Origin of the sequence: Pelobacter seleniigenes DSM 18267 (assembly GCF_000711225.1) — a bacterium.
Taxonomy (GTDB): Bacteria; Desulfobacterota; Desulfuromonadia; order Desulfuromonadales; family Geopsychrobacteraceae; genus Seleniibacterium; species Seleniibacterium seleniigenes.
Genome location: NZ_JOMG01000002.1, coordinates 2,835,069 through 2,892,739, shown reverse-complemented (window position 1 = coordinate 2,892,739; position 57,671 = coordinate 2,835,069). Strand labels below are relative to the sequence as shown.

48 protein-coding genes (2 of these 48 cut by a window edge) are annotated in these 57,671 nt (G+C 56.3%); 14 read left to right on the top strand and 34 right to left on the bottom strand.

The genetic code is table 11. The features are described from left to right. On the top strand, positions 1–317 hold the 3' portion of the coding sequence (locus N909_RS0116050) for a (2Fe-2S)-binding protein (protein ID WP_029916944.1). The gene continues 7 nt to the left of window position 1, outside the view; only the last 317 of its 324 coding nucleotides appear in the window; its start codon lies beyond the left edge, outside the window; the stop codon is at positions 315–317. A gap of 175 nt (positions 318–492) precedes the next feature. Here the strand turns inward: N909_RS0116050 and N909_RS0116045 are convergent, their stop codons facing one another. The 6 genes from N909_RS0116045 to yqeC all read right to left on the bottom strand — a co-directional run bounded on the left by N909_RS0116045 (position 493) and on the right by yqeC (position 7,287). Then, the gene (locus N909_RS0116045) at positions 493–1,116 is read right to left on the bottom strand and encodes a glutathione S-transferase family protein (protein WP_029916942.1); all 624 of its coding nucleotides are present in this window, start codon (positions 1,114–1,116) and stop codon (positions 493–495) included. A gap of 173 nt (positions 1,117–1,289) precedes the next feature. Then, complete coding sequence (locus N909_RS0116040; RefSeq protein ID WP_051689826.1) at positions 1,290–1,826, bottom strand: hypothetical protein; 537 nt, start codon at positions 1,824–1,826, stop codon at positions 1,290–1,292. After that, positions 1,826–3,031 (bottom strand): Nramp family divalent metal transporter, encoded by a 1,206-nt coding sequence (locus N909_RS0116035; RefSeq protein WP_051689825.1) that lies wholly within the window; start codon positions 3,029–3,031, stop codon positions 1,826–1,828. Before N909_RS0116035 ends, N909_RS0116040 begins: the two co-directional genes overlap by 1 nt. A gap of 315 nt (positions 3,032–3,346) precedes the next feature. Continuing rightward, a complete protein-coding gene (locus N909_RS0116030; RefSeq protein WP_029916937.1) occupies positions 3,347–5,596 on the bottom strand; it encodes an inorganic phosphate transporter in 2,250 nt (749 codons plus the stop codon). Between the two features lie 400 nt (positions 5,597–5,996). Continuing rightward, entirely contained in the window at positions 5,997–6,581 is a 585-nt protein-coding gene (locus N909_RS0116025; RefSeq protein ID WP_029916934.1) for a nucleotidyltransferase family protein, read from the bottom strand. Continuing rightward, positions 6,568–7,287, bottom strand: a complete 720-nt coding sequence (yqeC, locus tag N909_RS0116020) for a selenium cofactor biosynthesis protein YqeC (protein WP_051689824.1) — start codon at positions 7,285–7,287, stop codon at positions 6,568–6,570. The genes N909_RS0116025 and yqeC overlap by 14 nt, the downstream gene beginning before the upstream one ends. A gap of 300 nt (positions 7,288–7,587) precedes the next feature. Here yqeC and N909_RS0116015 point away from each other — a divergent pair, with 300 nt between their 5' ends. From N909_RS0116015 to N909_RS0116005, 3 genes are all read left to right on the top strand, one after another. Beyond that, positions 7,588–9,066: a nucleobase:cation symporter-2 family protein gene (locus tag N909_RS0116015; protein WP_211253964.1), complete on the top strand. Its 1,479-nt coding sequence runs from the start codon at positions 7,588–7,590 to the stop codon at positions 9,064–9,066. Positions 9,067–9,246: 180 nt separating this feature from the next. Then, entirely contained in the window at positions 9,247–9,978 is a 732-nt protein-coding gene (locus N909_RS0116010) for an outer membrane protein OmpK (RefSeq protein WP_029916928.1), read from the top strand. A 141-nt stretch (positions 9,979–10,119) separates the two neighbouring features. Further along, a complete protein-coding gene (locus tag N909_RS0116005) occupies positions 10,120–11,148 on the top strand; it encodes an XdhC family aldehyde oxidoreductase maturation factor (protein WP_029916927.1) in 1,029 nt (342 codons plus the stop codon). Positions 11,149–11,208: 60 nt separating this feature from the next. Here N909_RS0116005 and N909_RS0116000 read toward each other — a convergent pair whose 3' ends face one another. The 15 genes from N909_RS0116000 to dpaL all read right to left on the bottom strand — a co-directional run bounded on the left by N909_RS0116000 (position 11,209) and on the right by dpaL (position 31,572). Then, positions 11,209–11,847 carry an HAD-IA family hydrolase gene (locus tag N909_RS0116000; RefSeq protein WP_029916925.1) on the bottom strand — a complete coding sequence of 213 codons (639 nt, stop codon included), beginning with the start codon at positions 11,845–11,847 and terminating at the stop codon, positions 11,209–11,211. 19 nt (positions 11,848–11,866) lie between these two features. Continuing rightward, complete coding sequence (locus N909_RS0115995; protein ID WP_029916923.1) at positions 11,867–13,204, bottom strand: 5'-deoxyadenosine deaminase; 1,338 nt, start codon at positions 13,202–13,204, stop codon at positions 11,867–11,869. 31 nt (positions 13,205–13,235) lie between these two features. Further along, on the bottom strand, positions 13,236–13,709 hold the full coding sequence (gene xdhC / locus N909_RS0115990) for a xanthine dehydrogenase subunit XdhC (RefSeq protein WP_029916920.1): 474 nt from the start codon (positions 13,707–13,709) through the stop codon (positions 13,236–13,238). Continuing rightward, on the bottom strand, positions 13,710–14,579 hold the full coding sequence (gene xdhB, locus N909_RS0115985; RefSeq protein ID WP_029916918.1) for a xanthine dehydrogenase subunit XdhB: 870 nt from the start codon (positions 14,577–14,579) through the stop codon (positions 13,710–13,712). It lies immediately after the preceding gene. Positions 14,580–14,615: 36 nt separating this feature from the next. Then, positions 14,616–16,901: a xanthine dehydrogenase subunit XdhA gene (gene xdhA / locus N909_RS0115980; RefSeq protein WP_029916916.1), complete on the bottom strand. Its 2,286-nt coding sequence runs from the start codon at positions 16,899–16,901 to the stop codon at positions 14,616–14,618. 18 nt (positions 16,902–16,919) lie between these two features. Next, positions 16,920–17,735 (bottom strand): selenium-dependent molybdenum cofactor biosynthesis protein YqeB, encoded by an 816-nt coding sequence (gene yqeB, locus N909_RS0115975; protein WP_029916914.1) that lies wholly within the window; start codon positions 17,733–17,735, stop codon positions 16,920–16,922. A 26-nt stretch (positions 17,736–17,761) separates the two neighbouring features. Next, positions 17,762–21,040 (bottom strand): putative selenate reductase subunit YgfK, encoded by a 3,279-nt coding sequence (ygfK, locus tag N909_RS0115970; protein ID WP_029916912.1) that lies wholly within the window; start codon positions 21,038–21,040, stop codon positions 17,762–17,764. A gap of 19 nt (positions 21,041–21,059) precedes the next feature. Then, positions 21,060–22,448, bottom strand: coding sequence for a dihydropyrimidinase (gene hydA, locus N909_RS0115965; RefSeq protein ID WP_029916910.1), 1,389 nt, complete (start codon positions 22,446–22,448; stop codon positions 21,060–21,062). Between the two features lie 17 nt (positions 22,449–22,465). Beyond that, entirely contained in the window at positions 22,466–23,752 is a 1,287-nt protein-coding gene (locus N909_RS0115960; protein ID WP_029916908.1) for an amidohydrolase family protein, read from the bottom strand. An 84-nt stretch (positions 23,753–23,836) separates the two neighbouring features. Next, positions 23,837–26,389, bottom strand: coding sequence for a selenium-dependent xanthine dehydrogenase (gene xdh / locus N909_RS0115955; protein ID WP_029916906.1), 2,553 nt, complete (start codon positions 26,387–26,389; stop codon positions 23,837–23,839). A 119-nt stretch (positions 26,390–26,508) separates the two neighbouring features. Further along, positions 26,509–26,886 (bottom strand): RidA family protein, encoded by a 378-nt coding sequence (locus N909_RS0115950; protein WP_029916902.1) that lies wholly within the window; start codon positions 26,884–26,886, stop codon positions 26,509–26,511. Between the two features lie 60 nt (positions 26,887–26,946). After that, complete coding sequence (ygeW, locus tag N909_RS0115945; RefSeq protein WP_342672705.1) at positions 26,947–28,131, bottom strand: knotted carbamoyltransferase YgeW; 1,185 nt, start codon at positions 28,129–28,131, stop codon at positions 26,947–26,949. 28 nt (positions 28,132–28,159) lie between these two features. Next, positions 28,160–29,107, bottom strand: coding sequence for a carbamate kinase (gene arcC, locus N909_RS0115940; RefSeq protein WP_029916898.1), 948 nt, complete (start codon positions 29,105–29,107; stop codon positions 28,160–28,162). Between the two features lie 10 nt (positions 29,108–29,117). Further along, entirely contained in the window at positions 29,118–30,320 is a 1,203-nt protein-coding gene (locus tag N909_RS0115935; RefSeq protein WP_029916896.1) for a YgeY family selenium metabolism-linked hydrolase, read from the bottom strand. A 46-nt stretch (positions 30,321–30,366) separates the two neighbouring features. Then, positions 30,367–31,572, bottom strand: coding sequence for a diaminopropionate ammonia-lyase (gene dpaL / locus N909_RS0115930; RefSeq protein WP_029916894.1), 1,206 nt, complete (start codon positions 31,570–31,572; stop codon positions 30,367–30,369). 434 nt (positions 31,573–32,006) lie between these two features. Between dpaL and N909_RS0115925 the strand changes: the two genes are divergently transcribed. From N909_RS0115925 to N909_RS0115915, 3 genes are read left to right on the top strand one after another with little or no spacing between them, the layout of a single operon-like run. Beyond that, positions 32,007–32,690 (top strand): helix-turn-helix transcriptional regulator, encoded by a 684-nt coding sequence (locus tag N909_RS0115925; RefSeq protein ID WP_029916892.1) that lies wholly within the window; start codon positions 32,007–32,009, stop codon positions 32,688–32,690. Positions 32,691–32,726: 36 nt separating this feature from the next. Further along, positions 32,727–33,902: a threonine synthase gene (locus N909_RS0115920; RefSeq protein WP_029916891.1), complete on the top strand. Its 1,176-nt coding sequence runs from the start codon at positions 32,727–32,729 to the stop codon at positions 33,900–33,902. 13 nt (positions 33,903–33,915) lie between these two features. Next, a complete protein-coding gene (locus tag N909_RS0115915) occupies positions 33,916–35,373 on the top strand; it encodes a pyridoxal-phosphate dependent enzyme (protein WP_029916889.1) in 1,458 nt (485 codons plus the stop codon). Positions 35,374–35,495: 122 nt separating this feature from the next. On the opposite strand, the gene N909_RS0115910 is transcribed toward N909_RS0115915, so the two are convergent. From N909_RS0115910 to N909_RS0115880, 7 genes are all read right to left on the bottom strand, one after another. Beyond that, on the bottom strand, positions 35,496–36,521 hold the full coding sequence (locus tag N909_RS0115910; protein ID WP_029916887.1) for a type I glyceraldehyde-3-phosphate dehydrogenase: 1,026 nt from the start codon (positions 36,519–36,521) through the stop codon (positions 35,496–35,498). A 311-nt stretch (positions 36,522–36,832) separates the two neighbouring features. Continuing rightward, positions 36,833–38,353 carry a tripartite tricarboxylate transporter permease gene (locus N909_RS0115905; RefSeq protein WP_029916885.1) on the bottom strand — a complete coding sequence of 507 codons (1,521 nt, stop codon included), beginning with the start codon at positions 38,351–38,353 and terminating at the stop codon, positions 36,833–36,835. Beyond that, positions 38,354–38,791 (bottom strand): tripartite tricarboxylate transporter TctB family protein, encoded by a 438-nt coding sequence (locus N909_RS0115900; protein ID WP_029916883.1) that lies wholly within the window; start codon positions 38,789–38,791, stop codon positions 38,354–38,356. Further along, entirely contained in the window at positions 38,788–39,768 is a 981-nt protein-coding gene (locus N909_RS0115895; protein ID WP_029916881.1) for a Bug family tripartite tricarboxylate transporter substrate binding protein, read from the bottom strand. The genes N909_RS0115900 and N909_RS0115895 overlap by 4 nt, the downstream gene beginning before the upstream one ends. 278 nt (positions 39,769–40,046) lie before the next feature. After that, positions 40,047–40,541, bottom strand: coding sequence for an AbrB family transcriptional regulator (locus N909_RS0115890; protein ID WP_029916879.1), 495 nt, complete (start codon positions 40,539–40,541; stop codon positions 40,047–40,049). 12 nt (positions 40,542–40,553) lie between these two features. Continuing rightward, a complete protein-coding gene (locus N909_RS0115885; protein WP_029916877.1) occupies positions 40,554–41,375 on the bottom strand; it encodes a citryl-CoA lyase in 822 nt (273 codons plus the stop codon). Between the two features lie 3 nt (positions 41,376–41,378). After that, positions 41,379–42,581, bottom strand: a complete 1,203-nt coding sequence (locus tag N909_RS0115880) for a CoA transferase (protein ID WP_029916875.1) — start codon at positions 42,579–42,581, stop codon at positions 41,379–41,381. A gap of 157 nt (positions 42,582–42,738) precedes the next feature. Between N909_RS0115880 and N909_RS0115875 the strand changes: the two genes are divergently transcribed. Genes N909_RS0115875 through N909_RS0115865 form a run of 3 tightly spaced genes read left to right on the top strand, consistent with a single transcriptional unit; the run spans position 42,739 to position 45,819 of the window. Continuing rightward, positions 42,739–43,452, top strand: coding sequence for an IclR family transcriptional regulator (locus N909_RS0115875; protein WP_051689823.1), 714 nt, complete (start codon positions 42,739–42,741; stop codon positions 43,450–43,452). Between the two features lie 59 nt (positions 43,453–43,511). Next, positions 43,512–45,137: an ATP-binding protein gene (locus N909_RS0115870; RefSeq protein ID WP_051689822.1), complete on the top strand. Its 1,626-nt coding sequence runs from the start codon at positions 43,512–43,514 to the stop codon at positions 45,135–45,137. Position 45,138: 1 nt separating this feature from the next. After that, positions 45,139–45,819, top strand: coding sequence for a response regulator (locus N909_RS0115865; RefSeq protein ID WP_029916870.1), 681 nt, complete (start codon positions 45,139–45,141; stop codon positions 45,817–45,819). 37 nt (positions 45,820–45,856) lie between these two features. Here the strand turns inward: N909_RS0115865 and N909_RS0115860 are convergent, their stop codons facing one another. Further along, the gene (locus tag N909_RS0115860; RefSeq protein WP_029916868.1) at positions 45,857–46,306 is read right to left on the bottom strand and encodes a NanQ anomerase/TabA/YiaL family protein; all 450 of its coding nucleotides are present in this window, start codon (positions 46,304–46,306) and stop codon (positions 45,857–45,859) included. 191 nt (positions 46,307–46,497) lie between these two features. Then, the gene (locus N909_RS0115855; protein WP_029916866.1) at positions 46,498–47,367 is read right to left on the bottom strand and encodes an NAD(P)-dependent oxidoreductase; all 870 of its coding nucleotides are present in this window, start codon (positions 47,365–47,367) and stop codon (positions 46,498–46,500) included. A gap of 549 nt (positions 47,368–47,916) precedes the next feature. Between N909_RS0115855 and N909_RS0115850 the strand changes: the two genes are divergently transcribed. Then, positions 47,917–48,924 (top strand): LacI family DNA-binding transcriptional regulator, encoded by a 1,008-nt coding sequence (locus N909_RS0115850; protein WP_051689899.1) that lies wholly within the window; start codon positions 47,917–47,919, stop codon positions 48,922–48,924. Between the two features lie 56 nt (positions 48,925–48,980). On the opposite strand, the gene N909_RS0115845 is transcribed toward N909_RS0115850, so the two are convergent. Next, entirely contained in the window at positions 48,981–49,928 is a 948-nt protein-coding gene (locus N909_RS0115845) for a 2-hydroxyacid dehydrogenase (protein WP_029916862.1), read from the bottom strand. 254 nt (positions 49,929–50,182) lie between these two features. On the opposite strand from N909_RS0115845, the gene N909_RS0115840 reads away from it, so the two are divergent. From N909_RS0115840 to N909_RS24785, 3 genes are all read left to right on the top strand, one after another. Beyond that, on the top strand, positions 50,183–51,085 hold the full coding sequence (locus N909_RS0115840; RefSeq protein ID WP_029916860.1) for an NAD(P)-dependent oxidoreductase: 903 nt from the start codon (positions 50,183–50,185) through the stop codon (positions 51,083–51,085). A 22-nt stretch (positions 51,086–51,107) separates the two neighbouring features. Continuing rightward, the gene (locus N909_RS0115835) at positions 51,108–51,431 is read left to right on the top strand and encodes a hypothetical protein (RefSeq protein WP_029916858.1); all 324 of its coding nucleotides are present in this window, start codon (positions 51,108–51,110) and stop codon (positions 51,429–51,431) included. Between the two features lie 282 nt (positions 51,432–51,713). Further along, positions 51,714–53,870: a hybrid sensor histidine kinase/response regulator gene (locus tag N909_RS24785; protein ID WP_051689821.1), complete on the top strand. Its 2,157-nt coding sequence runs from the start codon at positions 51,714–51,716 to the stop codon at positions 53,868–53,870. A 58-nt stretch (positions 53,871–53,928) separates the two neighbouring features. On the opposite strand, the gene N909_RS0115825 is transcribed toward N909_RS24785, so the two are convergent. The 3 genes from N909_RS0115825 to N909_RS0115810 all read right to left on the bottom strand — a co-directional run. Continuing rightward, positions 53,929–55,575 carry an NAD-dependent malic enzyme gene (locus N909_RS0115825; RefSeq protein WP_029916854.1) on the bottom strand — a complete coding sequence of 549 codons (1,647 nt, stop codon included), beginning with the start codon at positions 55,573–55,575 and terminating at the stop codon, positions 53,929–53,931. 1,013 nt (positions 55,576–56,588) lie between these two features. After that, positions 56,589–57,584 carry a type I glyceraldehyde-3-phosphate dehydrogenase gene (gap, locus tag N909_RS0115815; protein WP_029916850.1) on the bottom strand — a complete coding sequence of 332 codons (996 nt, stop codon included), beginning with the start codon at positions 57,582–57,584 and terminating at the stop codon, positions 56,589–56,591. A gap of 66 nt (positions 57,585–57,650) precedes the next feature. Beyond that, positions 57,651–57,671 carry the end of a hypothetical protein gene (locus N909_RS0115810; RefSeq protein ID WP_029916848.1) on the bottom strand. It continues 162 nt past the right edge of the window, so the window shows 21 of its 183 coding nt (coding positions 163–183); its start codon lies beyond the right edge, outside the window — the gene reads right to left on this strand; the stop codon is at positions 57,651–57,653.

Genomic DNA, 57,671 nt, shown 5'->3' with positions numbered 1-57,671 from the left:
AAAACAAAACAATCTGTCATTGCCATGACGTCGACTACCTGACCATCCGCATGGCCATGGTTAACCAGAATGCCCGTACCGTCGAAGAAATCCAGGAGATTACCGGCGCAGGAACCGGTTGCGGTGGCTGTATCCCTGATATTGAAGCGATCCTCGCCTTGGTCTGTGGCTGCAAAGGCACCTCTCTGCAAGAGGTGCTGGATGCGGTCAATGGCGATGCCGATACCGTGGCAGCGGTCGGTGAGCAGACCGCTGCCGGGACCGATTGCGGACGCTGCAAAATCCTTATCGAGAATGTGATCGAAAATAAACGCTGAGCTGTGCTGGCCGTCCAGCAACAGGATGCGTTGCATGCCCAAGCATGGCTTGACGCAAAAAAACACCGACCCCGTCCAACCAGACAGGTTGCGAGCGGGGTCAGTGTTTCAGAAGTTGAGCAGGCTATTTAAAAAATCCAGCCATGGCTCGCCAGGCTACTTTTCCAACAGTCTGCTATGCGGGCATTTTGAATGCTATCTGCTCTTTTTCAAAAGCCGCTTTAAATTCCGGCAGAGCCGCGACATCGGCAATAAACCGCTTAACGTTTTTCCCCAGTTCAATTTTGGTCGTGGCGAAACCGGCATTCCAGCTGGAATAAACCGCGGCCATGTAGTCGACATGAGCCGGTTGGTCACCCAGGATGAATTTCCTGTTTTCAAGACGCTTATCCAGAATCGCCCACAGGCTGGAGACAGTATCGGCGAGCAGTTGCAGGGTTTCCGCTTTGTCCTTATCGCTGAGTTTGGCCCGATAAGCGATTGCGAACATCCTGCCGTAGGCCGGGTGCAGGGTTGAGTAATCAAAATTCAGCCACTGATAAAACTCGGACCTGGCCTCGAGCTCTTTCGGCAACATGGTATTGTCATGTTTTTCCAGCAGGTAGAGGGCGATAGCCGCCCCTTCGGCGATAACCCGGCCATTCTCCGTCTTCAAGGCCGGGACCTGATTGGTCGGGACCATCTGCTGGTAATCAGCGACATCGTTACGCTTGATCAGTTGATAGGGAACGCCAAGTTTTTCAAGCAAGACAACGATTCCGGTGGAACAGCTCCCCGGCAGGGTGTAAAGCGTGTACATGAAGATATATCCTTTCAGAAAAGATTAACGAGAGCATCTGCAAATCTTATCTTACTCCTAATTGCCAGCAAAAAGGCAACTGCCGACCTCAGGTATTGTTAAGTTTATTGGCAAACAGGGCAGGGCAATTGTGATTCATCGCAGAACATTGATCACAGCACAAAAGGGCCGGATTACAGCAGGGTGACGGTGTCGCTGTGCGCCATGAGATCTTCGGTCAATCGTCTTTCCCGCCGGGACAGGTCAGAATCGGCAAAGGAATCGCCGTAATAAGCATTGATGATCCTGGTCGAACTGTTTTGCAGGACGCTGAGCAAACGCTGCAGACTGCCGGCCTGCAGATAGAGAGTGACATCGTTGAGAAACAGGATGTTGCGCGGCTGCCGCTCCAGTTCGACAAACAGGTTTTCGATGTTGCGGGCGTTGGCGCTGGCCAGTTCCTGGATCTCTGCCGCATCCCTGCCCATCAGCCGGGGAGCGGCAATCTGCGCCGTTAAATAGAGCAGGCCCGGCGGCTTTACAAAGGACAGTTTCCCGCCAATACCCCGCACCGGGTCAGGCGCCAGGTCCAGCACCGCGATCTCCCAGGCGTACCCAGCCGCCAGAAATTGTTCGAGAATTGCGGTGGTGCCGGTGGTTTTACCCGAATTGACAGCGCCGGCCAAAAGGGTTTGGCGCCCCAGATATTGGGTAAGTTCCGCGTTTGCCATTAGAGGATGCCGAATTTGGTCAGCAAAAAGCGCACCGCCAGGAAGGTGGTGACCAGAAAGGTGAGTCCGCCCATGCAGTTCAGGAAAAAGGAGTTTCGCTCCCGGCATTCCGACCGGTTCAACAGATAAAGAATGATGGCGATGATCAACGGGGTGCCGGTCAGCCCCAGGGCCAGCATCAGCGGCAAGAGCAGGAAAAAACTGCCCTTGATAAACGGCCCCAGCATGCTGACCAGACAGCCAGCAAAAACCGCTGCAGCAAACCCCTTATTGCGGACATTGAGTTCCCAGCCCATCTTGTCGGAAATAAAATAAGCGCCGGCCATGAAGGTCGGTGACAGAGTGGACAGGGTTGCACCCCAGAGGCCTGCCATGAAAATCCGCATGGCATTGTCGCCCAGCAGGGGTTGCAGTGCGAAAGCGGCATCGGTCGCTTTTTTGATGGCGATCCCGTTGGGATGCAGGACCGCCGCCGCCACCAGGAAAATCGCGACACTGTAGATGCCAAAAGCAAACCCCATGGACGAGATGGTGTCGAAACGGGCCAGGGGCAGATCACGGAGCTGCCAGTTCCTGGCATTGGTGTTATAGGTATGCATGCCGATAATAGTGATATGCACAGCACCGCCCATGATCGCAGCCATCATCAACGCAGCATCGATCCCTCCCGGCAGATTGGGGAGCACCCCGTTGGCGATCCCCACCACGGAAAGGTCCGCCATAAACAGGGTCACGATAAAACAGAGAACCACAAGGATCACCAGGACCTTGCACAGCGTCTCGAATTTTCGGTACCCTTTGCGCACCAGAAACAGCCCGATGGTGATGCCATAGAGGATGCCCCAATACGGACTGTCGATACCGATAATCAGCGAGGTAATGCCTGACAGGGCACTCATCAGCACGATGGCCGCCAGCCAAGTCGCCAGAAGAGCGTCAATTGTGAGCAGCCAGGCCCAGAATTTCCCCAGCCGTTGCTCGGTTGCGGCGATAATCCCCTGCCCTTCCAAAATACCGACTCTGGCGGCCAGATACTGGACTGTCGTCCCAAAAACAGCGCTGAGAATGACCACCCAGAGCAGACGGTAGCCATAGGTCGCACCGGCAATGGACACACTGGCCAGGGTTGCCGGACCACAGGCCACAGCACTGATAATCCAGGCCGGTCCCATTTCTTTAAGGTAGGTAGAGAATTTGTTGTTCATCTTGTCTTATTTCTGGTTATCAGGGAAAAACGATTCCGGAAGCGCGCGAACTGGTATCGGCACAAACTCTCGAATAATGAACGAGAGTTTGTGCCGGTACGATCGGTTTCTTCATTGCACCGACAGGGGACAATAACCCTGTCGGCGTCCCTGAATAGTCCGCCACCTGGGCATCTAAGTTATTTAGTTACCATCCGGAAACTCCGCAGGGCAACGGCTAAGTTTTCAGATTGGAAACGAGCAATTTTTCGTTGTGGCAAGAAAACCCGCAGATTGACACCGCCACAACGAAAAAGGGCCGTTTCCGGATGAAAACTATTTAAACTCTTCAAGCCCGGAAAAGGACTCATTGAAAATTTCGAGCAGTTCCAGGTTTTGCTTGGAGATCATCATGGCGTTGCCAATGATGCCATAATAAAGAATGCTCAACCGTGTTTTCGAGATATTGGCAGTGATGCGTTCGGCCTGCTTCAGATTGAGCTCGGCAGCCAGCTGGCGTAACTGTTTATCCTGCTCTTCAATCTCACGGATGTTGGCGATCTCGCCACGACTGAGGATTTCGGCAGCATCAAACAGCATGACCCTCAGTTTCTGACGCACGATTTGCAGCTCAGCTATCTGCTCCGGGAGCAGCCCCTTGTGGTGATTGCCAACGTGGGTATAGACCCTCAGGACGATATCCCGATGGCCATCCGAGAGCTTCTGCAGACGGCGTACGGTCTGGGCATACTTGTGACCGACCCGTCCCCCCTTTTGGGATAGCAGGCGCATCGCCTTAAAAATATTGGCGCTGATAATGTTCGACCATTGCTGGAACTGCCGCAGCCTCTTGCGCTCGACCCCGATCCGGTCGAAGCTCCCTTCGAAAGTCGCTTCCAGCGTCCTGTCGACCGAGTCTGCCAACTCCCGCAACAGCAGGCTCATGTGTTCGAAGGTGGTGCCAATGGCGGTCTTGGCATCCGCGACCGACTTGAGGTTGAAAATCAGCTGCTTCTGCGACTGGGCTTCAAACTGCCGGTGTTTGTGATGGCCGTTGTAGATCAGCAGCCCGGCAGCGGCCAGTAGGAACAGCACCCCGAAGCCTTTGCCGAAAAAGATGACCGCGGCAAAAATTCCCGCGAAGGTGAAAGCGATAACGGCGGTCATGAACCAGCCGCCAACCACGGTCAACACCCCGGTCACCCGGTAGACCGCGCTCTCCCGGCCCCAGGCCCGGTCGGCGAAGGTCGTGCCCATGGCAACCATGAAGGTCACGTAAGTGGTCGACAGGGGAAGCTTGTTGGATGTGGCATAGGAGATCACCGCGCTGGCCACCATCAGGTTGACCGCGGCCCGCAGCAGGTCGAAAGAAGGCCGTTCCCCTTTGCTCTGTTCCAGCGCAACCTTCTCGACATCAAAACGTTCGGCAATCCAGCGCCGCAACGGAGCTGGAACCATCACTCTCAAGGCATCGAAGAAGGCGAGCACCAGCCGCACAATGGCGCGGGACAGGCCAATCGATTCAAAGCGCTCGACCCCTTCTTCCTGTTGACTGAGTTGAATCGTGGTCTCGGTCACGCTACGGGCTTTGCGCGAGAGGCAGAGTGTTGCCACCATGATGATACCGGCCAGTAGCAGATAGAAGGTCTCAGACGGCACCTGATGCCCCAATGCACCCATCGTGGAATGCAGAGGGTCGGCAGTCGCCATGGCCGCCTTGTAGGCATGCAGTCCGGCCATCGGCACCCCGATGAAGTTGACCAGGTCGTTGGCGGCAAACGCCAGGGCCAGGGCAAAGGTGCCGACAAGAATGATCGGTTTGAGGATATTCACCTTCATCAGCTGCAGGATCTGCAGGACAATCGCCGCGACCACCAGGGTCCCCCCCATGATCAGGGGACCGTGGTCCATAATCCAGGCAATGTTCTCTTTGGTCATGAAGGAGGCGCTTTTAGCCCCCTTGATGAGGATGAAGTAGGCAATGGAAGCCAGGCACATGCCGCCCCAGATGGCACCGTAACGCTTCATCCGCTTCTGATATTCAAAGGTGAACAACAGCCGGGTCAGGAACTGGACAACCGCGCCGCAGATAAACGCCACCGCAACCGAGAAGAGAATGCCCATGATGATGGCGATGGCCTTGGCCGTATTGATGTAGTCGCCGAGGGTCGCCAGACTGTCACCGGCGGCGACGATTTTGAGGAGCGAGACAATCACCGCGGCGCCGAGCAGTTCGAAGACGATGGATACGGTGGTCGAGGTCGGTAAACCGTAGGTGTTGAACAGATCAAGCAGGATGATGTCACTGATCATCACGGCAAGGAAGATGGTCAACAACTCCGGCATGGTGAACACTTCGGGGTGGAAAATCCCTTTGCGGGCAACCTCCATCATGCCGCTGGAGAAAAGCACCCCGCAGAGCAGCCCGAGGGCAGCAACCCCCAGGATCACTTTGCGCGACGCCACCTTGGCACCAATTGGTGAATTGAGAAAGTTGACGGCATCATTACTGACCCCGACAATCAAGCCCATTGAGGCCAAAAAGATCAGAATGCCGACGGCAATGACTAAAAAATCAAGACCCATTTTTTCTACTCCATAACCGCTGAGGTAAAAATGAAAGTGTATTTTGTGAGCAAGCGGAACTCTACGCACGACTTTATAGCAGAGGTCGGTTCTCATGTCCTCTTTAAATGCAAATACTGAAAAAAGGTGAAGAATCAGGCGAGATTTTCCCCTCTTCCAGAAGTCGGAATTATTACCTGGGAAGCAAGCGAATCTGCGCCCCTGAATACAGCCGGTCCCGGAATTCCAGGCAACCTGATTTTCATAAATGGATAGAGGATGGCGGCGGAAGACAGTTCTACCGGGGAAGGCAACAATGCTTTGAGTTCGCCAGGTTAGGTACTAAAAACACGAGTTTTTTCAGACCGGAACTTGCTTCCAGGAGCAGCATCGGCAAAAGAACATTCTGTGTAACAGGCCCTCAAACCCAATTACGGGTCAGGCGGTCATACACCTCCGGGGTGTCAATATCGATAAATTCTTCCGGATCGGCAAAGGGGACCGGCAACAGCCGCTCGGGATGTTCTTTCACCACGACGCGACCGCCGATGTCCCCCTGCAGGCTTTTCAGCTGGGGCAAACAGAATCGGGGGAAAAAAACCGGATTCCGCGCCGCGCCGTTGACCTGCGGCATGACAATGGCATCCGGCGCGGCGCGGCAGGTTTCAACCAGCTTGACGATGGTGGCGGTCTTGAGCAGCGGCTGATCGGCAACTAAAAACATGGTGCAGTCCGCGTCCTCACAAGCCGCGAGCCCAAGTCGGATTGACCCGCCCTGCCCGTCTTCAGGGCAACTGTTGTAAGCCAGAATGACGGGATAGCGGGCGGCGATCTCCTTGACTTCCTGATGGGCATAAACGACGACAACCTGGTGAAACAGGGGAAAGGGAAAATGTTCCAGAATATGGGTCATGACCGGCTTTCCTCCCAGCGGAAGGAGCAATTTATTTTCACCAAAGCGGCGTGAAAGCCCCGCAGCCATGATCACCGCATTAAGGTGCAGCATAAATTTCCCCCTGGAAAAGACTGCCGATGACCGTCGCTATCGGCACTGAACCGGCCAGGGCTCTGGCCGCGCTCAACAGAGCTTCGTTCTCGGCTTTATTGATAAACAGAAAACGCCGTCCCTGCGCATATTGAAAGAGTCCCTGTTGATGACACACCAGTCTGCCCAGGTGGTCTTGACTGACCCGCTCACCGCGGTGCGCTCCGGTAATGCGGCAGAACAACTCCGGTCGATGCACCAAGTCTTCGCCAATGGTCTTGCCGATGGTCTGAATATCCAATACGCCGATGGTGACCGTCGTGAACTCCGGGATAACCGGCTCTGTCGTTTTCCAGCCTTTTAACGGTTTTCGCGCCGCGCCATCGGCTTCGATAAGGATCAGGTCGAAACGCTCGGCCCGATCAGCCAGGATATACTCAGCCACCCCGCTCACCTTGGCTGCCTGCGGTTCTCCGGTCACACCGACATAAATCCCGGGAGCGAGCTTTTCCCGGTCAGAAAAAAGCCGGCCGGTCAGGTCCAGAGCATCGTATTGATCGCAGGTCGGCATCTGCAGATGCGTGGTCGTCGTGACCAGCACCCGATACTCCAACGCTTTTGCTTCCTGCGCCAAGCGGTACAGCAGTGAGGTTTTCCCGCCTGCCCCGCTCAAACAGACAATATCTTTTTTAGCGATTCTGAACGCGTTCACAAATGGTGTCGTCATCAAAGCATAACCTCAGGAAGAAAAACCGCTCGAGCCACTCATCACAGTCAATCCTCAATGTATCCCGCTGAGCAAATTTGTCAAACCATCATTAAATATACAAATAGGCGGAATAATATGTAGTAATTTATTCGCTCCAGTGCTATACAATTTTATTGACAACATAAAATAAAATTACAACAATAAACTATTGTGTATGATTGCTGCATAAATTGATATTAAATATCAATTTGCCCATCAAGCCGGCGCCCCGAGCGAGCAGGCTCCGGCCAACTTCAAACCACAATGAGGAGACGATCGATGAGGACGAATTCGGTTCACCCTGTGGATGAGCGCCTGCCGGCACCGCGCCTGCTGGCGCTTGGACTACAGCATGTGCTGGTCATGTATGCCGGTGCCATTGCCGTGCCGCTGATCGTAGGCCGCGCGCTCAAGCTCGACCCCGAACACGTTGCCATGCTGATTTCCGCCGACCTGTTTTGCTGCGGGCTGGTCTCGATCATCCAATCCCTCGGTTTCGGGCGCTGGTTCGGCATCCGCATGCCGGTCATGATGGGGGTCACCTTCGCGGCGGTGGGACCGATGGTGGCTTTCGCCAACGTCATGCCCGGGATTGAAGGCGCCCGTGCCATCTTCGGGGCGATCATCGGCGCGGGCATCATCTCGGTGTTGATTGCGCCGGCCGTCAGTAAACTGCTGCGCTTCTTCCCTCCGGTGGTGACCGGCAGCATCATTGCCATCATCGGCATCAGTCTGATGCGGGTCGGTGTCGGCTGGATGCTGGGCGGCCCCGCCTTCCTCGCCCAGCGCACCGATGTTCCCAAACTGCTGGAGATGGTCGACAAAGCGAAAGCGGCAGCGGCAGCGGCAGCGGCCTCAGCGCCCGTCTCCCTGGGCAAAATTCCAATGATTGACAACCCGGCTTACGGTTCCCTCAGCCGGATGGCCATCTCGGCTGCAGTCCTGGTGTTCATTTTGCTGTTGGTGAAATATACCCGCGGGTTCCTCGCCAATATCGCAGTGCTGCTGGGGATCCTGGCCGGTTGTGTGGTCGCCGCGGGCTTCGGCCTGATGCATTTCGATAAAGTCGGCAAAGCGCCCTGGTTCGACATCGTCACCCCCTTTGCCTTTGGTATGCCACATTTTGATCCCGTCATGATCCTGACCATGACCATTGTCATGATCGTCGTGATGATCGAGTCGACCGGCATGTTCCTGGCCCTGTCCGACATCACCGGCAAAAAGATCGGCCAGGCCGATCTGGCAGCCGGCCTGCGCACGGACGGCCTGGGAACCATCATCGGCGGCGTGTTCAATACCTTCCCCTACACCAGCTTCTCGCAAAATGTCGGCCTGGTGGGTGTAACCGGCGTGCGCAGTCGCTGGGTCTGTGTCGCCGGCGGCGGCATCATGCTGGTCCTTGGCCTGCTGCCGAAGATGGGTGCGTTGGTCGAAGCCATTCCGCAATTCGTCCTCGGTGGCGCCGGCATGGTCATGTTCGGCATGGTCGCCGCAACCGGGATTCGCATCCTCTCCAATGTCGATTTCAACGGCAACCGCAACAACCTCTACATCGTCGCGCTGTCCATCGGCTTTGGCCTGCTACCGCTGGTAGCCCCACGCTGGACCCAGCACATTGCCCACAGCCTGCATCCGCTGCTCGATTCCGGCATCCTGCTCACCTCGGTGGTCGCAGTTCTGCTGAACCTGTTCTTCAACGGTACCAATGGTGACACCGCCGGCGCCGTAGAAGCCGCCAAGAAAACCGAGGCGCATTGAACAACCCGCTTCAGGAATAAGAATCGGCAACAATCGCTTGTTGCCGATTCTCCCGGACAACCTTATTTGGTTGGCATAGCAAGAAATGGTCTCAGGCCATATCCCTGAAAACAGCGCTCTTGCTGTGCCTAAATGAGAGGCTTTTCAACCTGCCACACCTTTGAAAAGGAGAAGCAAAAGATGGGTCGTTATCAATTTGTTAAGGCTATGGCAATCGCTCTTGTCCTTATCCTCGCCGGAGGCTTTTCGGTCAGTGCCGCTCAGTGGAGCAGCACCAAAGCCGAATTCCTGTATGGCTGGAACTATGACAAACGCAAGGATAAAGAGGGCATGATTCTCACCCTGGCCAATGCCACCGGCTGGAAGTACGGCGATAGCTATGCGTTCATGGACCTTGGCGATGCCGCTGACCGCGATGAGACCGACGGCATTCACCTCGAATGGGGTCCCCGCCTGAGCCTGCTGCGCGCCTTTGACAAGCAACCGCTGCAGGGACCGCTCAAGGATGTTTACATTATCGTGCAGGCGGATATCGACGCGAACAGTTTCACCAACAAGGTCACCCTCATGAGCGGGGTCAGTGCCGACTGGAATGTTCCCGGCTTTGCCTTCTTCAAAACCCATCTGCAATATCGCGATGACCCGACCCTGGATGGAGATTCGGCGCAGTTCACCATTGTCTGGAACATGCCTTTCACCATCAAAAACCAGAAATTCTCTTTTGAAGGTTTTATGGATTACACCACCCGCGAAGGCAGCGCGAAGAGCAACGTCTTGACCCAGCCGCAACTCGTCTGGCACATTACCGATAATATCGGCGTCGGAATGGAGTATCAGTACTGGAAAAATCGCCTGGGTCGTGACGGGGTGGATGAAAGCGTTCCGCAGGCCATGCTCCGCTGGACCTTCTGATTTCCTTTGGTATAAAAGCGGTTGCACGGGGAATTGCTGCCCCTTTGATCGAAATTCCCCGTGCCAACTTATGCAGTTGACAATGGCCCCGCTTTTGGGGCCATTGTTGTTTAACCCAAACCTCTTCTGGTGAAGTGCGCTATGAACCTGGAAACGCAACTCTTATCCCTTCTCGACAAGGGTCAACGTGCGGTGCTGATCACGGTGATCGACAAACAGGGGTCAGGACCGAGACAACCCGGGGCTAAAATTGTCGTTGCCGAAGATGGAACTTTTTGGGGAACGATCGGCGGCGGCCGGGTCGAAAATTTAGCGATCTCTGTTGCCAAGGATTTCTTGCCGGGTTCCACCCGGGCCGCCATTTCTCACTTTGACCTGCAACCGGGGCATGAAGGTGAAAAGATCGATATGCTCTGCGGCGGCAGGGTTTCGCTGTTATTTGAACTGTTCACCCCGGATCCGCCAACCCAAAGGCTGCTTAAAGAGTTTCAGGAGCTCCTGGCAACGGCGACCAAAGGAGTCTGGGCCATTGACCTGAGTCTGGTTGAGAGCGAGGGGAAAGCGCAGCGACACCTGGTCGCCCGAGCTGATCCGCAGTCTCAACCGGCGGCATTGCAAGAGCAGATTTTCAGCCATCTGCGGGGCGCCAGAAGCAGTTGCCTGCTGGAGATTGACGGCGCAAGCTGGTTCATTGACAATTTCACCGCCGGTGGCCAGGTTGTATTGGCCGGAGCCGGGCACATCGCCCTTGCCTTAGCCGGGTTAGCCCATGCGGCAGGGTTTGATGTGGTGGTCTGCGATGACCGTGCGGAGTTCGCCAACAGCGCCCGCTTCCCCGAAGCCAGCGAGATCAGGGTCGTGGCAGATTTTGCCAGGATCTTCAGCCAAATTCCCGTGACCAACGATTCCTATATTGTCATCCTGACCCACGGTCATGTTTACGACCAGCACGTCCTTCAGCAGGCGTTGCAAACCGAAGCGCGCTATATCGGCATGATCGGCAGCCGCCGCAAAAAAGAGACCATTTACGCCAATCTCAGGGAAACCGGGATCTCCCCCCAGCAGTTGCAAGCGGTGCATTGCCCGATCGGGCTCGCTATCGGCGCGGAATCACCCTTTGAAATTGCCGTCAGTATTGTCGCTGAATTAATCAAGAAAAGGGCTGAATAGCCCAGAAAAGGCACCGGGCCGAAAAGAACAGCGGCCCGGTCAGAGAAAACGGAACAGAACTTATGCCAACAGCCGGGCGATACTGTCCGGCAAATCAACCGGCGTCGCGGCCACCACATCAGCCGTGGCAAGTTCATACGTAGCGCCGAATCCCCATGCGACCCCGATTGCGAAGATCTGATTCTCCCTGGCAGCGGCGATATCGTAATGGGTGTCGCCGACCATGACCGTTTGTTGCGGGCAGGCCCCGTGTTCGGCAAACAGCTGGCGGATCAACTCCGGTTTCGGGATCTCCGACCCCCCACCGTAAATGGCCTGAAAATAACCTTCCAGCTGAAAATGGCGAAGGACATCACAGGCGATATCCGCTTTTTTCGTAGTCGCGATAAACAACCGGTAGCCATCCTGATCGAGCCGGGCGAGCACCTCGGCGATGCCGTCATACAGGGCGTTGATTTTATAGCCTTCCGCCGCGTAGTCGTCACGAAAATGCGCGACCGCCTGCTCCAGAACCGCTTGTTCACTGGTCTGCAGCAACTCGCTGAAAGATGCGCTTAACGGCGGACCGATGTAGCGCCCGACTGCAGAACGCTCGATTCCCGGTGCGTGCATCTTGCCGAGGGCGTAATTCAACGACCGGAAGATCCCTTCACTGGAATCGCTGAGGGTCCCGTCAAGGTCGAATATGACTGTCTTCATTCTGCCTGCCTTACCTTGCTTATGCTAAAGATTTGAGCTGCTCAAGAACGGCGCCGTTAACCCGTCTGGCCTCGGCGAGCAGCTCCTGTTGATTGATGGTGGTCAGTTGCCGGTCCTGCATCAAGACCTTGCCGTTCACCACCGTGGCCTGAACATCGGCCGCGCGCACGGAATAGACCAGTTGCGAAACCACATCCCGCCCCTGCCCCGGACTGTTATGCAGTGTCTCCAGGTTGACCACGGCCAGATCCGCCAGTTTACCGGGTTCAAGACTGCCCAGCTCGGCTTCTTTCCCCAGCGCCCGGGCTCCACCCAGGGTCGCCATTTCAAAAACGGTCGCCGCGGGCATGGCCGTCGAATCGGCCAGTCGGGGTTTCTGAATCAGCGCAGCATGACGCATCTCCGTGAACATATCCAGATTGTTGCTGCAGGGGGACCCATCGGCCGCGATGGAGACATGACAACCCAGCGCCAGCAGCTCGGGGATCTGGGCGATCCCTGAGGCCAGCTTCAGGTTGCTGCTCGGGCAGTGGGCAATCATGGTCCCGGAATCCGCGAGGATCTGTTTTTCCTCCCCGTCCAGCCAGATACAATGGGCGAGGATCAGGTTTTCACCGGTCAGGCCCAGTTTTTTCAGGTAGGTGACATTGCGCATTCCGCGCTCAGCCTCGACCAGGGCGATCTCCTGCAGGTTTTCAGAGGCATGGGTATGAACCTTGAGATTCATGCTCCTGGCCATCTCGCCCACCCGGTTCAGCAGCCGTTCGGTACAGGAGACGACAAAGCGCGGCGCAAAGGCGTATTCGAGCCGGCCACCGGCCGCACCGTGCCACTTCTCGGCCAGGCGCTCCGCTTCGGCCAGCGATGCCCCGGTCTCTTCCAGCAGACCGCCCGGCACCCCCCTGCCGTGATCCATCATGCATTTCCCGGCCAGGGCCCGGAAACCGGTCTCGTCAATGGCCTGGAAAATCGCCTCGGTGTGGTTGACCGTCCCCATATCGATAATCGCGGTGGTCCCGCCGGCAATCAGTTCGGCGATCCCCAGCCGGGCGGAGAGATAATTGCTCTCCCAGGTATGCCCCGCTTCCAGCGGCCAAATCCGGGTTTTCAGCCAGTCGAGCAGGGTCATGTCATCGGCCAACCCCTGAAACAATCGCTGGGTCAGATGGATGTGACTCTGAATCAACCCGGGGATGACGGCGCAACCACTGGCATCGATAACCTGATCGGCAGGCTCGTCGATCTGCGCGGCCAACCGCTCGATCCGTTCTCCCTTGATCAGCAGATCACCTTGAAAAATATCCCGTTGACCATTCATGGTCACCAGGGTGCCGTTTTTAATAAGCAGACATTGCATGGTTTTTATCAATTCTATCAAAGATGTGAGGTTAAGAGCTTTGCTCCTGCAGGCAGCTTTCCACCGCACAGATGATCGTTTCATAACCGGTGCAGCGGCAGAGGTTGCCGGCATGTTCGCGGCGGATCAGTTCACGGTCCACCGCCTGCCCCTGGTATTTTTCGACAAACGCGGTGGAGGTCATGATAAAGCCGGGCGTACAGTAGCCACACTGAACCGCCCCGGCATCGATATAGGCGCGCTGAACCGGAGAAATGTCGCCCGCGCGGCTCTCCCCTTCCACGGTCCGGATCGTTTTGCCATCCGCCCACAGCGCCAGATACATGCAGGAATCCACCGGGATATTGTCGATGAGCACGGTACAGGCACCGCATTCGCCAACGCCGCAGCCCTGTTTGACACTGGTCAGCCCCTGCTCACGAAGAACCTCCAGCAAGGACAGACGGATATCCACATCCAGGGTATAGGGTTCGTTATTCAGAACAAAGGAAATGGTTCTGGTCATCTAGGCCTCCGCAACGCCGGCCGCGGCCATAATCACCCGGCGGGCCAGGGTTTTGATGATATGCAGGCGAAACTCTTTTGAAGCTCGCCAGGAATCCCGCGGATTCAAGTCCTGCAACACCAGGCCAGCGATCTCATTGATCAGCGCCGGGGTCACCGCCTGGCCAACCGAAAATTGTTCTGCGCTCCGGGCTCGCATCGGTTTCGGAGCCGCGACGGTAAAGGCGATTTTCAACGTATCAAAACAACCGGCCTTGACCTTACAGGCCGCCGCGCAACCGATGGTTGCGATATCCATGGCATTGCGCATGGCGTATTTGTAATAGTGGGTCCCGTAGTCCCGGTAGCTGGCCGCGGGAATCCGAATCGCCCGCAGCACATCGCTGTGCTCCAAGGCCACCTGCCCCGGCCCCAGGTAAAACTCGCCGATCGGCAGGTCGCGGACACCGCTGACGCCCTCAATTTCAAGGACTGCGTCCAGCACATATAAGGCCGCCGCGCTGTCGGCACTGATCGCACCGTTACAGAGATTGCCGCCGATGGTTGCCACGTTGCGGACCTGAGGACCGCCAACGGTTCCGGCGGCCTGGGCAACCAGCGGGAGGCGCTCCTGAATCAGCCGGTTGTCCATTAATTGCGAAAACGTCACCCCGGCGCCGATGCAGATTTCGCCACTGGCGAGCTGTTGGACCTGCTGCAATTCAGCCAGGTCGTGAATATCGATCAGCTGGGAATAGCGGTCATCCCCTTCCCGGAGCCGGATCAGGACATCGGTCCCCCCGGCCAGAACCCGAGCCCGGGGATTTTCCGCCAATAACGTGACGGCTTCGCTAACCGACTGAACTTTATTGTATGTCTCGATATTAAACATCGTCTTCCCCTGAACGGCAAAGCGGTGAGTGCATCATCAAAGCAGGCCGTTGGCGCGAAATAATCTGAACAGCGACTTTGGCGACATGGGCAGCTGCGTGGGCGCAACTCCCGTTGCATCCAGAATCGCGTTACGGATGGCCGGAGCCGGCGAAATAGCCGGCGGTTCGCCAAGGGCTTTCTGGCCGTAGCTGGCGGTGGGCTCCGCGATCTCGACAAAAGCACAGTCAAGATCCGGCATATCGGTCATGGTCGGCAGCTTATAATCAAGCAGGTTGTTATTATAAATATGCCCGCTGACCTCATCCACCAGCAGTTCTTCGTAGAGTGCAGCGCCGATACTCATGCTCATGCCGCCGTGAACCTGGCCGGCGGCCATCAGCGGATTGATGATTTTGCCGGAATCGTGAACATTGAGAATCTCCCGGATGGTGACCTTGCACAGTTCGATATCGACATCAAGGGCAACAAAGGTGCAACCGAAGACCGGGACGTTGGTCCGGGTTTTATAGGACACCTCACTGGTGATCTGCCCGCCCCGGTCTTTGTGGTAGTAGGAATCGATCGCCAGATCGCGCAAGCTGATCACCGTTGTTTGCGGATGAGAAGCATAGACGATACGATCGCCGGCGATGGTCAGCGCTTCTTTGACCCGCCCGGTGATCTCCTCGGCATAACTCAGGATCCTGTCACGGAATTCCAGACTGGCCTTGTACACGGCCTGCCCGTTGACATAGGTCTGCCGGGACGCGTAAGCGCCGGTATCGAAGGGCGTGTAATCGGTGTCCTGAGTGGAGATAACCTTGACTTGGTCATAATGGACACCGGTGGTCTCTGCGGCCATTTGGGCAAACGCGGTGTCCGAACCCTGGCCAATTTCGGTGGCACCGACATGGACATGCACCGAACCGTCCTGGTTGAGGATCAGTCGGCAACCGGCAATTTCGACATTACCGGGATAGGTTCCGGAGGCGTAACTGAAACAGGCCACGCCGATCCCGGAACGAACCGACCCGCTCTTCTTGTCGGCATAGTCAATTTTCTTCCGGTCCCACTGGAAGATTTCCCGCCCCTTGTCCAGGCAGTCCTTAAGGCCGTGATTGATGATCACCTGCTTATTGAGGGGGTTGATATCGCCGGATCGGCCAACGTTCCGCAGTCGAAATTCCAGCGGGTCGATCCCGGCCTTGCGGGCCAGTTCTTCCACCAGGCATTCAACCATGAACGCAACCTGCGGCGTGCCATAGGCGCGCATGGCCCCGGCGGAAGGCATATTGGCATAGACCGTTCGGGCGTTGTAGCGAATCACCGAACGCGGGTACATGGCGCAGGTCTTGGCCCCGCCGGCCAACGCAATGGCGTGGCCATGAGAAGCGTAGGCGCCGGTCACCGAAACGACGTCCAGATCGATGAACTGCAGCACGCCGTGGTCGTCGATACCGCCCCTGATGTGGCCATGAAAAGGATGGCGGGTCCGGGTGCAGGACATGGTTTCTTCCCGGGTCAGGTTGATCTGCACCGGCGCGCCGTTCAGCTTGCGGGTTAAAAACGCCACCATCGGCTCGACGACCACATCCTGCTTGGCCCCGAAACCACCCCCGAGGTAGGGTTTGATTACCTTGATATTGCCGAGGGGAAAGTCCAGCGCCTCACTGATGATCCGCCGGGCGATATGCGGAATCTGGGTCGACGAAACGACAACGATGTTGCCGTCGTCTTCCATATAGGCATAGGCGATATGATTTTCCAGGTGGCAGTGCTGAACCATGGCCGTCGAATAACGCCCTTCGACAACAATCGTGGCTTCTTTTTCGGCCTGCTGCACCTCACCGCCGACCTCATACGCGTGCGCACCGACAATGTTCCCATCCGGGTGAATGTTGCGGGCACCTGCAGCCAGAACCGCTTCCGGGGTCACCAGTGGCGGATAGCTTTCATATTCGACCTCGACCAGGCGGGCGGCGCGGCGGGCGATCAGCTCGGAATCGGCCACCACGATGGCGACCTCATCCCCTTCCAGGCGCACGTCCCGGGTCAGCAGCAGCCGGTCTTCGACATCCCGGGCCGCACGATCAAGGGCGTAGGGATGGCCGGCGGTGGCAAATTTAATCTGCGGCACATCCGCATAGGTGAAAACGGCCCGCACTCCGGGCAGGGCCTGCGCTTTTTCGGCGTTGATCCGCACCACCCGGCCATGGGCGATGGTGCTGCGGACATAGACCGCATGCTTCATCCCCTTGACCGCGAAGTCTTCGGTATATTTCGCCCGGCCCGAAACTTTGGCCAGGGCATCCTTGCGCTCCGTCGAAATTCCAACTGCCATCGTCAACCTCTTGATGTCTCAGTTTTCCGCTGCCATGAACCGATGCAGGATGGCTTCCAGTACGCCGCCGCCGATCGCTCGCGATTTTTCCGAAACCAGGCGGCAATAGGCCACCTCGCCGCGTGGATCGATATCCCCCAGTTTCGTCCTTTTCCGCACCGGTGTCTGCGTCCGCAGCAGCCCGCGGATCACCCCATCCAGCTGACTGAACACCGGCGTATCATCCACCATACCAAAGACTTCGCCCTGCTGCACCCTGTCGCCGATGTCATGGTCGGTGGTAAAAAGCCCATCCTGCGGGGACCACAGGACCCGTTCGATACTGTAGCCGGCAATCACCCCGGGAATGCCGGTATTTTCCTGCGCTGCCCCTGAATATATCGTGGAACCGAGGAAATGACCACGGTTTGTTTCCACCACGCAATGAACGTCCTGCCCGGCGACAAAGCCCGGTCCCAGGCCGATGACCAGATCGGCCTCATCGATCCGGGTGCCCAGGTTTTTCTTGGCGAGAATGGCATCGATCACCACTGCGGGCTTGAGTTGCGGCAACAGCAGCCATTGCGGGTCCACCAAAACCGGGATCTCTCCAGCGTCCTGGATGGCGGCCAGCTCGCGCAGGTCGTCACAGCGCCGCGCCGTCACGTTTTCGACCACCTGGGTTCCGTTGTAAACCGCTTCCGACAGGCAGACCGTGCGGCGGACCGCCAGCGGAAACGCCGTCTCCACCAGCACCAGGCGCCGGAAACCGGCCTTAAACAGCCGAACGGCGACCCCCGTAGCAAGGTCGCCGCCGCTTTTAATACAGATCGTCAAATCTTTTAATTTGCTCATCGTTCAACTTTTCAGCCCTCGTGTTTTTATTCGACAACCGGAAGATTGGGCCTGACAGATTTATAAAGTAGCACATATTCGGCGATAAAACCGAGCCCCATTCGGCGACATTCCGGATCCTTGAAAGTCACCTGTTCAGCGGCCAGCGAGCTGCCGTTCAGAACCACCTCCAGCTGGCTGTCCTGGTAATGGTAATTGCCGTTCTGCTCCGCAAGTACGGACACGCCCTTGTTCCCTTTGATCTGCATGGTCGCAGCAGAGAAATGGAAACCGAACTCGGCATTGGCAAAGCTCTCTTTGCGCAGGTGAAACTTGGGCTTGTCCTTGTAGGGGTCGCCGGCGCTGGGACAGAACAGGGTACAGTTGCCGCATTCGTTGCAATAATCACCGATATTGAGGACCTGATACGGCTGGTTGATGTTGATGTTCCCCTCGCGCAGAATCTCGACTTGACCGTTATTGTTGACTGCGGTTTCCACCGGCAGCGTGACCGGCTCCATGGGGTAGTAGATATTGCTGCGGTTCGGGCAGACCGTGGTACAGATATTACAGACCAGGTCGCATTGCAAACAGCGAGCAGCCTCCTCCACGGCGGCGGCATCGCTCAGGGTGTCCATGAACAGATTGAAATTGATGCGGTTATCGGCGTCGACCTCTGGCAAAGCCGGGCCAAAACCGCGCCGAGCCTGCTTGATCTGCAGCGCCTTGAGGTCGGGCTGGCGCTGATCGAGGGGAGAGAAAAACCCCTGCCGTTCTTTCTGCGCCCGCTTGATGATCTGGAAAGCGACCTTCTGGCCGTCGCCGATGGCATTGATCAGGCTCGACGCCCCGCGCAGCGCATCCCCGCCGGCAAAAACATTGTCCAGCGTGGTCTCGTAAGTGGCTTCATTCACTTCGAGCTTGTCCTGCGGATAGAAATCGAGGACCACCTGCTGGCCAATGGCGGGGATGATCAGATCGGCATCAATAACATAGTCCGCAGCCGCGACCTTCTCCGGCCGGGCCCGGCCGCTTTCATCCGGTGCGCCCAACTTCATCCTGCTGACCCTGAGGCCGCTGACCTTGCCATCGACAGCCACCACGGCTTCCGGGGCGGCCAGTTCGACCAGCTTGATCCCCTCTTCCAGCGCGCCCCTCACCTCTTCCGGGTCACAGGGCATTTCCCGCCGGGTGCGGCGATAGACAATGGTCACTTCGCCGCCGGTGCCGACCAGGCGCTTGGCGGTCCTGGCGGCATCCATGGCCGAGTTGCCGGCGCCGATCACGATAATCCGCTGGCCTTGCGGAAGGTCTTGCTGACGGCGCACCCGGCTCAGGAAGCTCAGCTGGTCAAGGACTCCTGCGCTCTCGATGCCGGGGATATCCAGCGGCAGGCTTTCCTGGGCACCGACGGCCACGTAGACATAGTCATTGGCCGCGCGGATTGCCTGAAATTTATCCGCCGTGATCCTGACATTCAGATGAACCCTGACGCCGAAGGCGATAATCCCGTCGATATCTTTCTGCAGGCTGCCGTCATCAAGGCGAAAGACCGGGATACCGTCGGCAGCCATGCCGCCGAGCAGGCCCTTGGCCTCGTAGATTTCGACGCTGAACCCTTCCATGGCCAGAAAATGGGCACAGGACAGACCGGTCGGCCCGGCGCCGATAATCGCCACCTTGACGCCGTTGTTGCACTCCGGTTTCGGCATGTTACGATCAAACTTATCGGCCACAAAGCGCTTGATCTCACGGATCATCAGCGGCCGTTCGTAATTGATCCGGGTACATTTGGACTGGCAGGCATGATCACACACCTTCCCCTGCACATTGGGGAACGGATTGGTGGCGAGAATGGTCTGATAGGCCTTTTCCAGCTCCCCCTTGGCGACATAATCAAGGTAGCGCGGAATCTCCTGTCCGGCCGGACACTCGCCCATACAGGGGGCTTCGGCGCAGTCGAAAAATTCCAGTTTCCGGGCGGTCTTGATCGATTCGTAAGGATAATGAATCTTCTTGTAATAAGTCGCTTCCGTCACTTCGGCGGCGTAGGCCTCCAGGTTGGCGACCACCGCTTCCGCCAGGTTCTTTTTGCCGGCGGTCTTGAGGACGTAATCATCAAGGGAGTCGGCTCCGGCCGCGCTCATGGCCGCGGCGATCACCGGCAGGTACTGACTGATCCGGCCGTAGCCGCCCGGCTTGAGCACATCGGAACAGAGGGTCACCGGTTTCAGGCCGCATTTGAGAATGTCGGCGATATTGAAGCAGTCGGCCCCGGCGGAAAAAGAGATATCCAGGGTGCCGCCGAACTCTTTCTGCAGCTTGGCCGCCAGATTGATACTGATCGGATGCAGGGCGCGGCCGCTCATGTAGACCATCGCCTCGTTCTTCGGCAGTTTCTGGCGGATATTGCTGGTTTCCAGGGTATTGGTCAGTTTCAGATTGAAGCTGACCCCTGCCTTGGCCGCGCTGGCGGTCAGTTCACGGATAAGTTTGACCCCGGCTGCGTACGTGAGGTCATGCTCGAAAGCCAGGTCCGGAACCTCGGTCGCAAAGCCCAGTTTTTCATTCAGGATTTCCCGCAGCTTATCCGCCCCGAGCAAGGTCGGATTGAGTTTGATGGTGGTATCCAGCCGGCGCTCTTCGATGAAATAACGGCCGATCTTCTCCACCTCGTCCGGCGGACAGCCGTGCATGGTGGAAATGGTGATGTTGCGGGTGATCTGCGGGGCGATCCGCAGCGTGCGGATGCGTGGATAAAAGGCGCCGATTTCATCGATTTTCGCCTGGAGCTCCGCGCTGCAATCCTCCATGCGGTCAAGGAAACGCTGCACCGTCGGGCTGAGAATCCCTTCCAGGTTGTAGCCGACGCTCATATTGAAGATAAAGCCGCGCTCGGCCATGTCCCAGCCGAATTTGTCTTTGAGCACATGGAGCATGATCCAGGCGTTGAGATATTCGTCAAACGACTGATCCAGCTTCAGCTCCTGCGACCATTCGCAGTTGTAGCCTTCATCCGACATGTCGATGCAGGGCTTGGTGACTTCCAGCTCGTCCAGCACCTGGATCGTCTTCAGCTCCATGTAACGGGCGCCGGTCAGCCAGGCGGCAATGATATTCTGCGCCAGTTGGGTATGCGGTCCGGCGGCGACCCCGAGCGGGGTTTCCAGCAACTGGCCGTAACGGGTCATGCGGAACGGATCAGCCGCATCCGGAATGAAAAAAAGGTCGCTGGAAATCCCGAAGATCTCCTGTTTTTCATCATACTGCCCGATCCAGTCGAACAGGGTCTTTAAAGAACTGCAAACAAACTCGTCACTGCGCATAACTAGCAAGCCTCCAACCTTAGCAGGAACCGGCAAAAGGGGTCCGCTCCAGAAATTCGCCAAACCCCTTTTCCCCAAAAAAATCTCCGTCTTTGACAATGATCCGGCCTCTGAGCATGGTCAGCTCAGGCCAGCCTTTGACCTGCATCCCGGCAAACGGCGTATAGTCGCACTGCTGATGCAGGGTCGTCACCGCCAGCGTTTTTTCCAGCTCGGGATTCCACACCACAATATCGGCATCGGCCCCCGGCTGCAGGGCTCCTTTGCGCGGATACAGCCCCATGAGTTTGGCCGGGGTGGTCGCGACCAGATCGACAAACCGATTGATACTGAAGCGCCCCTGCCCCACCCCGGCGGAATAGCTCAACGGCAAGCGGGTTTCCACCCCTGGGCAACCACCAGGACACTGCCGGAAATCCGCTTGGCCGTATTTCACTTTATCCGCAAAAGAGAAGGAGCAATGGTCGGTGGCCAGGACATCGATACTGCCATTGCTCAGCCCGCGCCACAGGGCCTGCTGATCCGCACTGCTGCGCAAAGGGGGCGCCATGACATATTTCAGCCCTTCAGGTTCCGCCTGCTGGTAACAGGACTGGTCCAGCAGCAGATACTGCGGACAGGTTTCCGCGAAGACCCGCTGCCCCCGGGCTTTGGCTTGTTCAATGACCGCCAGCCCCTTGGCCGTCGACAAATGGACGATATAGACCGGGATGTTGCCGCCCGCCCAGGCCAGTTCCAGAATCCGGGCGATGGCGTCCGCTTCCGTGGTATCCGGGCGACTCAGGGCGTGGTAGACGGCGCTGCGTTTCCCTTCCCGGCCGAACTGTTCGCGCAACGCGCGGATAACCGCATCGTCCTCGGCATGGAAGGCGGTCAGACCCTGGGCAGCGCCCATGGCCTGCAGAACCTGGGCGATCTCCACGTCATTCAGCATCCCGTCATAGGTCAGGTAGACTTTGGCACTGCTCACCCCGCTGTGGATCAGCGCGGGAATATCCCGCAGAACCTCGCTGTCCACGCGTTGAAACACACCGTGAATGCCGTAGTCGATGACTGCCTCATGGGCCAGCAGCTCCCGGTAGTAATCCGGCTGGTGAAACAGGGAGCAGTCCGCAGGCCCCGCCTCCGGGTGGTCGACGATGGTGGTGGTGCCGCCAAAGGCCGCGGCCCGCATCCCCTGATAAAAGCCGTCACTGACCCGCCGCTCCCCCAGGGCCAGGTTGAGGTGGGTGTGCACATCGACGCCGCCCGGCAGCACATAGCGCCCGGAGGCATCGATCTCCGTAACCGTGGCCCCGCCGGTCAACCCGCTGCCGATTTTAGCAATGATGCCGTCAACGATCAGCAGGTCAGCACGGAAGGTCTTCTCCGCAGTCACAATAGTCCCATTTTTGATCAGCTGCTTCATGCCTGTCCCAACCCGATTCAGAGCCGCTGCATTTTGCCCCAGAGTTTATTCCCCAGTTCGCGGGCCCGCCCCAGGATTTCAGTTTCATCCACTTGGGTCAAGCGACGGTTCTCAACAATGACCCGGCCGTTGGCGATCACCGTGTCAACATGGCTGGAATCGAGTCCGTAGATAAAGTGACCGAGGAAATTATCAGTGGTGACTTCCGTCGGCGTATCATAATCAAGAATCACCAGATTGTTGTCGCCGTCCCCCTGGAAACCCTGCTCCGCAAGATAGCGATGGATGTTCCTGAAGCGCCGGTAAATGGTGTCCATGCCGACCCCTTCGATGGGTTGGCCACTTAAGAATGCGGCCTTGGCGCTGCGCAGCATGTCGCTGTGCATGCCGTCGGTGCCGAGCATGACCCGATCGGTGATCTGACCGTAATTGGCCTGTCCGACATTATTGTTCTGGTTACTTTCGATATTTTCGATCACCCAGTTGCCGCTGTTCCTGAGCAGCTGTTTTTCTGCCTCATCCAGATGGACGCAGTGGACCAGCAGGCTTTGCGGCAGGTTCAGCACCCCTGCGTCGGCATAGCGTTGAATCACCCGCTTGCCGTAAGTCCTGAGGCAGTCGTCCTGATCGGCCCGGTCCTCGGCAACATGGACATGCAGACCGGTGTTGAACTTTTCGGCCAGGGCGACGGCACGTTTCAATAAGTTGTCACCCACGGTGAAGGAGGCATGCAGGCCGATATGCCCTTGACCACCAGCAGCGAGATAGCGCTCATGTTCCGCCAGCCCGGCCTCCGCAATCTCTGCGCCATCCCGGTCGGACAGCTCATAGCAGAGCAGGTGCGCCAGCCCCACCTGATCAAAGGCCCTGGCGATGGTGTCCAGCGAGCCCTCGACCGCAAATGGCGAGGCATGGTGGTCAATGACAAAGGTCACCCCGTTTTTAGCGCAATACATGGCGCTGGCCAGGGCACTGGCCTCGATCATCTCCAGATCCAGACACTTGTCCACCGTCCACCAGACATAGGTGAGGATCTCCTTGAAATTGACGGGAATCTTCTTCGGCGCGGGCATTCCCCGGGCCAGGGTGGAATAGATATGATGGTGGCCACAGCCGAAGGATTTGGTCACCAGCCGGCCGCGGCAGTCGAGCACCCGGTCCCCGGTCGCCAACTCTGCGGGTTCGGGAATCTTGTCGATAAGGACCAGGCCGCCGCTGTTCCCTTCGGTCACCTTAAGAGCGGTGGACCGCAAGGCCAAGGTCTGCCAGTCCAGATATAATGCATTATTCAGATAAAGTGCCATGCGGCCCTCCTGTTGTCACGCGCGTCAAGGCAGCCGGAGCTTGAACCGGCATCCGGCTGCAGAATCAGTCATTTCGCAAGCAGCCTACTTCTTCAACCAGCCCATCGGCAGCTTGGTGCGTTTTTTCCCGTCAAAGCTCCGGTAGGCTCCGGCCACCGCAGCGGCGGTCGGAATACAGCAGATTTCGCCCACCCCTTTGGCACCGAAGGGAGCATCCTCATCGTAGATTTCCAGCGGCACCACTTCAATCTCCGGCACCTCGTTGGCCCGCAACAGGCCGAGCTTACGGAAACTGTAATCGGTAATCCGGCCGTCTTCCATGGGCAAGTCTTCGGTCAGGGCGTAGCCCATCCCCATGACCACCCCGCCTTCGATCTGCCCTTCGAAGAGCTTGCGGTTGACGACCGTGCCGCTGTCATGGACGGCCCTGACCTTGACGATCGCACCTTCGTCGTCCAGCTTCACCAGCTGGGTGGCAAAACTGTAGGCGAAATGGCTGATCACTTCGCCGTCGAAATCAGCAGGGGTCGTCCAATCGCAGAGGTAACTGCCGTCGTAGGTGCGCCCGGCCAGCTCGCTCAGAGGATGTCTTTCCAGGTCTTTTTTGAGCCCCTTGGCAGCTTCCAGCACCGCTTTGCCGGCCAGGAAAGTACCGCGGCTGGCGGTGGTGCTCCCCCCCTTGGTTTCACTGTCGGTCATGACAATGACCTTGATGCAGTCCGTCGTTGCCAGCCCGAGATATTCACAGAGCATCTGCTGCACGACCGTATCCACCCCCTGCCCCATTTCGCTCCAACCGTGGAACAGCTTGATCATGCCGTCGGCCGTCACTTCGAGACGCACCTGGCTCAATTCGGGGATGCCGTTGCCGAGGCCGCAGTTTTTAATCCCGCAGGCAAGCCCGACACCGTGACCGTCCCCATAAGCATCCTTGACCAGCTCAAGGGTTTTCTTCAAACCAACGGCTTTCCTCAACCGATGCCCGCTGGTCGTCTTCAACCCTTGATCAAGGGCGTTGAGATAACGGATCTGCCAGCGATCGAAACCGGCCCGGGCACACAGCTCATCGATCACCCCTTCGATGGCAAAAGTGACCTGGTTCACCCCAAAACCGCGCATGGCCCCGGCGGGAACGTTGTTGGTGTAGACTGCCGTCGATTCCACATCGATATTGGGAATATGGTAAGCCCCGCCGGCATGGGTCGCGGCCCGCTCCATGACCGGCCCGCCCACCGAAGCGTAGGCCCCGGTATCACCGACGATCCGCGCCAGCAGACCGGTGAAACGCCCCTCTTCATCGCAGCCGAGGGTGTATTCCATGGTCATGGGGTGGCGCTTGACTGACATCCGGATCGACCCGTTGCGGTCGAGCTTGACCTTGACCGGGCGTTGCAGATGATATGCCGCCAGGGCGGCGTGCCCCTGGCAGGTCAGATCCTCCTTGCCGCCGAATGCGCCCCCCGCCGGCACCAGCTTGACATTCACATCTTTGACATCCAGTCCCAGCAGATCAGCGATCTGCTGCCGATCTCCGTAAATTCCCTGCCCCTGGGAATAGACCGTCAGTTTGCCATCTTCATAACCGGCGATACTGTTTTCCAATTCCAGATAGGCATGTTCGATAAACTGGGTCTGAAAGCGTTCGGTCACCACGTGGGCGGACTTTGCAAAGACGCTGGAAATATCTTCCCCATAACGAATCACGGTCTCCTTGAGGATATTGCCCCCCTCGTGAACCCGGATATCACTGGTCATGGCCGCAAAGGGATCGGTGAGCGGTTCGAGGACCTCGTACTCGACCTCGACCAACTCCGCGGCCCGATCGGCGGTTTCCTTGTCTTCCGCAACCACACAGGCCAGCACGTCGCCAATACAGCGGGTTATTTCCCCCTCGCCAATATAGACATCCCAGTCCTTGACGAGTTGCCCGACCTGTCTGCGGCCGGGGATATCACGGGCGGTAAAAACGCGAATGACGCCGGGCACGGCTTCGGCTTTGGACAGATCGATTTTCAGGACTCTGGCGCGCGGATGGGCGCTGAAGTGCAGACCGCCGTGGAGCATCCCCGGCAGTTCCATGCCGCCGATAAAAAGGGGTTTGCCGATGGCCCGCTCATAGGCTTCGAATTTCGGCGCGGAAGAGCCGACACCATAACCGGAGAACTCTATCGGCTGCTGATTGCGTAATTTTTCCGCCGCCAGCATAATGGCATCGACGATTTTGACGTAACCGGTGCAGCGACACAGATGGTGGCGGATGGCCTGAGTCACTTCGGCGCGGGTCGGATTGGGATTTTCGGTCAGCAGCATTTTGGCCCGGAACAGCATACCGGGACTGCAGAACCCGCACTGAACGGCCCCTGCGGCCACGAAAGCCCGCCCCAGGGTCGCGCGGATCTCCTCCGGGAGCCCTTCCAGCGTCACCAGGGTGCGCCCCTCCATGGCAGACATTTTCACTGAACAGGACAGCATCGGTTTGCCATCCAGTTCGACCAGGCAGGCGCCACAGGTCCCCTGTCCGGAACAACCGTCCTTCACGCTTTTCATATCGACGGAAAAACGCAGCCAAGAAAGCAGGGTTCGCGCCCCGTCCCCGTCATAGACCACGTCCTTCCCGTTGAGAGTAAATCTGACCATAGCCACCTCGTTTGCTCCGCATCCGCACCAGCTTCCGGAGCGGGTTGAGTGATGTGCCGTAGTGGTTCCAACTGTGCAGTTAGCCTTGCGGTGCTGTCCCTGCAGGTGCGATGCATGACTTACTTGACCGCGATTGCCTCCACTTCGACCAGAACGTTTTTCGGCAGAGTCTTGACGGCCACACAGGAACGGGCCGGAGGATTTTCTGAAAAATATTCCTCGTAGACCGCGTTGAATGCGGCAAAATCAGCCATATCCTGCAAAAAGCAGGTCGTCTTCACAACATTCTGCGCCATACAACCAGCCGCCGCCAGGACCGCGCCGAGATTTTTCATAACCTGCTCGGTTTGAGTCTTGATATCGCCGGCCACGACCGCGCCGGTCGCCGGATCGATGGGAATCTGGCCGGAAGTAAAAACCATGCCATTGCTGCTGGTCGCCTGACTGTAAGGCCCGATGGCCGCCGGCGCATTTTCGGTATGGACAATCTCTTTCATAACGTCCTCTTCTTATTGACCACACCCCGGCCCTTGGACCGGGGTGCACCAAGACAGTAGTTAACGGATCCTCGGGGTGCCCTGTTCCAGCAGACTCAGCAGTTTGTCCGCCGGATTGTTGAACTTGCTGAGGAAGATCATGGCCGCAATGATATAGGGTTTGTAGCTGGCTTCCTTGTAGAGCGGAACCCGGTAGCGATCGAAGACCGAAGCCGCAACCTCACCGGCCTGGCAGGAGACACCGGAGATGTCCGCCGGCAGGCAATGCAGGTACAGGGCTTTGCCCTCTTTGGTTTGGGCCATCAACTCTTCGGTACACTCCCAATCCTTGTGGTTGGCGTTCTGTGCCAGCAGCTCTTTTTCCAGCGCCTTGATTCCGGCATCGTCGCCTTCGGCATACAGATTGGTGCGCTTTTCCATGGCGGCAAACGGCGCCCAGCTCTTCGGATAAACGATATCCGCACCGGCGAAAGCTTCCGCCATGCTGTTGGTCTTGGTGAACGACCCGCCCGATTTTTCGGCGTTGCGTTTGGCGATCTCCTCCACTTCGGGCATCACTTCATACCCTTCCGGATGAGCCAGAGAGACCTCCATGCCGAAGCGGGTCATCAGCCCGATGATCCCCTGCGGGACGGAGAGCGGCTTGCCGTAGGACGGCGAATAGGCCCAGGTCATGGCGATCTTCTTACCCTTCAGGTTCTCCACCCCGCCAAAACTCTGGATGAGGTGCATGGCATCGGCCATGGACTGGGTCGGATGGTCGACATCGCACTGCAGATTGACGATGGTCGGACGTTGCTCCAGCACCCCTTCACGATAACCGGCCTCAACCGCAGCCGACACCTCTTTCATGTAGGCATGCCCCTTGCCGATGTACATATCGTCACGAATGCCGATGATGTCGGCCATGAAAGAGACCATGTTGGCCGTTTCCCGAACCGTTTCACCGTGGGCAATCTGTGACTTGCCTTCGTCCAGGTCCTGCACTTCCAGCCCGAGCAGGTTGCAGGCGCTGGAAAAGCTGAACCGGGTGCGGGTTGAATTGTCACGGAACAGGGAAATGCCGAGCCCGCTGTCAAACACCTTCGGCGAGATATTGTCCTTGCGCAGCTCCTGCAGGATTTCGGCAACATTGAAAATCGCCTGCAATTCCTGGTCGGTCTTGTCCCAGGTATGCAGAAAATCATTGAGGTACATATTTCTGGTATCCTGCAGGCTCAGCCTGCGAATCAATTCTCGGGTCAATACGTTGCTCACCTTATCACTCCTGTCGTTATTGGGTTATTCTCGTACCGATTTCGTAGTTCAAAGCCATTTTTATATATTCGGGCGAAGTAATGATGACTTCTTCCCCGCCATTTTCCAGAAAGCGGATAGCCGCCTCTATCTTGGGCAACATGCTGCCGGCGGCAAAGTGTCCTTCCTCAACATAAGTCTTGATCTGCTGCAGCGTCACCTGCTCAAGGCGTTGTTCATTCTCTTTGCCGAAGTTGAGATAGACATAATCAACCCCGGTCGAAATCACAAAACGCTTGGCGTCGATCTGGGCGGACAACAGCGCCGAGGCCAGATCCTTGTCGATCACCGCATCCACGGCCAGGTAGCCCTCGGGCTTTTTCACCACCGGAATACCTCCGCCGCCGCAGGCCACCACCACATAGTCTTTGGCAATGACATCCTTGATCAGCTCCAGCTCGACAATCTCGATCGGCTCCGGCGAAGGAACCACCCGCCGAAACCCGCGCCCCGCGTCTTCCATGAACTGCCAGTCCGGGTAGCGCTGTTCCAATTCGGCCCGTTGTTCAGCACTGAAGAACGAGCCGATCGGTTTGCTCGGATTCTGGAACTTGGCATCATTCTCATCCACCGCAACGCGGGTGACCAGGGTCGCCGTCTTTTTGTCCAGACCGCGCTTGTTCATTTCGATGTCCAGAGCCTGCTGGATCTGAAAGCCGATGGCCCCCTGGGTATCGGCAACGCAGCTCGACAAGGGGACCTCATGCAAGCCGGCCGCTTCAAAAGCGATGGCGGAACGGCGCAGGATAAAACCGACCTGCGGACCATTGCCGTGGACAATAACGACCCGGAACCCCGACTCGACAATGTCGGCCAGATGTTTCGCGGTTTCCACCACGGACTCATACTGATCCCCCACGGACATGTGGGCGGCATCGCGAATCAACGAGTTCCCGCCAATGGCAACGACAATAATCTCACCCATGCGTCACCTCTCAGACCTTGGTCAAATAGATTTTAGGCAAAGCGGCATAAACAGCTGCACAGGTCACCAAATCTTCCTTCCAGGTTTTTTCGTTCGGCGCATGGGCCTGGGCTTCCTTGCCGGGGCCGAAACCGACGGTCGGGATGCCGAACATTCCGGTAATGGACACCCCGTTGGTCGAAAAGGTCCATTTGTCGATGCGCGGTTCCTTTTTGAACAGGCTCCGGTAGGCTTCCGCCACGGACTGAACGGCGACATGCTCCTCTTCAACCACCCAGGACGGGAAATAACAGTCGGTCGGGTAGACCAGATCAGTGTAGGCCGGGCGTTCGTAGGTATACATTTCCACCTTGGCCCCGGCTTTTTGGGCAGCCGGCAGGTTGCGAATCTGGTTCAGGGCATAGTCCTTGTCCTCGCCTTTGGTCAGCCGCCGGTCGATGGATACAGAGCAGCTGTCGGCAACGGCGCAACGGGACGGCGAGGTGGAGAAGACTTCGGAAACGGTCAGCGACCCCTTGCCGAGGAAGTCATCCGTAATCAGGTTTTTATGCAATTCTTCCAGCTCCTGAAGAATCGGCGCCATTTTGAAGATCGCGTTGTCGCCGCGCTCCGGAGCGGAACCGTGACAGCTGACACCACTGACGGAGACCTTGATCTCCATGCGCCCACGCTGGCCGCGATAGATGCCGCCATCGGTCGGCTCGGTGGAGATAACGAACTCCGGCTTCAGGCCCAGTTCTTTGATGATGTACTGCCAGCACAGCCCGTCGCAGTCTTCTTCCATAACCGAACCGACCATCACCAGGGTATATTCATCTTCAAGTCCAAGGTCTTTGATGATCTTGCCGGCATAGACCATGGCCGCCATGCCGCCTTCCTGGTCGCTGGTCCCACGCCCGCCGATGGTTTCGTCATCTTCATAACCTTCGTAGGGATCGAAGGTCCAGTTGTCGCGGTTGCCGATACCGACCGTATCGATATGAGCATCATAGGCGATCAGGCGCTTGCCGTGGCCGATGGTGCCGAGCACGTTACCGAGGCCGTCGATTTCGACCTTGTCAAAACCGACTTTTTCCATCTCTTCCTTGATCCGTAGAACGACCTTTTTCTCGTCGCAGCTTTCACTGGGAATCCGCACCATATCGCGCAAAAATTTGGTCATATCGGCTTTATATTCACGGGCCAGCTCTAAAATCTTATCGAAATCCTGCATTTTTTCCTCCCTAGCAACAATGTTTAAAGGTCTTTTTGCGATATTTTTATTGTTTCGGTTTCAAATGTTTGCCGTACCAGACGATCTGCCTGAAGTTGACCGGATCGGTGTTCCCTTCGGTATTGAACAGCAGCACCACGGAATCCGCCCCCAGGCCCAAGGCGTTCTTCAATTCCCGGTAGTCCGCATCGTTCATGATCAGGTCAAGCACGCCGACACCGATGGAACCCGATTCACCGGCGATGACCCGGTCGTCGCCAAGCACTGGACAGGAAAGAATGCGCATGCCGTTCGCGGCCAGGTAGTCGTCGACACTCATGAAGCAGGACGCACTCTGCTTGAGGATATCCCAGCCGATGGGGTTGGGCTCGCCACAGGCCAACCCGGCCATGATGGTCTGCAAATCACCGCTCACCGCATGGGGCAGGCCGTCGCCGACGGCCGCCGACTTGTACAGACAGGCGGCATTTTTCGGCTCGACAATGACTGTTACCGGCGGTTTGTCCTTATAGTATTCGACCAGCAGGCCCTGGACGGCACCAGCCATGGCCCCGACCCCCGCCTGGATAAACACATGGGTCGGCTGTTGTTCCCCGAGCTGCCCGATAGCTTCCATGGCCATGGTCATATAGCCCTGCATGATCCAGGTCGGGATCTTGGTATACCCTTCCCAGGCCGTATCCTGGACCATATACCAGCCGTTTTTCGCGGCCTGCTCAGAGGCCAGCCGGACCGCTTCATCGTAATTCAGATCGGTGACGTGGACCGTGGCGCCGTGCGCCTCGATGCTCTTTACCCGGGCGGCCGCCGAGCCCTTCGGCATATAGACCACCGCCTTCTGCTGCAGCTTTTCCGCAGCCCAGGCGATACCGCGACCGTGATTGCCATCCGTCGCTGTCACAAAGGTCATATCTCCGAGCTGGCGACGGACCGCGGCACTGATCAGATAGTCAAAATCAACTTCACCAATGGATTTGCCGAGCTTTTCGCAGAGCAGGTTGGCCACCGCATAGCTTCCACCCAGCACCTTGAATGCATTCAAACCGAATCGATACGACTCGTCTTTGATATACAGATCCTTAAGGCCCCACACCTTGGCCAGTCGACCGAGATGGGCAAGCGGGGTTGATTGATAACCGGGAATGCTCGCATGAAGCCTCATTGCATCCTGCGCTGCATCCGTTGAGAAGGTGGGGAATTTTCCATCGACAACCGGATTGTTCAGAACATACAGCATATCTTTTTCGCACATCGTTGTGCTCCTTTCCGTCCGTTCTACAAATTATTTTATATCATAAAATTTTTTGTTCAAGTCAAAACTTAATGTCTCTCATAAAATTTTTCCTCAGCCTGAGCCGCACCCGACTCCACCGCCAAGGCCGACAGATCGGCCCGACAGCAACACCTGCCAGAGCGGAAAAACATCTACAAGAGAAACCTTCGCGAGGAACACAGTGCCTAAAAAACGGGCAGTTACTGCTAATTGACCAGCTTACTGCAGCACCAGGCAGGCAACCTCTCGCCCACGGCATACACTCTGCCAGAGGAGGCTGGAAGCGGGGAAAAGAGTCGGCCGAAAAAGGAACAATCCGAACTGTTCAGGGAGAAATGCGTATTGTTTGTTGAAGTCTTACAAGTTTTTTTATATTATCTAAAAAATTTCATAGGAGCCAAAGGACCGAATCAATGTTAAGTAGAATCAAAACCAAGCTGACGGAAACAGATCGAAAAATCCTCTCAGCTCATGAAGATATTGTCGATGGAATCGCCGCTTTTTTAGGCAGCCATTGCGAAGTCACCCTGCACAGTTTTGAAGATCCGGAACACGCCATCATCAAAATTGTCAACAACCACCACACCAACCGCACAATCGGTTCACCGCTGTCCGAGCAAGGGGCGCAGATCGTCCTTGACTATCTGGACAACAAGCAGCAGGACCGCTCCTGTTACACCACCAGCAGTGCCAAGGGTGAACCGATGCGCTCGCTGTTTACGGTTATTGTCAATAAAGACAAGCCGATCGGCCTGCTTGGCATCAATTTCAACATGACCATCCCCCTGACCGAATTCATCTCGACCTTCAGCCTGTTCCACGGACCGAACAACCTACAGAGCACGGAAAACAAAGAGCAGCTCAGCGCCAACAGCGTTGAAGAGTTGATCCATAATGCCGTCAATGACGTGGTGATTGATATCAGTACCAACATCAACATCCCGAACCATGAAAAGAATAAATATATTGTCTACGGCCTGCATGAAAAAGGTCTGTTCGACATCAAAGGCTCGGTCCAGCTCGTCGCCAAAGAGCTGAAATTATCGAAATATACGATCTACAGCTATATTCGGGAGCTGAAAGACAACAACAATTAGCTCTGCCTTCATAACTTTTCCAAAGACGAAAAAAACATGACATTCGATTATCTCTGCACCGAATGCGGTGCCCGCCATGCGATCAGCCCGGAGCTCATGGTCTGCCCGGCCTGTTCCGGCCACCAGCAGCCGGACGAGCCGGTTCGGGGCATCCTTGAAGTTAACCTGACCGGCACGGCCAGCGCTCAGTTTTCCGTGTTCGATCTGCTGCCGGTCGAAAAGGAGTATTTCCCACCCGTCCCGGTCGGCAACACCCCCCTGTGGCAACCCGGGAATCTGCGTAACAAGACCGGCTTTGCTCAGCTCTACATCAAGGATGACGGCGTCAACCCGACCTTTTCGTTCAAGGACCGGGCGTCCTTCCTGGTCTCAGCCTTTGCCAAAAAGCACAACATCAACGAAATCGTCCTCGCCTCGACCGGAAATGCAGGTTCATCCATGGCCGGGATCGGTGCCGCAGCTGCGCAGAAGATCACCATCTTCCTGCCCGAAGCAGCGCCACAAGCCAAGATCGTGCAGGCGCTGCAGTACGGCGCCACGGTTCACAAGGTACAGGGCAATTACGACCTGGCCTATGATTTTTCCCTGGAGTATTCGCGCAATAAAGGCGGCATGAACCGCAACACCGCCTATAACCCGATGACCATCGAGGGAAAAAAAACCGTGTCCCTGGAAATCTTTCAGCAGTTGCGCCAGGCCCCGGACTATGTCTTCGTTTCCGCCGGTGACGGCTGTATCGTCGCCGGGGTCATCAAGGGGTTCAAGGATCTGCTTCAGCTCGGCATCATCGACAAAATGCCGGTCGTCTACGCAGTCCAGGCAGCCACCAGTGACGCCCTTTACCGGGCCTGGGATTCCGGCCGTTTCGAGAATATTCCGACCCACACTATCGCCGACTCGATCTGCGTGGATGTGCCCAGAAACGGCTACCATGCCCGCAAGCTGCTGAAGGACCATCAGGGCCGGGTGATTCGGGTGAGCGATGAGGCTATCCTCAGCGCCCAGCATGAACTCGCCAGCAGCAGCGGCCTCTTTACCGAACCCGCCGGAGCCACCGCCTATGCCGGTTTCCTGCAGGAGCAGCACCAACTGCCGAGCGAGGCTCGCATCGTCGTCATCACTACCGGCAATGGCCTGAAAGACGTCGCAGCGGCCCTGCAAGGGATCAGCGCACCACAACAAGCCATCAAATCAATTGCTGAAATTCTATAAGGAGAATGTTGCAATGATCGATCTAGCAATCAATAACGACATCAGGGATAAGAACGCAGCCTACTGCCGGGAGAAAGGCATTCTGCTGCCGACCTTCGAGATGATGAAGAACCCGGAGAAAGTCCCGGCCAAGATCAGGGAAGCGCTGACCTCGGTCGGCCTCTGGGAAGTCAACCCCCTCAACCTGTTCCGCATCACCTGGAAGAACGAGCAGAAAGAGTCGGGCGGCCTTTACGGTGGCGTCAACCATTTTGTTCTGCCGCCGGAGCTGACCGGCTGCAAAGCCAAGATCATCGTGCTGTCCGGCAAATGGTTCCCCACCGGCGCGCACAAGGTCGGCGCAACTTATGGTTGCCTGATTCCACGCCTGGTGTCCGGCCAGTTCGATCCCCAGACCACCAAGGCGGTCTGGCCGTCGACCGGCAACTACTGCCGCGGAGGCGCTTATATCTCAGCCCTGCTCGCCAACCATGCCATCGCCATTCTCCCGGAGGAGATGTCCCAGGAGCGCTTCGACTGGCTGAAGACCGTCGCCGGCGAAGTCATCGCCACGCCGGGGTGCGAATCGAACGTCAAGGAGATCTTCGACAAATGCTGGGAGCTGCGCAATTCCGGGGAAAATTTACAGATCTTCAACCAGTTTGATGAGATGGGCAATCCGCTCTGGCACTACAATGTAACCGGCAGCGCCATCGAGGAACTGGTCCAGCATTACCTCGGCGCCGGGGAAAATTTTGCCGGCTACATTTCTTCCTCCGGCTCCGGCGGCACCCTGGCTGCGGGCTATTACCTGAAGACCAGGTTCCCGAAACTGCAGATCGCGGTGGCTGAAGCCCTGGAATGCCCGACCCTGCTGCGCAACGGCTTTGGCGACCATCGCATCGAAGGGATCGGCGACAAACATGTACCCTGGGTTCATGACTGCAAAGATACCGACTTCGTGATTGCCGTGGATGATGAAAAAGCCATCCGCACCCTGCGCCTGTTCAACGAAACCCAGGGGCGCGACCTGCTCAAAAAAGAAGGCGTCTCCCCAGAACTGGTCGACCAGCTCGACCTGCTCGGCATCTCCGGCATCGGCAACATGCTTGCGGCGATCAAATTCGCCAAATACAACGAACTGACGGAAAACGATTATCTGGTCACCATCGCCACCGATTCCATGCAGCTGTACGGCTCACGCATCAAGGAGCTTGAGCAGACCAGAGGAGCATACAGCGGAGCCAACGCCGAGCGGGACCTGGAACTGCTGCACTCCCTGAGCTACGACAACACTAAAGAGCTCAGCTACTACGACAAGAAGGCTATTCACAACCTCAAATATTTCACCTGGATCGAGCAACAGGCCAAAGATCTGAGCGAGCTGAACGCCCAGTGGTACGATCATGAAAATTTCTGGACCAAAACCCTCAACCAGGCCGCTGAAATCGACGAACTGATCAATGATTTCAACAGCAGGGTCGGCCTGTAAACAAGTCCGGCAGTCAAAAGGCCTTTACATCGTTGACAAAAAAAGTCCCCGCCAAATTGGCGGGGACTTTCGATAAAAACTACGGCCCAGCGGGAGCAGAGCCAGGTTCGGGCGGTTCGATCTCAACCGGCAGTTTCCAGAGCCAACCAGTAACGGGCAACATCAAGCATGCGACTGGCATAGGCCCATTCATTATCAAACCAAACCATCATTTTGATCAAGTTTCCGTTGCCGACCCGAGTCTGGGTGCCATCCACCACTGCCGACCGAGAATCGGTATTGAAATCGACGGAGGCATGGGGCTGCTCGCTGTAGCCGAGCAGGCCTTTCAGCTCCGTCTCAGCCGCCGTTGCAAAGATCTTGTTCACCATCGCTATATCGACATTTTTCTCCACATGAATGGACAGGTCCATCAGGGAAACATTGATGGTTGGCACGCGCAGATGCAGACACTCCATTTTGCCATCGAGGTGGGGCAGAAATTTGGTGATGCCCCGGGCCAGACCGGTTTTGACCGGGATGATCGAATGCATGGCACTGCGCGTCAGGCGCAAATCGCTGCGGTGATAACGATCGATAACCGGCTGATCGTTCATGGCGGAATGGATTGTCGTGCTGAGCCCGCTGATAATATGGAATTCCCGATCCAGCAAATCCAGAATTGGAACAACACAATTGGTGGTACAGGATGCGTTGGAAACAATTCGCTGCTCAGCACGCAGAATCTGGTGATTAAACCCATAGACCACGGTGGCATCAATATCGTCCGCGGCCGGTTGTGAAAAAAGCAGCTTGCCAGCCCCGGCCCGAATATGCTTTTCCGCTGTAGCCCGATCCGTATAGCTCCCGCTACACTCCATCACCAGGTCGACCTCCAGTTCCGCCCACGGCAACCGGCTTGGGTCAAGCTGATTGAAAGTCCGGATCGGGTCTCCGTCAACCCACATCAACGTGCCGTCATTATGGACTGGAACCGGAAATCGGCCATGAGTGGTGTCATACTGGGTCAGGTAGGTCAAGGTATCCAGATCGGCCAGATCATTGATGGCAACCACCTTCAGTCCACTGTCCTGCCGGTTGCCGTACAGGGCTCTTAAAACACTTTGTCCGATCCGTCCATAACCATTAATGGCAATCCGATAGCTCATCATCCTATCCGTTTTTGAGTTGTGATTCCAGCTGATTACGAAACATGTCCCGTAACCCTGAAAAAACCAAAATACCACCCGCTGGTCGATTTTTTCAGCCCCAAAATAACCACCAGCAGCAGCCCGAACGCCCCCAAGGCCTGCGCCGGAAACTGTGCGTCCGGGTTGGAATCTAACCAAGGCCGGCAAAAGATTCAAGCTTGTTTGCAACAACCGCAACAGAGACAATCCGGCCGAGGCTACTCTTTTCCTAAAAAAAAGCGGCAGAGCCCAGGACTCTGCCGCTTTATTACCTCAAAATCGACGGATCACTAATCCGGGACATCTCCTTCTGTTTCGCGCTGCTTAACCCGGAAAAATTTTCCCAGGAAGAACGGCAACACCAAACCGGTTATGGCCATCAGCCACAAACCGATACAGAGGGGGCTGCGCCACAAAACCGTCCAGTCGCCGTTACTGATATTCAAGGCCCGGCGCAGATTATCCTCCATCAATTGACCGAGCAGAATACCCAGAATTATTGGCACCAGCGGAACGTCAAGTTTCCGCAACAACCAGCCGCCCACGCCGAATGCGATCATCATAAAAAGGTCGAATGGGCTGTGACTGATGGAATAGATCCCGATCAAGCCGACGATGGCGACAATCGGCATCAGCACATGGGAAGGGACCATCAGCAATTTGGCAAAAAAGCCGACCAGCGGCAGGTTCAGGACCAACAGCATAAAGTTGCCGATAAACAAAGCCGCGATCAGCCCCCACACCACGTCCGGGTGCTGCTGAAACAACAGCGGACCGGGCGTGATATTCATCGACATCAACATGGCCAGCAACACGGCGGTGGTCCCGCTGCCCGGCACCCCGAGGGTCAGCATGGGCACCAGGGCTCCCCCGGCAGCGGCATTGTTGCCCGCTTCCGGAGCGGCAACCCCGCGGGGATCCCCGGTTCCGAACGTCCCGTCATGATCGACCAGCCGTTTTTCAATGGTGTAGGAAAGGAAACTGCCGAGAGATGCTCCGGCTCCGGGCAGCACCCCTGCCACAAAGCCGATCACGCTGCTGCGTAAGGTGGTCCAGGTCAGGCTGAACAGCTCTTTCCACTTCAACTTGAACTTATTGACCGTGACCTTGACGGTCGTGCCGGCATGACTGTCTTCGAGAAAGAAGAGGATTTCGCTGATGGCGAACAGGCCGACGATGGCAACCAGAAAATTGACCCCTTCGAACAGCTCCATCTGGTTCAGGGTATAACGCGGCTCCCCGGTGGCGGGATCAAGACCGATGGTTGAAATCATCAAACCGATGGAAGCGGCCAGCAGCGACTTGAATTGGTTTTTGCTGCTGATCCCGCCGATGGTGGTAAAAGCCAGGACAAACAGGACAAAATACTCGGCGGGCCCGAAAAACAGGGCAAATTTAGCCAGTAACGGGGCAAACAACAGCAGTCCGAAGGTGGCGATCAACCCCCCGACAAAGGACGAGACCGCCGAAATCGCAAGAGCTTCACCGGCCTTGCCTTGCTTGGCCATGGGGTAACCGTCCAGAGTGGTCATCAAGGCCGGTTCGTCGCCGGGAATATTCAACAGAATACTGGAGATCCGACCGCCGTACATGGCGCCATAATAAACGCTGGTCAGCATGATCAAAGCTGTCGCCGGCGGTAACCGCAAGCTGAATGCCAGCGGGATCAGAATAGCGACCCCGTTGGAAGGGCCCAGACCAGGTAACGCACCGATGATGGTTCCCAGAAAAGCACCCAGCAGGGCGAGCCCCAGATTAAGCGGAGTCAGGGCGACTTCAAAGCCCTGCATCAAAAAACCTAAAGTCTCCATTTATAGTATTCTCCCCAGAAGTCCGGAAGGAAGCGGCAGCTCAAGCAGAATATCAAATAATCCAAAGACAACCAGAGAGACACCGATCCCGGTCAGCACAGCCGTTTTGATTGAGGCCCCAAGCTGCCGGCCGAGAACCGTTACCGCCAGCAGCGTTGCGATGATAAAGCCGAGCCATTCCAGCAATCCGGCATAAGCCAGTAACACCGCGATAACCAATATCATCTTCAGAATTATTTTTGCCGGTGGCCAATGCGGGGAATCATCCGGACGGAGCAGGAGATAAATCGCGGTTACCGCAAGGACAGCCCCAAGCAGATACGGAAACGTACTCGGTCCCAAAGGATCCGACATGAACCCGGGGTCGAAACCCCGGGCCGTCCAACTGTACGTCGCTGCCAGCAGCAGCATGAGAGCGCCAAAAATCCGATCACTCATTTGACAATACCGAGCTCTTTGGACAGTTCACGAATATCGGACACCTGCTGATTCACAAACGTATCGAAATCTTTGCCCTTTTTGAAGAAAGGCATGAGCCCGTTGTCGGTCATGATCTGTTTCCACTCGGCAGACTTGTAGAGGGTATCCATGGAATTTTCCCAATAGTTATAAGCATCCGCGGAGATGTCTTTGGGAACATAGAAGCCGCGCCAGTTGGGACCAAGGGCCTGAACACCTTGTTCGATGGCGGTCGGAATGTCACTCAGAGTGCCGGGCAGACGCTCTTCGGAAAGGATGGCCAAGGCCCGAATACCACCGGATTCCAGATGCCCCTGAACTTCACTGATATCACCAGAGAAGGCTTTGATATGGCCGCCAAGCAGCTGGGTAATTGCCTCGCCGCCCCCCTGGAAAGCAATGTATTTCACTTTTCTCAGATCTTTCATCCCGGCAGCCTTGGCGGCAATCAGAACTTTGAAATGGTCCCAACCGCCGACTGCGCTGCCGCCGCCAATGGACACATTGGCGGGATCGGTTTTCAGAGCCTCCATCAAGTCGCCCAGGTTTTTAAATGGTGAATCTTTGGCCACGGCAATAACACCATAATCAGCACCGAGCGCCCCAACCCATTTCACCATGTCCTTGTCCATCCCCGGGAATTTGTTCTGGGCCAACCGGGTCGTCGTCGAAGTACTGGCGGCCACCAGCAGATTGGGGTCGTTATCCCGTTTGCTGACCACATAACCGAAGGCAACGCCACCGCTGGCCCCCGGCATATTGGTCACCTGGACCGGTCCGGGAACCAGTTTCAGATCGTAAAGGGTTTTGCCGACCTGGCGACAGGTAAAGTCCCACCCGCCACCGGGATTGGCCGGAGCAATACATTCGACATTGCCGGGATCAAAAGCAAACACAGGCGTTGTCAACCCACCATAAGCCACAATCAGCAGAAGTAATACAGCAAGCCTTTTCATCACTTACCTCCAGAAATAAAAACGGGTTAGACATCCAATGCTCCCCTTGCCGGGAAGCGGGAACTGAATCCAACAACGAAATACCACCTGGAACATCTGAAGCTTGTCAATCGATCTTGCCGCTGTGATCCTGAATTTTTTATTCGTCCTGTCAGGTTACAATTATCCCACAAACACAAAGATTAACGCGGCAATAAAACACTGTAAACAATTGTGCCATAATATTTTTTTCATTCATTCTGGACATTCTGTTCATACTGTTCACGGGGGGGGACCCGTCAGAACAACCTGCCGATAATACGGCTTAGCAGGGGGACAACCAGGAACAGGGTAAAAATCCTGAAGGTATGTAACATCGCGACAATATCGGTCCGATACCCTTCACTTTGGGCCATCAAACTCATCCCCGACATCCCGCCCGGAGACAAGCCGAATAACGCTGTTGCGGAATCGACAATCCCGAGGCGCTGCGCAACGTAGGCCATGAAGATGGTCAGGATCACCAGGATAAAGGTACTGACCATGGCCAGGGGGATGATCTTGGGGATCAACTCCAGACTGGAACGATCGAAACTCATCCCCAGGGTGATCCCGAGGGTAATCTGGATCAGCGTGGAGATATGACCGGGAATCACAAAACGGCCGGGGATAATAATTGCGGCAAGCCCGGAACCGAGCATGGCTCCGACAATGGCACCACCCGGGAAATGCATCCGTTGGGCCAGCAGCCCGCCGCCGGTACCAGCCAGGATAACCAGTAATATCCGTTCCATCACCGCGCTCCCCTATTCCAGATGACGTAAGGGTGAACCGCCGTAGGTCCAGAGATAATCACGCGGAATCGGTCCTTTGTTCCGCCCGCCCTGCTGAGTCTGCTCCCAGGCGTGGGCAAGTATCCCCACCGAACGCGACAGACAGAACAGGCCCCTGGCCAGCTTCGGTTCAAAACCGAGTTCCGCATAAATCACCGCGGTGGCACCGTCGATATTCATCGGGATTCGCTTCCCTTTGAGCCTGAGCAACGCCGCCTCGACAGCGCGGCCGATCTCGGCAAAGCGGCCGGAAACAACCCCTTGCGCAGCCGCTTCATCGACCAGTTCAAGCAAACGCGGAGAACGCGGATCAATCGGGTGGAAACGATGGCCAAAGCCCGGGGCGAAGATGCCCTGGGCCAGCAGGTCGGCAATGACCACTTCAGCGGCCTGGTCTAAGGGCGCGCCCTCATCCATGGCCCGCTGTATCTTCAGATACATTTCAATGGCCTGCTCGCCAGCTCCGCCGTGCACATCGCCCAGGACATTGACCGCTGATGCCATGGCACCATTGAGCCCGAGGCCACAGGTCGAAGCCATGCGGGCAATGGCGATACTCGGAGCCTGGGGGCCATGATCGACTGCCGACATCAACGCGGTATCAAGCAGCTTCACCGCCGCCGGATCGGGCAACTCGCCGCGCAGCATCAGCCAGATCATCTGCGGAAAAGAGATATTGCCGATTAGTTCTTCAATCGGATATCCTCTGAACCGAATCATTCCCGGCTGCATCTCGACGATATCCGTCTGCCACCAATCGCTGACCGCCCTATCCTGAACTCTGTCCTCTCCCATAAATCAAATCACCCTTTCTGCTCGCAAATCAGCAATGTCCTGCGCAGACAACCCCATTTTGCCCAAAATTTCATCCGTATGCTGCCCGAGCAACGGCGGCGGTGTGGCGACCTGAGGAGCGACACCGTTCAGTCGGAAGCCGGGCCGGAAAATATCCACCTCGCCAACCTCCGGAACATCATCAAAGCGCCCAATCACCCCGCGACTACTTAAATGGGGATGGCTCAACGCTTGGGGGACGGTCAACACCTGCCCGGCCGGCACCCCCGCCCGGTTCAATTCCCGTTCCCACTCGGCAGCGGATTTTCCCGCCAGTTGGCGCTCCAGTAATTCTTTCAGGTCCTGGCGATTTTGCAAGCGCACCTGCCGCTCGCAGAACCGCGGATCCGCAACCCACTCCGGCTTGCCAACCAGCCGACACAGGGTTTCAAACTGTTCCTGTTTGTTGGCCGCGATGTTGAGCAGGCCGTTGCCGGTACGAAATGTGCCCGACGGGCTAGCGGTGAAGTTGTCGTTCCCCATGGGTTGTGGCTCTTTGCCGGCAATCAGGTAATTGGACACCACCCAGCCCATAGTCGACATGATGGAGGAAAGCATCGACACGTCGATGAAAACAGCCTCATCTCCTGCCCGGCCGCGCCCCGCCAACACCGAGGTGATGGCAAATGCCGCGCTCATGCCACCAACGGTATCGGCCACCGGATAGCCAACCCGCAACGGAGCCGAAGCACTGTCGCCGGTAATACTCATCACCCCTGACAACCCCTGAATGATCTGATCGTAAGCCGGTTGATGACAGAGCGGGCCGGTCGCGCCGAAACCGGAAATGGCGCAAAACACCAGGCGGCTGTTCACCTGTTTCAATTCATCAAAACCCAGTCCGAGACGGTCCATCACGCCTGGGCGAAAATTCTCCACCAGAACATCGGCGCCGGCGATCAGCTTCTTGAACAGGCTTTTACCTTTTTCACTTTTCAGGTTGATGGTTATGGATCGTTTCCCGGCATTCTGGGCCAGAAACGAAACGCCCATCTTTTTTTTATTCAGCTCCGGACTGGCGCCCAACTGGCGGGCCAGATCACCTGAACCGGGGACTTCAACCTTGATGACATCGGCGCCCATATGGGCAAGCAGATGCCCACAGAAAGGACCGGACAGAACATTGGTCAGATCAATAACACGAATTTTTTCTAAAGGTCGGCACAGCATGAGGGCTCCTGAATGCAAACAACAGACATAAAGTTATTTCAAGCAGAATCGTTTTCCACTATACAGAATATTCAACCAAACTCAAGTCAATATTGCATTAAAAAGAATTGTGTTCTATTCTACAGAATATTTATCTACAAGGAGATCATGAACCATGCCGCAAGATCGCGTCGAAGCTGTTGAAAGAGCGCTGGAAATCCTCAACTGTTTTTCGGAAAACGCCCCGGTGGTCAGCCTCAAACAAATTTCCGAGGCAACCGGCTTTTATAAGAGTACAATCCTCAGACTGGCCTCATCCCTGGAACGCTACGGCTATCTGACCCGACAGGTCGATGGCCGGTTCCGCCTGGGGACTGCGGTCATCAGCCTCGGTGATATCGCCCGGAGGAGTTTCGACATCAGCTCTGTGGTCCGGCCGGTCATTGAAGAGCTGCGGGATCAGTTCAATGAATCGGTTGCCTTCTATACCCACAGCGGCAACAAGCGGATCTGTCTGTATCGCGCCAACGCCAACCGCGCGATCCGCCATCAGCTTGAGGAAGGCCTTCGTCTGCCCCTCGACAAAGGGGCGGCCGGACGCATTCTGCTTGCCTATAACGGTGAACCGGGCGAGCCTTACGACACGATCCGCAAACAAGGCTGGTATACATCGTTGGGAGAACGCGATCCGGAAGTTGCTTCGGTCGCCGTGCCGATTCTCGATGGAGACGGCCATATCCTGGCCGTTCTGGCAACCTCCGGACTGATTTCGCGGTTTGATGAACAGCGCCGCCGGGAGTGTGCTTTGGCTTTGCAGCAGAAAGCCGCAGAATTGGCGGGACGCCTGGATCCGCTCCCGCTAAGAGAAATGAGTAACAGCACCAGGTAAACAGCAGCTACTTTATCAATCACTGACTGAACAATCCCGTTCAAACCGATGAGCAGGTTATGGGTTTCAGATTCGTTGTTCCGTTGAGCAACCGTTTTTCCGCCAACCTCAAAGCCAGGATGATTTTACTGGTCTGCCTGCTGGTGCTGACCCTGACCCTGGTCGCCGGCGGCATGTACACAGTCACCATCGGAGAGGTTCTCGAAGAACAGATCGGCCGACGGGCGCTGGATGTTGCCAGGACGGTTGCCCAGATCCCACTGGTCCGCGAACATATTACCAAGCCCCATCCGGACGGCACCCTGCAAACCCTGGCGGAGCACATCCGGAAACAGACCGGGGCCGAATTTATCGTGATCGGCAACCGCGACAGCATCCGTTTTTCACACCCGATTCCAAACCGCCTGGGCAAACGCATGGTCGGTGGGGACAATGCTCCCGCCTTGGAACAAGGCAAATTCTATGTCTCCAAAGCGGTCGGCAGCCTCGGCCCCTCGATCCGGGGCAAAGCCCCCATCTTCAATAAAAGCGGCGACATTATCGGTATCGTTTCGGTCGGTTATTTGCAGGAGGACGTGCGCGCCATTGTCCATACCCGGCAATCCAAAGTCAGCTTGCTGGTGGGAGTCTTACTGTTGCTGGGAACCATGGGCGCGATTAGCATCTCGAGCTGGTTCAAAAAGGCAATTTTCGGTCTGGAACCCGAGCAGATCGCCAGAATGTTCACCGAACGTGCGACCATCATCGAATCGATCAGGGAAGGAATTGTCGCCATCGACCGCGAGGCCAAAGTCACGGTTACCAACCAACAGGCCCTGGAAATCCTCGGCAATGTTATGGAAGACCAGGTCATCGGCCAGCATATCAGCAAAGTCCTGCCGGGGGCAAAACTGAGCAGGATCCTTGAAGGCGGGGAACAGCGCGTCGACCGGGAACTGATCGTCAACGACCGGGCGCTGATTATCAACACGGTGCCGATGTACGAACACGATCTGATCATCGGCGCGGTGGCGAGTTTCCGCAGCAAAGACGCCATGGACATTCTGGCCCGTCAGCTCTCCCAGGTGAAGGAATATTCCGAACTGCTCCGCGCCCAGACCCATGAATATTCCAATAAGCTGCACACCATCGCCGGCCTGATCCAGATCGGCCACCACAAAGCAGCCCTGGAGCTGATCAGTCGTGAATCCGCCGGCTACCAGGGGTTGATCGCGTTTCTGGCCAAGGCCGTCCCGCACCCGGTCCTGGCGGCCTTTCTGCTTGGGAAATACAACCATGCCCAGGAGCTGCGGATCGATTTCAGCATCGACCCGGATAGCCAGCTGATCGATGTTCCAGCCGAGTTGAACAGAGAAAAAGTACTGACAATTCTGGGAAATCTGATCGATAATGCCTTTGATGCCGCCCTCAAGAATTCCCCGCCGCCGCGGGTGATGGTGTCCTTTATCGATGCCGGCAATGATCTGGTCTTTGAGATCGAAGATTCCGGCTCAGGGGTCCCCCAGGAGATAACGCACTTCATTTTCGAACGCGGCTTCTCGACCAAACGCCCGGATCGAGGGCAGGGGCTGTATCTGGTGCACAAGGCTCTGCGTGATCTGGGTGGCCAGATCACCCTGACCGACAGCAGCGCATTGGGAGGCGCCCTGTTCAGTGTGTTCATTCCGAAACAGAGGAAAATGTAACATGGAGCTCAAGGTACTCATTGTTGACGATGATCCTCAGATTGCCGAGATTCACCATCATTTCATCCAAAAGATCGATGGGTTCAGCGTCTGCGGTATTGCGGAAAGCCTGGACGACGCCGAAAAGATGTCCCTGTTGCTGAAGCCGGACCTGATTCTCCTTGACCTCTATTTTCCGGAAGGGCTGGGGACGGATATCCTGTGGAACCTGCGCGTCCGCCAGCAGGCCACCGACGTTATTCTGATCACCGCCGCCAAAGAGCTGGAGCCGCTGCAGAACGCCATGCGCGGCGGAGTGTTTGATTACATCCTCAAACCGGTGATGTTCCCCCGCTTTCGGGAATCCCTGCAGAGCTTCCGGGAACATCGGCTGCGCATGAGCGCTGAGTCGACCTTGAACCAGCGCCAGATCGATCAGCTGCTGCACCCTTACAAGAACAGCTCTCCGGGAGAACCGGAATATCCGAAGGGGATCGATCCGTTGACCCTGAAAAAGATCAGCGATGTTTTCGCCGAACCTTTGCCCGGCGGGTTAAGTGCGGAAGAAGTTGGCCAGCGGATCGGGGCAAGCCGGACAACGGCCCGGCGCTACCTCGAATACCTCACTGCTGGGGGACAGCTCCAAGCGGAACTGATTTACGGCGCGGTCGGCCGGCCGGAACGGAAATATTTTCCGAGCTGAAGCCGACCGGCCGCACCGGTCCGGGCAATCATCAATCCTACGCGACCGCCACCTTGACCACGACTTTATGAATCATCCCCTCACCGATCAGCGGCAGATGGGCGTCCTCCGGAAAGAACACAGCAAACGAGCCGTCTTCAACCACCAGCCAGGTTTGCGGCCGTTCGTTAAAAAACTGCAGATCCCGGTCAGCGTCGTAACCATCATCGGAACTCTGACAGCTTGCAGCCGGTGCCCAGCCCATGTTGTCAGTCCCGCCCAGAACCATCTGGATATCGATATAGCGCTGATGGGTCTCGATTTTCGCGGCCGCAGCCTCACGCCCCTGCGACTTGGAAATCGACGCATACACATTGCGCCCGGCCAGCTCATACTCGCCGGGTGCCAGTTCTTTTAAATCAGGCCGGCGCAAAAAATCGAACGCGGCCTTGAATCCTTTATTGAGCACTTCATAGCGTGCTGCATTTGCAATGACATCAAATACCATGACCTCACCTTTCTCCAAAACGTGTAAAGGTTGCACCAACCGCCAGCAGAGCGGCTTTCGGCACAACGGCTTGTTCCTTGCGAGCCCCGTCTCCAGGTCCGCCCCAAATGCCGGGAGGACGTTGCTTGCAAAACTGGATGTTATCGGTATCAGCCCGCCGAAAACAAGGGAAATTTGGAGCCTCGCTCACGTTAGCGGCGCAGTTCCTCGATGACCCCGCTCAGATCGAGATCTCCCCGCCCGGCCTCCGACATCCGATCAAACGCCGCTCCGGACTGCTTGGCCAGAGGCAGGGGGATATCTTTTTCTGCAGCGATCCGGGCCGCAGTGACGAGAATCTTCTGCATGTACTTGGCCGGGCCACCAGGCTTGAAATCGCTTTCGACCATCCGCTTGCCATGCTCCTTGAGAATCACCGAATCGGCAAAACCGCCCAGCAACGCCGCATGCACGGCCTTGGGGTCGGCACCCATGCGCGCGGCGAAATTAAGGGCTTCGGCAACGGCGAGTACGGTATCACCGACAATAATCTGGTTACAGAGCTTGGCCACGCTGCCGCTGCCGACCGGACCGACGTGAGTCACTCGGCCCAGGGGAGCGAACACGGCCATGATCGCGTCAAGAACGGACCCTTCACCACCGGCCATGATGCTCAAGGTTCCTTCAGCCGCACCTCGCTCTCCGCCGGAAACCGGCGCATCGATGAAAAATAATCCTTTGGCCGCAGCGGCCGCGGCTAATTCCCGGGCTTCGTCAGGCGCATAGGTCGCCATATCGACCAGGTAGCGACCGCTGCCAATGGCGCTGAGCAGATCCTGCTCAAAATAAAGCTCCCGAGCCGCCTCGTAATCAGCCAGCATGGCAATGACCAGTTCTGCATCCGCAACCGCCGCATGGGCCGTGTCGGTGACCTCGGCGCCGAACTCGGCCAACGGGGCAGCTTTGGCCCGGGTGCGGTTCCAGACCTGGAGGGGAAAGCCCGCCTGGCACAAGCGCCGCGCCATCTGAAAACCCATGATACCGGTTCCGAGCAGGGCCACTTTAGAGCCGTTCTGTAGCATATGTTCGATCTCCTTCGCTATGGTTTCAAAACTGCACAGCTGACCGGATGGCAGCGCTCACAGGTTGCCGAAACAGTCCATTGCGCGACTTGTTAAAATACCACCGGGGATTGCTCTGCAGGCCATGTTTCAATATCCTGTTGATGTCCCGAACAGGCAGTTGGCCAACGACATGTAGCCCTGCAACAGCCAAGCGCCAATAAGGTCGGCACTGCCCCGTCCACGGAACCGGTGATGTTATCGATAATTCTTGACCAATCAACCAAGATATACAAGAATAATTTAATCTTACTCCTTCGCCAAGCTTGCCCCTGGGCCAAATAGTTGTCATCCGGAAACACCGGATGACAATCATTAAGTTTTCAGATTGGAAATAAGCAATTTTTCGTTGTGGTAAGGAAATCCAGGGGTTGCGCGGAGGCGTAGTCCTTTACGCCGCACAAGAAAACCCGCAGATTGACACCGCCACAGCGGAAAAGGGCCGTTTCCGGATGAAAACCAAATAGAAGAAAGAGGATCGCTGTGGCATCGATTAAACGCAATCCGACCATGGCTGATGTTGCCCGCCGGGCGGGGGTATCAACCATGACCGTTTCCAGAGCCCTGAAAGGAAACGGCCAGGTCACCAAAAAGACCCACGAAAGAATCATCGCAGCGGTCGAGGAACTCGGCTATGTCCTGGACCTGACCGCCGGTGCGTTATCATCGCAAAAAACCGGCTTTGTTTCGGTGATTATTCCCTCCGTCAACAACTCCAATTTTTCCGACACCCTGCTTGGAATCACCGATACCCTGGACCCGGCCGGCAAACAGGTCTTGCTGGGGTATACCGGCTACAGTCTGCAACGCGAAGAGCAACTGATCGAAACCATGCTCCAGCGCCGACCTGAAGGACTGATCCTGACCGGCGGCGAGCATACCCCAAAGGCCCGTAAAATCCTTCAAAACACCTCGATCCCGGTCATTGAAACCTGGGATTTGCCCAGCAACCCCATCAACCATGTGGTCGGGTTTTCCAATGCCGAGACCATGGAAAATCTGGTCGCCAGACTGGTTCTGGCCGGGTATCGGAATATCGGCTATATCGGCGGGAATGAAAAAGGTGACTTCCGCGGGATTGAACGCCGCCGCGGCTATGAGCATGCGATCCAGGCCCTGGGCCTGCCCAAAGCCCATATGGTTGCCATTGGCGACCCGCCGATTTCCATTGAACAGGGCGGGGCCGCCGTGGTCAAACTGGTGGAGGAATGGCCGGAGGTGGAGGCGGTGGTCTGCGTTTCGGACCCTTCGGCCTTTGGCGCGATCATGGAATGTCACCGCCGCGGCTGGCCGGTTCCGGAACGACTGGCCATCGCCGGATTCGGCAATTTCGAGATATCCCGCTTCTGCTGGCCGTCCATTACCACCGTTTCGGTCAATGGCCACGCCATCGGTCAACGGGCCGGAAAACTGCTCCTGCAGGCCCTCGAAGAAAGAGCCGCGGGCCGCTCCCTGCCCCCCCGGGTTGAACGGATTCCTCATTCGGTCATTGAGCGGGAAAGCACCGGAGCTCGTTAACAACTCCTGCCCCTCCCCGCGCAGATGAACCGATGGAAGTTCAGGCTTGCGCCGCTTCAGATCACCGGGGTCGGCAATGGCCGACCGGCAAAATGGGCTTCCAGGTTTTCACAAACCAACCTCCCCATGGCTTTCCTGGTTTCAACCGTACCGCTGGCATGATGCGGTTGCAGTAAAACATTGTCCAGGGCCAGGAATCTTGGATCAAGCTGCGGCTCCCCTTCGAACACATCCAGGGCGGCAAAGCCGAGGCTGTGGTCTTCCAGAGCATCCAGTAAAGCAGCTTCGTCAATATTGGAAGCGCGGGAGATGTTGATGATCATCCCCTGCGGCCCAACCGCTTTGATCACCGCCGCACTGACAATATGCCGGGTCGCCGGCCCGCCGGTGAGGGTGACGAAGAAAAAGTCGGCTTGCGCTGCCAGTTCAGCCGGATCTTCAATATAGGTCCAATCCTTGGCAAAATCCCGGGGTCCGAGATCAGAGTAGGCAATCTCCATATCGAAAGCGGCACAACGCTTGGCCACCTCATAACCGATTCTGCCCAGCCCGAGGATTCCGACCCGCTTTCCGGACACCTGGGTCTGCAAAGGATAGAGCCCCTGTTTGCCCCAGTTGCCGCTACGCACCCATTGCTCTGCGCCAATCACCCCACGAGCACCGGCCAGCATCATGGCGATACCGAGATCGGCGACATCCTTGGTCAGCACATCCGGGGTATTGGTCACTCGAATCCCCCGCGCTCTGGCCGCGTCCAGGTCGACAGCGTCATAGCCGACCCCGTATACGGAAATAACTTCAAGCTGAGGCAGCGCGTCAATCAGCTCCCGACTCGCTCCCAGTTCGCCCCGGGTGGCAATTCCACGAATAACGTCAGCCCGCTCGGCGATAAAAGCCGCTTTATCATCAGCCTCGAAATAGGGATGAAGCTGAAACGATTTTTCCAACAGTTCAATGTCCCAGGAGGGGTACGGCCCCATCTGTAGAATATCGATCTTAGCCAAAGGAAAACCTCCATTTTGTAAGTCATTAACGCGCTGAGATAAATCTTGACAAGGGGAAGACCCATTCGTATTGTTATCGATAACATATTGAAATGCAAGTCAATAGTTGCCGGCCTCGGCAGACCAAAACAACGACTGAAGAGGCGGATCAGCTTTTTTGTTGCAGCAGGCCTGTCAGAACGGGCTGATCACGCTAAACTGTTAGACTCGAATAGTGTCATTATTGACTCAACACATCAGAACCGGAGGAACCAATGAGCCAGAAATCATCTCCACGTGTCAGTGTGATCGGTGTCGGAATCATGGGCACAGCCATCACGACCCGGCTGCTTGAATGCGGGCTGCGGGTCAGCGTTTTCGATCTTGATCCCCACAAGGTACAAGCCATGGTCACGCGCGGGGCCGTTGCCGCCACCTCCCCCGCTGACGCCGCCGGGCAGGCCGAGTTCATTATCCTGTCGCTGAATAATGCCGCCATCGTCAACAGCGCGGTCTTTGGCACAGCGGGTGTCGCCACTGCGGCCAGCGCCGATAAACTGCTTATCGACATGTCATCCATCGATCCGGAATCGACCAAAGAGATGGCCGCCAGGCTGCTGTCCGAATACGCCATGCCCTGGGTCGATTGCCCCCTCTCCGGCGGCGCCCCAAAGGCCCTGCTCGGCAAGCTGGCGGTCATGGCCGGTGGCCGGCAAGAGGACTTTGAAAAAGCGCGGACGGTCATGCAGCATCTCTGCGGCAACTTCACGTTGATGGGCCCTTCAGGTGCCGGACAGGCGACCAAACTGGTCAACCAGGTGCTCTGCGCCATCGGTTTTCAAGCCATTGCGGAAGCCACCCAACTGGCCTTGAAAGGCGGTGTTGACGTTTCGATGATCCCTGCCGCCCTGGCCGGAGGGCGGGCGGATTCCAGTCTGCTGCAGGAATTCATGGCCAAAATGGGTCGCCATGATTATTCGCCGACCGGAAGCCTGGCCAATATGCTCAAGGACATGGAAGCCGTGCAGTCGTTCGCCGCCAAAAACCGCGTTGCCATGCCGCTGACCAGCCTGACCACGGAAATCCACCGCCTGTTTGTTGCCGCCGGCAAAGGCGACAACGACAACGCCGCGCTGATGAAATTCTTCAACGGCCCGGCCGACGAGCCGACCGAATAAACAAGGACCAAGGGAAGAGGCCATGTACACACGTAGCGCAATTTTTGAAGGCCGGATTCGGCCGGGCAAAGAAGAGGAATTTTTTGCCGTTATTGAACAGCGCCTGTTGCCGATCTGGAAACGCATGCCCCATGTGTTGGATGTCCGCCTGTTCCGCACCGAAGCAAAAGATCCCGCCGCGCCAGGAGTCGTCCTGGTCCAGCAGATCGACTATCCAAGCCGGGAAGCGATTGAGGACGCCCTCTCATCAACTGTCCGTGACGAAGCGGTCGAGGCTTCACGAGCCCTGGAAGACCTGTTTGATGGACAGCATTATCACTATATCTATAAAAAACTGACCGATTAACCCTCCCCCGGTGGCCCGACCAACAGCGGCCACCGGGACTCCTTCCGAGCGCCCAACAGCTTCCCGGTTGCCGGATTCTTTCTTGTTATTTTCCCAATCTCTGCTAAATTACCCATATTGTTTCGCCGTGTTAGTGCATGCAGGTTATCTTGCAGCGGCGATCGTCCAGCCGATTCAAAAAGTCGATTGAACTAACCGGACGTTAACAAACAATTAGAATTTCTCTTCTTTGTTTGAGCCTGGAGCAACGCTACTACCATCTTCCGCAATGAGATGCTATTCATGACAAGCAATCGTAGCTCGACTCCGCCATCGCCGTTCAGCTCGGCTGCGCTTATTGCCCTGATCTATTTTGGCTTTTCAATATTCTGGATTTTGGCCGGGGATCGTATTCTTCTGCTGTTTTCCCAAGAGCCCGACGTCATTACCCACCTCCAGTCCCTGAAAGGGACCGCCTTTGTCAGCCTCAGTTCGCTGCTCATCTTTGTTCTGGTCAGGAGGAGCCTGGCGATCGCCCGCAAGCACCAGCAGGCCTCCGCAGCCAATGAGGAGCGCTATCGGTTGCTGGTGGAAAATCAGAATGACCTGGTTGTCAAGGTTGATCCCGAAGGCAGGTTTCTCTATGTCAGCCCAACTTATTGCAAACTGTTTGGAAAAACCGAACAGCAGTTGCTCGGGCAAACATTCATGCCCCTTGTTCATGAAGATGATCGGGAAGATACCGCCCGGAAAATGGCCGCCCTTTGGCAGGAGCCCTACCAGGCCTATCTTGAACAGCGGGCGTTGACAGCCCAGGGCTGGCGCTGGCTGGCCTGGTCAGACCGTTCCATAATTGACTCTACCGGTCATGTCGAGGCCATCGTTGGAGTCGGCCGTGACATTACCGGCCTCAAACAGGCCGAAGAGGCCCTTAAAGCCAGCGAGGCAAAGTTCAAGGCTCTGGCCGATACCTCACCGCTGGCCATCTACATGCTGAAAGGAATTGATGAAGAAGCGGAATATGTCAATCCGACCTTCACCCGCCTGTTCGGCTATTCCCAGGAAGATGTGAAGTCGGCCCGGCAGTGGTGGAACCAGGCCTATCCAGACCCCGAATACCGGCGACAGGTGTCTAAAGAGTGGTCACAAAGGGTGCAGAAAGCCCATGATACCAAAGCCGATTTCGAACCCATGGAAACCCAGGTTACCTGCAAGGACGGTTCGAAAAAGACCATTTTATGGGGTTTCCAGCCCATTGGAATGCAGAACTGGATTTATGGCCTGGACCTGACCGAGCAACGCAATATTGAAGAACAGCTGCGCCAATCACTCAAGATCGAATCCATCGGCCAGCTGGCCGGCGGCATTGCCCATGATTTCAATAATATGCTCAGCGTTATCCTCGGCCATACCGAACTGGCCCTGCGTCAGCTCTCTCCTCAGGACCCGCTTTACCAGCAGTTGCAACAGATCAGCGCTGCCGCGACCCGCTCAACGGAGATGACTCGCCAGCTGCTCGGTTTCGCCCGCCGCCAGACAGTTGCTCCGCAAATCCTCGATCTGAACAGATCCCTCCAGAACATGCTGAGCATGCTGCAACGGCTGATCGGAGAAAATATCGAGCTGATATGGAACCCGGGCGGGCAACTCTGGCCGGTCAAGATAGACCCGACCCAACTCGATCAGATCCTGATCAACCTCTGCATCAACGCCCGCGACGCCATTTCAGGAGCCGGTCAGCTGACCATTGAAACAACCACGGTCAGCATCGACGATGACTATTGCCGCCACCATATCGACTTTTCCCCCGGCGATTTTGTCGTCCTCTCGGTTAGTGATGATGGCAGCGGCATGGATCATGCCACCAGGAATAAAATTTTCGAGCCGTTCTTTACCACCAAAAACAAGACTGGCGGCACCGGCCTGGGCTTGGCGACTGTTTACGGGATCGTTCGGCAGAATCGGGGATTTATTCATGTCTGCAGTGAGGTTGGCCGAGGGAGCACGTTCCGGATTTATCTGCCCCGCCAGCGAGCAGAGCTAAGCCACCCCGCCCGGCAAACGGAGAACCCCGTTGCATCACCAGGAGGGGAAACCATTTTGGTTGTCGAAGATGAAAGCGAGATCCTGAACCTGCTCCGCATCCAACTTGAAGCGATGGATTACCGCGTTCTCACCGCAGCGACCGCGGAACAAGCTCGGCAATTGGCTCGACAGTACAAAGATTCCATCGCCTTACTCATGACTGACATCATCATGCCGGAGTTGAATGGCCGTGACCTGGCGCAGCAACTGCTGGACATCTGCCCGCAGCTGAAAGTCTTGTATATGTCGGGCTACACCGCCAATGCAATTGCCCATCACGGGGTGCTTGAACCGGGGATCAATTTTATCCAGAAACCTTTTTCCGGTCAGGAACTCGGTCGTAAAATCCGCACCGCCCTGGCCGTCCACGAATAAAAAAGCCGCGGCAGCTGGAAGGCTGACCGCGGCTTTTTTAATCAGCAAGCGCTGGTCATTATTTTACATAGTTCCGATACTCTGGCGCCCATTGCTGCGAACGGACAAATTCCAGAACATTGGCAGGCTTTTCAATGCCAGCCACGCCGTCATTGAAGGCCACTTCGGCCACTGCGGCACCGATATAGGCAGACACCTCGCGAATCCGGCTCAGGGCCGGATACATCCGTCCCATCTCCAGATCGCTTTCCAGGACCTGGTCGGCCAAAGCCCGGGCTGCCTGGGAGAACATCCGGTCGGTCACTGTTTTCGCCTTGCAGGCGACCGCGCCCAGGCCGATCCCCGGAAAGACATAGGCGTTGTTCCCCTGGCCCGGGACATAGGTTTGCCCCTTGAAGACACAAGGCGGGAACGGGCTGCCGCTGGCAAAAATGGCGCGGCCGTCAGACCAGGTATAAGCCTCTTCCGCAGAACACTCGGACTTTGAGGTCGGATTGGAGAGAGCAAAAATAATCGGCCGCTCATTCAGCTCGGCCATGGTCTGGATGACTTCCTGATTAAAGGTTTTGGGAATCGTCGAAACACCGATAATGGCGGTGGGCTTGAGAGATTTGACGGCGCTCAAAAAGTCCGGTTCAAACGGATAATCATGAGCGAAACGCAGCTTATGCTCAACCAGATTATCCCGGCTTTTGACAACCAGGCCCTTGGAATCAACGAACCAACATTTGGCCCGCGCTTCTTCCAGGGTATCACCCTCATCAACCATGGCGGAAACAATCAGGTCGGCGATGCCGATCCCGGCTTCCCCGGCCCCAAGGAAGAGAATTTTTTGCTCGCCCAGGGATTTTTTGGTCACCCGCAATGCCGAGAACAACCCGGCCAGACTCACTGCTGCGGTTCCCTGCATGTCGTCATTGAAGGAGCAGATTTTGTCACGCCAATTTTCCAGCAGCCGGAATGCGTTGCTGTTGGCGAAATCTTCGAACTGAATGAGCACATCCGGCCAGATTTCCTTGGCAGCGTTCATGAATTCAGCAACGAAATCGTCAAACTCCTGACCGCGGACCCGATGCTGACGAATCCCCAGGTAAAGGGGATCGCCCAGATAGCCTTCGTTTTCGGTGCCGACATCCAGCATGACCGGCAGACACTGGGCCGGGGAAATACCAGCGCAGGCGGTATACAAAGATAGCTTGCCCACCGGGATACCCATGCCGCCGGCACCCTGATCGCCCAAGCCGAGAATCCGCTCGCCATCGGTCACGACGATCACTCGAACATCTTTACGAGGCCAGTTTTTCAGAATCTCGGCGATATTGCCGCGCTCTTTGTAGCTGATGTAAAGGCCCCGCGGACGCCGGAAAATGTGGCCGAACTGCTGACAGGCCTGGCCGACCACCGGGGTGTAAACGATCGGCATCATTTCATCCAGGTTGTCCATCAAAACCCGATAAAACAAGGTCTCATTGCGATCCTGCAAGCTGGCGAGGTGAATATAACGTTCCAGATCGGTCTTCTTCTGACGATAGTTTTCCAAAACCCGGGCAACCTGCTCTTCCATCGTGAAAATCTTGGGCGGAAGGAGCCCTTTAAGTCCCAGAGTTTCTCGTTCTTCAGCGGAAAAAGCAGTTCCTTTGTTCAACAGCGGATCCTGCAACAGGGCTGTTCCTGTCGGAAGACTGTTCTCAACTTTTTCAATCATAATAATCACCTCAGGCATTAGTAAAAGGGTGGGATCTCAGCAGAACCGGTCATGATCGGCCGGCCTGCACGCTACTCTCGCTAAATTGAAACACACAATAAAAGAACGGAACGATATCAATCACCATCATGTTCTGGTTGGGGAAGGATAGCGCCCGCACAAAAAACAAATAACCGCCCGCCGGACTGAAGGCATAGATGGCCTGCAATCATTTGGTGTTTAGCTGGTTGCCATCCGGAAACTCCGAAGGGCAACGGCTAAGTTTTCAAATTGGAAACGAGCAATTTTTCGTTATGGCAAGGAAATCAAGGGGTTGCGCGGAGGCGTAGTCCTTTACGCCGCACAAAAAACCCGCAGATTGCCACCGCCACAGCGGAAAAGGGCCGTTTCCGGATGAAAACTAGCTGGTAACAGCTAAACCCGGCCTATCAAATAAAGGCTGAATAAAAATTACCTTAAATGATGCCGTACCATATCGTAAACGCCAAGAAAAAAAAAGCCCCGTGATCAGGAGGGGTGTCACGGGGCACAATGTTTGAGAGGTTTCTCGAAGAGATTTGGTGTAGATCAACAACTCGCCTGCCACAACAAATTGTTGATGGTTTATATCTAACAATTTTGATAATGATTGTCAATAATATTTTTATCGGATCTTTATTTTTTTTGCAAACGTCGGTATTAAGCACCCTCCAAGGGCACAGCAGCGATGTTCGGGTGAGATATTCAAGGCAGCAGTACAGCGTGCAAGTTCTTGGAATTCCCATGATCGCCGTATAAAAAAAGGCCGGTCAACAAGTTGACCGGCCTGGTGAGGGCAGAAGGTAGTTTGCTCCTCGGGTGAAACATCGTGTCTAACGGTTTTTCGGAAAAGCCCATCCGGCGACTTTTCCACATCCGATCGGGAAAAATTCTCTGGTCCCGATCTCGCAAAATCAATAAACCAAAAACCTCTTTATTGATTTTGCTGCGTAGCCCGGCGTCGGGCTACGCAGATTGTCCTGTGAATTTCCGTTTCAGGAAATATACTTGACCAGGTCAAGAACCCGGTTGGAATAGCCCCATTCGTTGTCATACCAGGACAGAACTTTGACCATGGAACCGTCCATGACCGCAGTAGAAAGCCCATCAACAATGGATGAAGCGGCATTGCCGTTGAAGTCCTTGGACACCAGCGGCAGTTCGCAGAATTCAAGAATTCCTTTCAGCGGACCTTCAGCAGCAGCTTTCAAAGCAGCGTTGACCTCCTCAACAGAGGTTTTTTTCTCGGTTTCGACAACCACATCAACCAGGGAAACGTTGGGAGTCGGAACCCGGACAGCCAGCCCGTCCAGTTTTCCTTTGAGCTGCGGCAAGACCAGGGACACCGCTTTGGCAGCGCCGGTCGTGGTCGGAATCATCGACAGCGCAGCCGCCCGAGCGCGACGCATGTCAGAGTGGGGCAGATCGAGAATCCGCTGATCGTTGGTATAGGAATGGATGGTGGTCATCATCCCCTTGACGATCCCGAAGGACTCGAGCAGCACTTTGGCAACCGGGGCCAGACAGTTGGTGGTGCAGGACGCGTTGGAGAGGATATGGTGCTTGGTCGCATCGTAATCCTGCTCGTTGACCCCCATGCAGACGGTCAGATCGACTTCCTTGCCGGGAGCGCTGATGACAACTTTTTTGGCACCGGCATCAATATGCTTTTGCGCGGCGGCACGCTTGGTGAACAGACCGGTCGACTCAATGACGATCTCGACTCCCAGATCGCCCCAGGGCAGTGCGGCCGGATCGCGTTCGCTGAGGATCTTAACCGCTTTGCCATTGACAATCAGGTTATCTCCTTCAGCAGCCACATCGCCGCTGAAAATACCATGCACAGAGTCATATTTAAGCAAATGCGCCAGGGTTGCAGCATCGGTCAGATCGTTGATCGCCACAATATCAAAATCAGGGTTGCCTTGGGCTGCACGAAAAACGTTACGTCCAATACGGCCGAATCCATTGATAGCTATTTTTTTTGACATAAGCATTTCCTTTTCGTTGTCACGTTAAATTTGAAAGATACTGGACAGTATAACATCTTGTCCGGGTTAAGCTTTGCTGTCCTGCTC

What these genes read in the sequence shown, in the direction of transcription:
- N909_RS0116045 (WP_029916942.1), bottom strand. Translation starts at nt 1,116, where the DNA reads ATGTACACGCTTTACACCCTGCCGGGGAGCTGTTCCACCGGAATCGTT.
- N909_RS0116040 (WP_051689826.1), bottom strand. Translation starts at nt 1,826, where the DNA reads ATGGCAAACGCGGAACTTACCCAATATCTGGGGCGCCAAACCCTTTTG.
- N909_RS0116035 (WP_051689825.1), bottom strand. Translation starts at nt 3,031, where the DNA reads ATGAACAACAAATTCTCTACCTACCTTAAAGAAATGGGACCGGCCTGG.
- N909_RS0116030 (WP_029916937.1), bottom strand. Translation starts at nt 5,596, where the DNA reads ATGGGTCTTGATTTTTTAGTCATTGCCGTCGGCATTCTGATCTTTTTG.
- N909_RS0116025 (WP_029916934.1), bottom strand. Translation starts at nt 6,581, where the DNA reads ATGCTGCACCTTAATGCGGTGATCATGGCTGCGGGGCTTTCACGCCGC.
- yqeC (WP_051689824.1), bottom strand. Translation starts at nt 7,287, where the DNA reads ATGACGACACCATTTGTGAACGCGTTCAGAATCGCTAAAAAAGATATT.
- N909_RS0116015 (WP_211253964.1), top strand. Translation starts at nt 7,588, where the DNA reads ATGAGGACGAATTCGGTTCACCCTGTGGATGAGCGCCTGCCGGCACCG.
- N909_RS0116010 (WP_029916928.1), top strand. Translation starts at nt 9,247, where the DNA reads ATGGGTCGTTATCAATTTGTTAAGGCTATGGCAATCGCTCTTGTCCTT.
- N909_RS0116005 (WP_029916927.1), top strand. Translation starts at nt 10,120, where the DNA reads ATGAACCTGGAAACGCAACTCTTATCCCTTCTCGACAAGGGTCAACGT.
- N909_RS0116000 (WP_029916925.1), bottom strand. Translation starts at nt 11,847, where the DNA reads ATGAAGACAGTCATATTCGACCTTGACGGGACCCTCAGCGATTCCAGT.
- N909_RS0115995 (WP_029916923.1), bottom strand. Translation starts at nt 13,204, where the DNA reads ATGCAATGTCTGCTTATTAAAAACGGCACCCTGGTGACCATGAATGGT.
- xdhC (WP_029916920.1), bottom strand. Translation starts at nt 13,709, where the DNA reads ATGACCAGAACCATTTCCTTTGTTCTGAATAACGAACCCTATACCCTG.
- xdhB (WP_029916918.1), bottom strand. Translation starts at nt 14,579, where the DNA reads ATGTTTAATATCGAGACATACAATAAAGTTCAGTCGGTTAGCGAAGCC.
- xdhA (WP_029916916.1), bottom strand. Translation starts at nt 16,901, where the DNA reads ATGGCAGTTGGAATTTCGACGGAGCGCAAGGATGCCCTGGCCAAAGTT.
- yqeB (WP_029916914.1), bottom strand. Translation starts at nt 17,735, where the DNA reads ATGAGCAAATTAAAAGATTTGACGATCTGTATTAAAAGCGGCGGCGAC.
- ygfK (WP_029916912.1), bottom strand. Translation starts at nt 21,040, where the DNA reads ATGCGCAGTGACGAGTTTGTTTGCAGTTCTTTAAAGACCCTGTTCGAC.
- hydA (WP_029916910.1), bottom strand. Translation starts at nt 22,448, where the DNA reads ATGAAGCAGCTGATCAAAAATGGGACTATTGTGACTGCGGAGAAGACC.
- N909_RS0115960 (WP_029916908.1), bottom strand. Translation starts at nt 23,752, where the DNA reads ATGGCACTTTATCTGAATAATGCATTATATCTGGACTGGCAGACCTTG.
- xdh (WP_029916906.1), bottom strand. Translation starts at nt 26,389, where the DNA reads ATGGTCAGATTTACTCTCAACGGGAAGGACGTGGTCTATGACGGGGAC.
- N909_RS0115950 (WP_029916902.1), bottom strand. Translation starts at nt 26,886, where the DNA reads ATGAAAGAGATTGTCCATACCGAAAATGCGCCGGCGGCCATCGGGCCT.
- arcC (WP_029916898.1), bottom strand. Translation starts at nt 29,107, where the DNA reads ATGGGTGAGATTATTGTCGTTGCCATTGGCGGGAACTCGTTGATTCGC.
- N909_RS0115935 (WP_029916896.1), bottom strand. Translation starts at nt 30,320, where the DNA reads ATGCAGGATTTCGATAAGATTTTAGAGCTGGCCCGTGAATATAAAGCC.
- dpaL (WP_029916894.1), bottom strand. Translation starts at nt 31,572, where the DNA reads ATGTGCGAAAAAGATATGCTGTATGTTCTGAACAATCCGGTTGTCGAT.
- N909_RS0115925 (WP_029916892.1), top strand. Translation starts at nt 32,007, where the DNA reads ATGTTAAGTAGAATCAAAACCAAGCTGACGGAAACAGATCGAAAAATC.
- N909_RS0115920 (WP_029916891.1), top strand. Translation starts at nt 32,727, where the DNA reads ATGACATTCGATTATCTCTGCACCGAATGCGGTGCCCGCCATGCGATC.
- N909_RS0115915 (WP_029916889.1), top strand. Translation starts at nt 33,916, where the DNA reads ATGATCGATCTAGCAATCAATAACGACATCAGGGATAAGAACGCAGCC.
- N909_RS0115910 (WP_029916887.1), bottom strand. Translation starts at nt 36,521, where the DNA reads ATGAGCTATCGGATTGCCATTAATGGTTATGGACGGATCGGACAAAGT.
- N909_RS0115905 (WP_029916885.1), bottom strand. Translation starts at nt 38,353, where the DNA reads ATGGAGACTTTAGGTTTTTTGATGCAGGGCTTTGAAGTCGCCCTGACT.
- N909_RS0115900 (WP_029916883.1), bottom strand. Translation starts at nt 38,791, where the DNA reads ATGAGTGATCGGATTTTTGGCGCTCTCATGCTGCTGCTGGCAGCGACG.
- N909_RS0115895 (WP_029916881.1), bottom strand. Translation starts at nt 39,768, where the DNA reads ATGAAAAGGCTTGCTGTATTACTTCTGCTGATTGTGGCTTATGGTGGG.
- N909_RS0115890 (WP_029916879.1), bottom strand. Translation starts at nt 40,541, where the DNA reads ATGGAACGGATATTACTGGTTATCCTGGCTGGTACCGGCGGCGGGCTG.
- N909_RS0115885 (WP_029916877.1), bottom strand. Translation starts at nt 41,375, where the DNA reads ATGGGAGAGGACAGAGTTCAGGATAGGGCGGTCAGCGATTGGTGGCAG.
- N909_RS0115875 (WP_051689823.1), top strand. Translation starts at nt 42,739, where the DNA reads ATGCCGCAAGATCGCGTCGAAGCTGTTGAAAGAGCGCTGGAAATCCTC.
- N909_RS0115870 (WP_051689822.1), top strand. Translation starts at nt 43,512, where the DNA reads ATGGGTTTCAGATTCGTTGTTCCGTTGAGCAACCGTTTTTCCGCCAAC.
- N909_RS0115865 (WP_029916870.1), top strand. Translation starts at nt 45,139, where the DNA reads ATGGAGCTCAAGGTACTCATTGTTGACGATGATCCTCAGATTGCCGAG.
- N909_RS0115860 (WP_029916868.1), bottom strand. Translation starts at nt 46,306, where the DNA reads ATGGTATTTGATGTCATTGCAAATGCAGCACGCTATGAAGTGCTCAAT.
- N909_RS0115855 (WP_029916866.1), bottom strand. Translation starts at nt 47,367, where the DNA reads ATGCTACAGAACGGCTCTAAAGTGGCCCTGCTCGGAACCGGTATCATG.
- N909_RS0115850 (WP_051689899.1), top strand. Translation starts at nt 47,917, where the DNA reads ATGGCTGATGTTGCCCGCCGGGCGGGGGTATCAACCATGACCGTTTCC.
- N909_RS0115840 (WP_029916860.1), top strand. Translation starts at nt 50,183, where the DNA reads ATGAGCCAGAAATCATCTCCACGTGTCAGTGTGATCGGTGTCGGAATC.
- N909_RS0115835 (WP_029916858.1), top strand. Translation starts at nt 51,108, where the DNA reads ATGTACACACGTAGCGCAATTTTTGAAGGCCGGATTCGGCCGGGCAAA.
- N909_RS24785 (WP_051689821.1), top strand. Translation starts at nt 51,714, where the DNA reads ATGACAAGCAATCGTAGCTCGACTCCGCCATCGCCGTTCAGCTCGGCT.
- N909_RS0115825 (WP_029916854.1), bottom strand. Translation starts at nt 55,575, where the DNA reads ATGATTGAAAAAGTTGAGAACAGTCTTCCGACAGGAACAGCCCTGTTG.
- gap (WP_029916850.1), bottom strand. Translation starts at nt 57,584, where the DNA reads ATGTCAAAAAAAATAGCTATCAATGGATTCGGCCGTATTGGACGTAAC.